Source organism: Caballeronia jiangsuensis (assembly GCF_046030135.1).
Classification (GTDB): Bacteria; Pseudomonadota; Gammaproteobacteria; order Burkholderiales; family Burkholderiaceae; genus Caballeronia; species Caballeronia jiangsuensis.
Genome location: NZ_JAQQDB010000009.1, coordinates 1 through 55,557, shown reverse-complemented (window position 1 = coordinate 55,557; position 55,557 = coordinate 1). Strand labels below are relative to the sequence as shown.

General features: G+C 61.0%; 56 protein-coding genes, 1 tRNA gene and 1 riboswitch (1 of these 58 only partly in view). Of the genes, 27 read left to right on the top strand and 30 right to left on the bottom strand.

Annotation, left to right across the window (positions count from 1 at the left end; genetic code table 11):
• Positions 1-1,166, bottom strand: the 5' portion of a protein-coding gene (gene thiC, locus PQR08_RS11685; protein WP_238210264.1) for a phosphomethylpyrimidine synthase ThiC. 766 nt of this gene lie to the left of the window's left edge; the window shows 1,166 of its 1,932 coding nt (coding positions 1-1,166); its start codon is at positions 1,164-1,166; the stop codon falls past the left edge of the window.
• Positions 1,167-1,312: 146 nt separating this feature from the next.
• Positions 1,313-1,454: riboswitch (TPP riboswitch) on the bottom strand.
• A 244-nt stretch (positions 1,455-1,698) separates the two neighbouring features.
• Between thiC and PQR08_RS11680 the strand changes: the two genes are divergently transcribed.
• From PQR08_RS11680 to PQR08_RS11670, 3 genes are all read left to right on the top strand, one after another.
• Entirely contained in the window at positions 1,699-2,640 is a 942-nt protein-coding gene (locus tag PQR08_RS11680; RefSeq protein WP_238210265.1) for an EamA family transporter, read from the top strand.
• A gap of 73 nt (positions 2,641-2,713) precedes the next feature.
• The gene (locus PQR08_RS11675; RefSeq protein WP_408161307.1) at positions 2,714-2,968 is read left to right on the top strand and encodes a hypothetical protein; all 255 of its coding nucleotides are present in this window, start codon (positions 2,714-2,716) and stop codon (positions 2,966-2,968) included.
• Positions 2,969-3,270: 302 nt separating this feature from the next.
• A complete protein-coding gene (locus tag PQR08_RS11670) occupies positions 3,271-4,698 on the top strand; it encodes a YadA family autotransporter adhesin (RefSeq protein WP_250483378.1) in 1,428 nt (475 codons plus the stop codon).
• A 100-nt stretch (positions 4,699-4,798) separates the two neighbouring features.
• Here the strand turns inward: PQR08_RS11670 and PQR08_RS11665 are convergent, their stop codons facing one another.
• Positions 4,799-6,325, bottom strand: a complete 1,527-nt coding sequence (locus tag PQR08_RS11665; RefSeq protein WP_284508929.1) for a tetratricopeptide repeat protein — start codon at positions 6,323-6,325, stop codon at positions 4,799-4,801.
• Between the two features lie 390 nt (positions 6,326-6,715).
• On the opposite strand from PQR08_RS11665, the gene PQR08_RS11660 reads away from it, so the two are divergent.
• Positions 6,716-7,498 (top strand): DUF4397 domain-containing protein, encoded by a 783-nt coding sequence (locus PQR08_RS11660; RefSeq protein WP_187608979.1) that lies wholly within the window; start codon positions 6,716-6,718, stop codon positions 7,496-7,498.
• Between the two features lie 183 nt (positions 7,499-7,681).
• Here the strand turns inward: PQR08_RS11660 and PQR08_RS11655 are convergent, their stop codons facing one another.
• Both PQR08_RS11655 and PQR08_RS11650 read right to left on the bottom strand, forming a co-directional pair.
• Positions 7,682-7,816: an entericidin A/B family lipoprotein gene (locus tag PQR08_RS11655; protein ID WP_016344885.1), complete on the bottom strand. Its 135-nt coding sequence runs from the start codon at positions 7,814-7,816 to the stop codon at positions 7,682-7,684.
• A 185-nt stretch (positions 7,817-8,001) separates the two neighbouring features.
• The gene (locus PQR08_RS11650; protein WP_408161306.1) at positions 8,002-9,441 is read right to left on the bottom strand and encodes a sensor histidine kinase; all 1,440 of its coding nucleotides are present in this window, start codon (positions 9,439-9,441) and stop codon (positions 8,002-8,004) included.
• Between the two features lie 219 nt (positions 9,442-9,660).
• On the opposite strand from PQR08_RS11650, the gene PQR08_RS11645 reads away from it, so the two are divergent.
• From PQR08_RS11645 to PQR08_RS11625, 5 genes are all read left to right on the top strand, one after another.
• Complete coding sequence (locus PQR08_RS11645) at positions 9,661-9,837, top strand: DUF1328 domain-containing protein (RefSeq protein WP_008350561.1); 177 nt, start codon at positions 9,661-9,663, stop codon at positions 9,835-9,837.
• A gap of 54 nt (positions 9,838-9,891) precedes the next feature.
• Positions 9,892-10,053 (top strand): DUF1328 family protein, encoded by a 162-nt coding sequence (locus PQR08_RS11640; RefSeq protein WP_016344888.1) that lies wholly within the window; start codon positions 9,892-9,894, stop codon positions 10,051-10,053.
• Between the two features lie 195 nt (positions 10,054-10,248).
• Positions 10,249-10,824, top strand: a complete 576-nt coding sequence (locus PQR08_RS11635; RefSeq protein WP_035506403.1) for a ferritin-like domain-containing protein — start codon at positions 10,249-10,251, stop codon at positions 10,822-10,824.
• 97 nt (positions 10,825-10,921) lie between these two features.
• The gene (locus PQR08_RS11630; protein WP_187608981.1) at positions 10,922-11,554 is read left to right on the top strand and encodes a response regulator; all 633 of its coding nucleotides are present in this window, start codon (positions 10,922-10,924) and stop codon (positions 11,552-11,554) included.
• A gap of 44 nt (positions 11,555-11,598) precedes the next feature.
• Positions 11,599-12,039 carry a response regulator gene (locus PQR08_RS11625; RefSeq protein ID WP_238210270.1) on the top strand — a complete coding sequence of 147 codons (441 nt, stop codon included), beginning with the start codon at positions 11,599-11,601 and terminating at the stop codon, positions 12,037-12,039.
• Positions 12,040-12,044: 5 nt separating this feature from the next.
• Here the strand turns inward: PQR08_RS11625 and PQR08_RS11620 are convergent, their stop codons facing one another.
• From PQR08_RS11620 to PQR08_RS11610, 3 genes are all read right to left on the bottom strand, one after another.
• Positions 12,045-13,241: an MFS transporter gene (locus PQR08_RS11620; protein ID WP_250483381.1), complete on the bottom strand. Its 1,197-nt coding sequence runs from the start codon at positions 13,239-13,241 to the stop codon at positions 12,045-12,047.
• 65 nt (positions 13,242-13,306) lie between these two features.
• Positions 13,307-14,107 carry a phosphodiesterase gene (locus PQR08_RS11615; protein ID WP_250483382.1) on the bottom strand — a complete coding sequence of 267 codons (801 nt, stop codon included), beginning with the start codon at positions 14,105-14,107 and terminating at the stop codon, positions 13,307-13,309.
• A 36-nt stretch (positions 14,108-14,143) separates the two neighbouring features.
• Positions 14,144-14,500 (bottom strand): hypothetical protein, encoded by a 357-nt coding sequence (locus PQR08_RS11610; RefSeq protein ID WP_187608985.1) that lies wholly within the window; start codon positions 14,498-14,500, stop codon positions 14,144-14,146.
• Between the two features lie 181 nt (positions 14,501-14,681).
• Between PQR08_RS11610 and PQR08_RS11605 the strand changes: the two genes are divergently transcribed.
• From PQR08_RS11605 to PQR08_RS11595, 3 genes are all read left to right on the top strand, one after another.
• On the top strand, positions 14,682-14,966 hold the full coding sequence (locus tag PQR08_RS11605) for a hypothetical protein (protein WP_035506565.1): 285 nt from the start codon (positions 14,682-14,684) through the stop codon (positions 14,964-14,966).
• A 109-nt stretch (positions 14,967-15,075) separates the two neighbouring features.
• Entirely contained in the window at positions 15,076-15,288 is a 213-nt protein-coding gene (locus PQR08_RS11600; RefSeq protein ID WP_035506415.1) for a hypothetical protein, read from the top strand.
• Positions 15,289-15,363: 75 nt separating this feature from the next.
• Entirely contained in the window at positions 15,364-15,867 is a 504-nt protein-coding gene (locus PQR08_RS11595; RefSeq protein ID WP_035506417.1) for a hypothetical protein, read from the top strand.
• Positions 15,868-15,960: 93 nt separating this feature from the next.
• Here PQR08_RS11595 and PQR08_RS11590 read toward each other — a convergent pair whose 3' ends face one another.
• From PQR08_RS11590 to PQR08_RS11580, 3 genes are all read right to left on the bottom strand, one after another.
• Positions 15,961-16,446, bottom strand: coding sequence for a hypothetical protein (locus tag PQR08_RS11590; RefSeq protein ID WP_250483383.1), 486 nt, complete (start codon positions 16,444-16,446; stop codon positions 15,961-15,963).
• Positions 16,447-16,500: 54 nt separating this feature from the next.
• Positions 16,501-17,121 (bottom strand): hypothetical protein, encoded by a 621-nt coding sequence (locus tag PQR08_RS11585; protein WP_250483384.1) that lies wholly within the window; start codon positions 17,119-17,121, stop codon positions 16,501-16,503.
• Between the two features lie 538 nt (positions 17,122-17,659).
• Positions 17,660-17,881: a DNA-binding protein gene (locus tag PQR08_RS11580; protein ID WP_408161305.1), complete on the bottom strand. Its 222-nt coding sequence runs from the start codon at positions 17,879-17,881 to the stop codon at positions 17,660-17,662.
• Between the two features lie 115 nt (positions 17,882-17,996).
• On the opposite strand from PQR08_RS11580, the gene PQR08_RS11575 reads away from it, so the two are divergent.
• Positions 17,997-18,971 carry a DUF4062 domain-containing protein gene (locus PQR08_RS11575; protein ID WP_408161304.1) on the top strand — a complete coding sequence of 325 codons (975 nt, stop codon included), beginning with the start codon at positions 17,997-17,999 and terminating at the stop codon, positions 18,969-18,971.
• A 66-nt stretch (positions 18,972-19,037) separates the two neighbouring features.
• Here the strand turns inward: PQR08_RS11575 and PQR08_RS11570 are convergent, their stop codons facing one another.
• Entirely contained in the window at positions 19,038-19,784 is a 747-nt protein-coding gene (locus PQR08_RS11570; protein ID WP_408161303.1) for a hypothetical protein, read from the bottom strand.
• A gap of 617 nt (positions 19,785-20,401) precedes the next feature.
• Between PQR08_RS11570 and PQR08_RS11565 the strand changes: the two genes are divergently transcribed.
• Entirely contained in the window at positions 20,402-20,713 is a 312-nt protein-coding gene (locus PQR08_RS11565) for a hypothetical protein (protein WP_408161302.1), read from the top strand.
• Between the two features lie 36 nt (positions 20,714-20,749).
• Here the strand turns inward: PQR08_RS11565 and PQR08_RS11560 are convergent, their stop codons facing one another.
• From PQR08_RS11560 to PQR08_RS11515, 11 genes are all read right to left on the bottom strand, one after another.
• Entirely contained in the window at positions 20,750-21,358 is a 609-nt protein-coding gene (locus PQR08_RS11560; RefSeq protein WP_408161301.1) for a hypothetical protein, read from the bottom strand.
• Positions 21,359-22,151: 793 nt separating this feature from the next.
• Positions 22,152-22,574 carry an HNH endonuclease gene (locus tag PQR08_RS11555; protein ID WP_408161313.1) on the bottom strand — a complete coding sequence of 141 codons (423 nt, stop codon included), beginning with the start codon at positions 22,572-22,574 and terminating at the stop codon, positions 22,152-22,154.
• Positions 22,575-22,946: 372 nt separating this feature from the next.
• Positions 22,947-23,405: a phage terminase small subunit, hendrixvirinae-type gene (locus tag PQR08_RS38865; protein ID WP_494410625.1), complete on the bottom strand. Its 459-nt coding sequence runs from the start codon at positions 23,403-23,405 to the stop codon at positions 22,947-22,949.
• A complete protein-coding gene (locus PQR08_RS11550) occupies positions 23,398-23,550 on the bottom strand; it encodes a hypothetical protein (protein ID WP_408161300.1) in 153 nt (50 codons plus the stop codon). The genes PQR08_RS38865 and PQR08_RS11550 overlap by 8 nt, the downstream gene beginning before the upstream one ends.
• A gap of 952 nt (positions 23,551-24,502) precedes the next feature.
• Positions 24,503-24,676: a hypothetical protein gene (locus PQR08_RS11545; RefSeq protein WP_408161299.1), complete on the bottom strand. Its 174-nt coding sequence runs from the start codon at positions 24,674-24,676 to the stop codon at positions 24,503-24,505.
• A gap of 383 nt (positions 24,677-25,059) precedes the next feature.
• A complete protein-coding gene (locus PQR08_RS11540) occupies positions 25,060-25,272 on the bottom strand; it encodes a hypothetical protein (RefSeq protein WP_408161298.1) in 213 nt (70 codons plus the stop codon).
• 52 nt (positions 25,273-25,324) lie between these two features.
• The gene (locus PQR08_RS11535) at positions 25,325-26,884 is read right to left on the bottom strand and encodes an HK97 family phage prohead protease (RefSeq protein ID WP_408161297.1); all 1,560 of its coding nucleotides are present in this window, start codon (positions 26,882-26,884) and stop codon (positions 25,325-25,327) included.
• Positions 26,885-27,614: 730 nt separating this feature from the next.
• Positions 27,615-30,398 (bottom strand): phage tail length tape measure family protein, encoded by a 2,784-nt coding sequence (locus tag PQR08_RS11530; RefSeq protein WP_408161296.1) that lies wholly within the window; start codon positions 30,396-30,398, stop codon positions 27,615-27,617.
• On the bottom strand, positions 30,385-30,789 hold the full coding sequence (locus tag PQR08_RS11525) for an HK97-gp10 family putative phage morphogenesis protein (RefSeq protein ID WP_408161295.1): 405 nt from the start codon (positions 30,787-30,789) through the stop codon (positions 30,385-30,387). The genes PQR08_RS11530 and PQR08_RS11525 overlap by 14 nt, the downstream gene beginning before the upstream one ends.
• Before the next feature lie 518 nt (positions 30,790-31,307).
• Positions 31,308-31,625 carry a hypothetical protein gene (locus PQR08_RS11520; protein WP_408161294.1) on the bottom strand — a complete coding sequence of 106 codons (318 nt, stop codon included), beginning with the start codon at positions 31,623-31,625 and terminating at the stop codon, positions 31,308-31,310.
• A 105-nt stretch (positions 31,626-31,730) separates the two neighbouring features.
• Positions 31,731-32,054 carry a hypothetical protein gene (locus PQR08_RS11515; protein ID WP_408161293.1) on the bottom strand — a complete coding sequence of 108 codons (324 nt, stop codon included), beginning with the start codon at positions 32,052-32,054 and terminating at the stop codon, positions 31,731-31,733.
• A gap of 427 nt (positions 32,055-32,481) precedes the next feature.
• On the opposite strand from PQR08_RS11515, the gene PQR08_RS11510 reads away from it, so the two are divergent.
• Together PQR08_RS11510 and PQR08_RS11505 are read left to right on the top strand one after the other, a co-directional pair.
• Positions 32,482-32,859: a hypothetical protein gene (locus PQR08_RS11510; protein ID WP_408161292.1), complete on the top strand. Its 378-nt coding sequence runs from the start codon at positions 32,482-32,484 to the stop codon at positions 32,857-32,859.
• 585 nt (positions 32,860-33,444) lie between these two features.
• Positions 33,445-33,651 (top strand): hypothetical protein, encoded by a 207-nt coding sequence (locus PQR08_RS11505; RefSeq protein WP_408161291.1) that lies wholly within the window; start codon positions 33,445-33,447, stop codon positions 33,649-33,651.
• 50 nt (positions 33,652-33,701) lie between these two features.
• Here the strand turns inward: PQR08_RS11505 and PQR08_RS11500 are convergent, their stop codons facing one another.
• The 3 genes from PQR08_RS11500 to PQR08_RS11490 all read right to left on the bottom strand — a co-directional run bounded on the left by PQR08_RS11500 (position 33,702) and on the right by PQR08_RS11490 (position 35,531).
• Complete coding sequence (locus PQR08_RS11500) at positions 33,702-34,154, bottom strand: hypothetical protein (RefSeq protein WP_408161290.1); 453 nt, start codon at positions 34,152-34,154, stop codon at positions 33,702-33,704.
• 82 nt (positions 34,155-34,236) lie between these two features.
• Positions 34,237-35,283 (bottom strand): tyrosine-type recombinase/integrase, encoded by a 1,047-nt coding sequence (locus PQR08_RS11495; RefSeq protein ID WP_408161289.1) that lies wholly within the window; start codon positions 35,281-35,283, stop codon positions 34,237-34,239.
• A gap of 163 nt (positions 35,284-35,446) precedes the next feature.
• Positions 35,447-35,531 (bottom strand) — tRNA-Leu (locus PQR08_RS11490).
• 131 nt (positions 35,532-35,662) lie between these two features.
• Here PQR08_RS11490 and PQR08_RS11485 point away from each other — a divergent pair.
• Together PQR08_RS11485 and PQR08_RS11480 are read left to right on the top strand one after the other, a co-directional pair.
• Positions 35,663-35,824: a hypothetical protein gene (locus PQR08_RS11485; protein ID WP_250483385.1), complete on the top strand. Its 162-nt coding sequence runs from the start codon at positions 35,663-35,665 to the stop codon at positions 35,822-35,824.
• Positions 35,824-36,276 carry a metallophosphoesterase family protein gene (locus PQR08_RS11480; RefSeq protein ID WP_250483408.1) on the top strand — a complete coding sequence of 151 codons (453 nt, stop codon included), beginning with the start codon at positions 35,824-35,826 and terminating at the stop codon, positions 36,274-36,276. The genes PQR08_RS11485 and PQR08_RS11480 overlap by 1 nt, the downstream gene beginning before the upstream one ends.
• A 52-nt stretch (positions 36,277-36,328) precedes the next feature.
• Here the strand turns inward: PQR08_RS11480 and proP are convergent, their stop codons facing one another.
• The 3 genes from proP to argA all read right to left on the bottom strand — a co-directional run bounded on the left by proP (position 36,329) and on the right by argA (position 40,183).
• Positions 36,329-37,804 (bottom strand): glycine betaine/L-proline transporter ProP, encoded by a 1,476-nt coding sequence (gene proP / locus PQR08_RS11475; RefSeq protein WP_187608988.1) that lies wholly within the window; start codon positions 37,802-37,804, stop codon positions 36,329-36,331.
• Positions 37,805-38,482: 678 nt separating this feature from the next.
• Positions 38,483-38,755 carry an oxidative damage protection protein gene (locus tag PQR08_RS11470; protein WP_035506430.1) on the bottom strand — a complete coding sequence of 91 codons (273 nt, stop codon included), beginning with the start codon at positions 38,753-38,755 and terminating at the stop codon, positions 38,483-38,485.
• Between the two features lie 57 nt (positions 38,756-38,812).
• Positions 38,813-40,183 carry an amino-acid N-acetyltransferase gene (gene argA, locus PQR08_RS11465; protein ID WP_238210284.1) on the bottom strand — a complete coding sequence of 457 codons (1,371 nt, stop codon included), beginning with the start codon at positions 40,181-40,183 and terminating at the stop codon, positions 38,813-38,815.
• Between the two features lie 22 nt (positions 40,184-40,205).
• Between argA and hrpA the strand changes: the two genes are divergently transcribed.
• The 6 genes from hrpA (at position 40,206) to PQR08_RS11435 (ending at position 49,451) form a co-directional block, all read left to right on the top strand.
• Positions 40,206-44,735 (top strand): ATP-dependent RNA helicase HrpA, encoded by a 4,530-nt coding sequence (gene hrpA, locus PQR08_RS11460; protein WP_250483386.1) that lies wholly within the window; start codon positions 40,206-40,208, stop codon positions 44,733-44,735.
• Between the two features lie 137 nt (positions 44,736-44,872).
• A complete protein-coding gene (locus PQR08_RS11455) occupies positions 44,873-45,886 on the top strand; it encodes a YVTN family beta-propeller repeat protein (protein WP_238210286.1) in 1,014 nt (337 codons plus the stop codon).
• Positions 45,887-45,974: 88 nt separating this feature from the next.
• Positions 45,975-46,994, top strand: coding sequence for a sterol desaturase family protein (locus PQR08_RS11450; RefSeq protein ID WP_250483387.1), 1,020 nt, complete (start codon positions 45,975-45,977; stop codon positions 46,992-46,994).
• Between the two features lie 75 nt (positions 46,995-47,069).
• The gene (locus tag PQR08_RS11445) at positions 47,070-47,921 is read left to right on the top strand and encodes an EI24 domain-containing protein (RefSeq protein WP_187608993.1); all 852 of its coding nucleotides are present in this window, start codon (positions 47,070-47,072) and stop codon (positions 47,919-47,921) included.
• Positions 47,922-47,937: 16 nt separating this feature from the next.
• Positions 47,938-48,759, top strand: coding sequence for a competence/damage-inducible protein A (locus tag PQR08_RS11440; protein WP_250483388.1), 822 nt, complete (start codon positions 47,938-47,940; stop codon positions 48,757-48,759).
• On the top strand, positions 48,756-49,451 hold the full coding sequence (locus PQR08_RS11435) for a copper homeostasis protein CutC (protein ID WP_250483389.1): 696 nt from the start codon (positions 48,756-48,758) through the stop codon (positions 49,449-49,451). Before PQR08_RS11440 ends, PQR08_RS11435 begins: the two co-directional genes overlap by 4 nt.
• 6 nt (positions 49,452-49,457) lie before the next feature.
• Here the strand turns inward: PQR08_RS11435 and PQR08_RS11430 are convergent, their stop codons facing one another.
• Complete coding sequence (locus PQR08_RS11430) at positions 49,458-49,922, bottom strand: rhodanese-like domain-containing protein (RefSeq protein WP_238210291.1); 465 nt, start codon at positions 49,920-49,922, stop codon at positions 49,458-49,460.
• Positions 49,923-50,250: 328 nt separating this feature from the next.
• On the opposite strand from PQR08_RS11430, the gene glnA reads away from it, so the two are divergent.
• The 3 genes from glnA to ntrC all read left to right on the top strand — a co-directional run bounded on the left by glnA (position 50,251) and on the right by ntrC (position 54,576).
• A complete protein-coding gene (gene glnA / locus PQR08_RS11425) occupies positions 50,251-51,666 on the top strand; it encodes a type I glutamate--ammonia ligase (RefSeq protein WP_061119874.1) in 1,416 nt (471 codons plus the stop codon).
• A gap of 173 nt (positions 51,667-51,839) precedes the next feature.
• Positions 51,840-52,982 carry a nitrogen regulation protein NR(II) gene (gene glnL, locus PQR08_RS11420; protein ID WP_035506455.1) on the top strand — a complete coding sequence of 381 codons (1,143 nt, stop codon included), beginning with the start codon at positions 51,840-51,842 and terminating at the stop codon, positions 52,980-52,982.
• A 109-nt stretch (positions 52,983-53,091) separates the two neighbouring features.
• Positions 53,092-54,576, top strand: a complete 1,485-nt coding sequence (gene ntrC, locus PQR08_RS11415; protein WP_187608997.1) for a nitrogen regulation protein NR(I) — start codon at positions 53,092-53,094, stop codon at positions 54,574-54,576.
• 18 nt (positions 54,577-54,594) lie between these two features.
• Here the strand turns inward: ntrC and xth are convergent, their stop codons facing one another.
• Complete coding sequence (gene xth, locus PQR08_RS11410) at positions 54,595-55,377, bottom strand: exodeoxyribonuclease III (protein ID WP_250483390.1); 783 nt, start codon at positions 55,375-55,377, stop codon at positions 54,595-54,597.
• Between the last annotated feature and the right edge of the window lie 180 nt (positions 55,378-55,557).

The following is a 55,557-nucleotide window of genomic DNA, read 5'->3' as shown; positions in this document are numbered from 1 at the left end:
CAGATGTCTTCGAAGTGCTCGTAGATGAAGCTTTCCTTGTGATGCGCGAGGCACCACTTCGCCATGATCGAGCCGCCGCGCGACACGATGCCGGTCATGCGATTGGCGGTCAGCGGCACGTATTGCAGGCGCACGCCCGCGTGAATCGTGAAGTAATCGACACCCTGTTCCGCCTGCTCGATGAGCGTGTCGCGGAAGATTTCCCACGTCAGGTCCTCGGCCTTGCCGTTGACCTTTTCGAGCGCCTGATAGATCGGCACCGTGCCGATCGGCACCGGCGAATTGCGGATGATCCACTCGCGCGTTTCGTGGATGTGCTTGCCCGTCGAGAGATCCATGACCGTGTCGCCGCCCCAGCGGATCGCCCAGGTCATCTTGTCGACTTCCTCGCCGATGGAGGAGGTCACCGCCGAATTGCCGATGTTCGCGTTGATCTTCACGAGGAAGTTGCGGCCGATGATCATCGGCTCGCTTTCCGGGTGATTGATGTTCGCGGGGATGATCGCGCGGCCGCGCGCCACTTCTTCGCGCACGAACTCGGGCGTGATTTCCTTTGCCGCGTCCTTGCCGAACGCCGCCGCGCCGAAGGCCTGGCCCGGATGCTGGCGACCCATCATCGCGGCGAGCTTTTCGCCATTCGGGCCGCTCTGCTTCAGGCTTTCGAGATATTCGGCGCGCCGCTGGTTTTCGCGGATCGCGATGTACTCCATCTCGGGCGTGATGATGCCTTGCCGCGCGTAGTGCATTTGCGAGACGTTCTTCCCGGCCAGCGCGCGGCGCGGATGACGATGCAGGTCGGGGAAGCGCAGTTCGGCCGTCTTCGGATCGGCGGCACGCTCGCGGCCGAATTCGCTCGACAGTCCGTCGAGCTGTTCGGTGTCGCCTCGTGCTTCAATCCATTGCGCGCGCACGGCGGGCAGACCCGCGCGGATGTCGATGTTCGCGTCGGGATCGGTGTACGGACCGGATGTGTCGTACACGTACACCGGCGGGTTCTTCTCTGCCCCGAAGCCGTCGGGGGTGTCCGATTGGGTGATTTCGCGCATCGGCACGCGGATGTCGGGCGTCGAGCCGGTTACGTAGACCTTGCGCGAGTTCGGCAGCGGCGCGATGGCGGCGGCATCGACGACGGCATTCTCGGACAGGAACTTCGGGTTGGCATTCATGTGCTGTCTCTCCTGTAGGGATGGTTTATTGCCGAAGCACGACGACGCACACACGAACGCAGTCGAGCTCGGCTGATTCAGGAGCTAAACAGGGAGGAACGAGATGGAAAGGTACGGGTCCGGAAGAAGTGGCTGGATGCTGCAAACCATGGAACCCGAACGCTTCCCTGCGCTGGCATTATCCAGATCAGGTTCAAAGGGTATTTCTCACCCACGCCACACGAAGCGATTTCGTCGATAAAACCGATCGAGATCGCGATGTGCAACGCAGGACCCCCGCGTTAGCAGCCGACACGTTACACCGCGGCGTGGCGTCTTGGCAACCATTCGTAAAGTTGTGCAAACGCGTTCCGTGCTTACTGCATAATGTCGGGCTCCGCGGATTATCGGGGTTTTCCCGAGGATCGCGCGGTCTCTCCTCGCGCAATCGCACTTCTTTCGTCCCGTCATGCCGTTCAGTCTGGTAGTCGCCGCAGCGTATTTCCCTGTTCCTTTTGCAGTTATCCGGCGCGCAGCCGTCGCGGAGTAATGCATGTCCGCTTTGCCGCCGCCGCGTCTGCCGTTCAGTTTCCCCGACCGTTTTCCGTTTCGCGCGCCGCGCTCGTTCAAAGGGCAGGTCGCGCTTGCGCTGGCCGTCGTTTATCTCGTGTGGGGCTCGACGTATCTCGGGATTCATTTGTCGCTCGAGTCGTTTCCGCCGCTCATGCTCGGCGGTTTGCGCAACCTGTGCGCTGGTGTCGGGCTCTTCGTGATCGCCGTGCATCGCAAGGCGGTGTGGCCCAGCGCGCGGGAAGTGCGCAATGCGGCGATCGTCGGCACATTGCTGGAGGGTTTGTCGAGCGGGATGATGGCCTACGGCATGCGCACGGTGGGAACCGGCACGGCTGCGGTGATGGTGGCCACCGTGCCGCTCTTCGCGACGATCTTCACCGCGTTGAGCGGGCGCGGGGTCGCCAGGGGTGAATGGTTCGCGGTGGCGCTGGGTCTCATCGGCATCGTGCTGCTGAATCACGGCGATCCTTCTCCTAGTTCGACCGTCGGCACATTGGCGATTCTGTGCGCCGCGATTTTTTGGGCGGGCGGCGCGCATCTGGCGACGCGTCTGCCGCAGCCTTCGGATCTGCTGATGTCGACGGCTTTGCAAATCGGGCTCGGCGGATTGATCGCGACGGGTATCGCGCTGGCGGCGGGCGAGCGGGTGACGCATATGAGCGTCGGCGCGGGATTTTCGTTTATTTATCTCGTGGTGATCGGATCAATGGCGGCGTATGTCGCGTATAACTTTTTGATTCGGAATACGAGCACGATTGTCGCGACGAGTTGTCTTTATGTGAATCCGGTCGTTGCGGTATTGCTGGGGGCGTTGCTGCTCGGGGAAATCATCACGCAATGGACTGTTATCGCGACGGTCGTGATTTTGCTTTCGGTCGGGCTTTCGTTCTGGTTTGATTATCGGCGGCGGGGATTGGCTTAAGCGCTGGTTGTGAATTGACGCGAAACGGCTTTCGCGCCTGAAGCCGGCAGAGTGAAACGACCTGTCTTCGCACTTGCCCTGGCATTTCAATCCGAGTGTCACGGGATTTGGTAACACGCGGGAAAATGCCCGGTTCTTGGAAGAAGTCGCGCAGACGGTCAGCGAGATGTCGGGCAAGTCGACTATTCACGCGAATGGCGGCGAACAGGACATCTTCATCAAGGTCATGGAGCGTCATGGAAGAGCCAGTGACGACGAACTGGTCGACGGCACAACGCTAAACACGCCTTCCGATTTCAGCCCCTTTCTCAGCGACGCAAAGAGTTGACGGCCTAACTCACTGTGATTTGTCAAAAAGCGGTGCAATCAACAGTGCCTTCAATCGTCTGACTATAATGCTGTCCGCAAACAATCATATTACTGATTGTTACGGTGGACGTTCGTCATAAACGACTCTTCGAACGCCTGAAAACATCAAACAAAGCGATTCTGATGTCTCGTTATCCGTGATACGGCGGAATGCCAGTAATTTGCGGGCAGCGAGATAACACGTGTTGCAAGTGATTTTCGCGTGAGCGAAAAAGAAAGCTACGTTCGGGAACCTTGGCCGGAATTCGAACGCAGCGAGGGATGTACATCAAATATTTTGTTATCGGGGAATTATATATGAAGCGTAATCAAATTCGGTTTAAGCCGGTCATGACGGGGGTGTTGATTAGCATGGCCGTTCTGGCGGGTTCCGGTGCTTCGGCCGGGACGATCACAGGCTGGAACAACACGTTGGGCGAGTCTTGGATGGGGCCCGTGCCGCGAGACGGTACGAATATCTATGGCGACGACAACCATACAGATGCACTGGCGACCATGATCGGCGATCACCAAGTTAATGCCGATGGTCCGGGAGCCGTTTTGATCGGAAACTACACGAGGGCGTTTACGTTAGACGGTTGGGACTATGTACCAGGTCCGTCGATAGGTCCCGTTGTCATCGGAGATTTCGCGCAGGCCGGAATGAGCGGCGTCGCCATCGGCGGAAACGCGAGAGCTTCTCAAGGTGCCATCGCCATTGGTGAGCAAACGAAAGCTGGCAAGGGTGCGATTGCCGTGGGCGTGTTGACCTCGTCTGCTGAGCGTGCAACGGCGATGGGTTTTTATTCCACTGCGAGTGGTGAAAGTTCAGTCGCGATCGGCTTCACGGCGGTTGCTTCAGGTACTGACTCTGTCGCGATCGGCAATGGCAGCAGCGATGGCGGACAAGAGAACGTTTTCAGCGTCGGCAGCGAGAGCGACCGGCGTCGGATTATCAACGTCGCCGACGGCATCGACGGCAACGACGCTGTCAACATGAACCAGTTGAACGCAGTAGGCCAACTTGTCGCGCAAAACACCGCCGACATCCTGGCTCTCCAGGGCGGCAACGGGCTTGTCCGGAGCGCGATGCTCCAGTCGACCGTGCGCGCCGCAGCTCCGGTCGTCAGCGCTGCCGTCTCCGACTCGCTCTTCGCAGCGAGTGGCGACGCCGGTGAAACCGCCACGGCATCGGGCACGCACGCCACCGCCATGGGTGCGAACGCGAACGCCAGCGCCGACAATTCGGTCGCCCTCGGTGCGAACTCCGTCGCGGATCGCGCAAATACGGTGTCCGTCGGCGCGGCAGGCAGCGAGCGTCAGATCACGAACGTCGCGGCCGGCACGCAAGGCACGGATGCGGTCAACGTCAATCAGTTGAATGACAAGATCACGCAAGCGAACGCCTACACCGATCAGGCCGTCGCAGGCGAGAAAGCCTATACGGATCAGGCGATCGCCAGCACGCGGCGAGACATGGAACGCTACGCTGATCGTGCAGCGGCGTCGGCCTTGGCCATCCCGAGCATTCCGGTGCTGAACCCGGGCGAGAAGTGGGCCGGCGTGGCGGTCGGCAACTACGGCAGCGCGACCGCAGTCGGCGTCGCCGCGGCCTATCAGGTGACGATGAACCTTAACCTGGGCGTCGGTGTCTCGTCGGCAAATGGTGGTTCGACCGCCCTCAAGGCTCAGGCGGGCTACCGCTGGTAAGCACACGTTCGATAGAACGGGCGGCATTCCGCCAGTTCCATCTGATGACACTCGGACCCGGGCACATCGATAACGATGTGCCCGGGTCCGCCATTTGAGACTACGACCGCCAGGCGTCCCGTTCCAGTTCCGCGAGCACGCGTGCCAGCACTCCTTCCCAGTCGCCACACGTTTTCTGGTTGAAGATTCGCATGCTCGGGTACCACGGCGTATCCTCACGATCGCGCATCCAGCGCCAGCAGCCCTGATGTCGATTGAGCAGCCATACGCGCTTGCCCATTGCGCCGGCGAGATGCGCTATAGATGTGTCCACACAGATCACGAGATCCAGCGATGCGACGAGCGCGGCGGTATCGGCGAAATCGTCGATCTCGTTCATCCAGTCGACGATATGCACGCGCTGCCGCCGTTGCAGTTTCTTCGCGTCGCTCACTGGCTTCTGCAAACTGATCCAGAGCGCATGCGGCCAGGATATGAGCGCGTCGATTTTGTCGACCGGCATGCTTCGTCTCGCATCCACTCCCGGCAGCAGCCCGCCGCCGGCCCACGCAAGACCGATACGCGGCCGTGCCGAGTCTTGCAGGCCGGCGAGCCGTTTCGACCAGCGCTGCGCTGCGCGCGGTTCCGCGTGCAAGTACGGAACCGCGGCCGGGATGGAGTCGGCATCCGTGTCGAACGCCATCGGCAGTGACAGCAGCGGGCTGTACATGTCCCACTGTCGCAAATCGACTCGCGTCGCATCGAGGTACACGAACTTCGATGACGTCGAACCGAAAGCGCGGCTCAACAGGCGCCGAAGAGGTTCGGGGCCGGCAAAGCCGACCTGGGAGAAACGCTCCATCGCCATCGGGATATACCGGCAGAAGTGAAGCGTGTCACCCAGCCCGTGCTCGTGCAGTATCAGCAGACGATCCCGATCTGCTCGCGTGCTTTCGCCTTTCCATTGAGGCATCGGCAGATTCGGAGGATTGATCTTCGAATCGCCGCGCTCATCCAGAAACGTAGCCCATCGATGTTCGAAATGCGGCCACGCGTCCCTGTATCGACCCGACGCGAGCAACGCGTGACCGAGGTTGCCATGAGCTACCGGATTCGCCGGTTGGATCGCCAGGGCATGATGGAGTTGCTCGACGGCCGCGTCGAGCTGGCCAAGCGATCTTAAGGACACACCGAGATTGTTATGCGCCTCGACATGACCGGGGTTGAGATCGATCACATCTCGATATATCGCAGCCGCTTCCGCAAAGCGCAAATCCAATTGCAGCGCGCGACCGAGGTTATAGAGCAGGATGCTCCTATCGATGTCCGGGTGGCCTTGCGTTGCGATTCCGAGTGCGGTTCGTGCGCTTTCTGCGGCGCGGGCGAATGCGCCCAGGTGCGTCTGAATCACGCTGAGCGTATTGAGGAAGACCGGATTCGGCGAACGCTCGATTGCTTTCAGAACCCAGCGTTGCGCGTCTTTTGCATCGTCAAGCGCAAGCGCGGTGATACCACGCAAATGGAGCACATCCGCGTTATCCGATTCGATGCTCAGACATCGTTCACTCCAAAACACAGCGCCTTGCCATTGGCCAGCGTTATAGCATTCGACCGCCTGCTTATATATCGACTGAAAATCATCCTGCATCCCTGAAACGACTCCGAATGTCTTGCGAACCACGTCACCGATTCTATCGATCGGTTTCGATTTGCCACTCGCCAGATTGGAAAATTGAGTGTTTCTATCGTGGGATTTGCAGCCGTGTCGTCGTGCCGAACTCGCCGCTCGTACCTTCCCGAAGCAATCCTCTAACGAAACCAAAACCTTATCCCACAAGGCTTCGCGGCCCAATCACGTGCTCACGCACCGATCAGGGGCACGTCGATTGCTCAATGCGAACGCCCGTTCCGCTGAGTCTTCGAAATCAACTTCGTCGCAAGCGGGCAGGGAAGGTCAACAAGGGAGAGTCTCAGGCCGAGCATCACGCACACGCGCCACGGACTCGAATAGAAAAGAACCAGAGAAAAAGGTGGAACCATGAAGCTCATCCGCACCGCTGCCGCGCTCGCCGCCGTCGCCGCTTTGCTCTCCGCTTGCGGCGGAAGCTCCGACGATGTCGGCAAGGAAATCGGCGTCACGCCGGCGCAGGTCCATTTCATTCACGCGATTCCGAGCGGCCCGAACGTCGACTTCTACGACAACGCCAAGATCCTGCAGCCGAATCTCGCCTACAAGGCGGTGACCAACTTCGCGAACATCGACACGGGCCAGCACAGCTTCTCCTACGCGGCCGTCAACACGACGACGCAACTCGCCACCGACACGAGCATCTCGAACGCCGCGAAAGGGCATGAGTACACGGTGATCGCGCTGCCGGACGCGGGCTTCCTGCCGTCGATCGCGGTGATCGACGATCCGTTCGACAAGGGCCTGCTGTCGAGCAGCGCGCGCGTGCGCGCTTTCAACGCGTCGACGAACGCGCCGAACCTCGATATCTATCTCGTCGCGCCGGGGACGAACATCGCGAGCGTCAGTCCGACGATGGCGGGCGTCGCCTACAAGAACGCCGTGCCTGCGACGACGCAGGATTCCATCTATGTCTCGGGCGGCACGTACCAGTTGATCGCGACGCTGCCGGGCACGAAGACGCCGGTCTACACATCGGCCTCGTTCACACTCGTCAACAACGCGGACTGGCTCGTGACGACGCTGCCTTCGGGCAATGCCGTCTCGCAACTCGTGCCGGAGAAGATCCGTATGCTGGTCGCGCAGGGCGGCAACACGCAGCAACCGGCGCTTGAATTGCCCGACACGCAATAAGGATGAGCGCCTGAAGCAACGAAGCCCGGCCGCGCAGCATCGGCCGGGTTTTTTCACATCTGGCGCGCGCCGCAGCGACGCAAAAAAAATCCCGCCACGCGAACGTGACGGGAAGACAGGGTCCTACATCAACGCTATGGAACGCCTGAGCGCGCGCCGCAACGATGCGGCGCACGTCGCCCGTTACTTGTGCTCCTCGGCGGAATTCGAAATGGCCTGACCGCCCTTCGAAATGTCCTGGCCAGCGCCCGAGACGGTGTTGCAGCCCGCGAGAGCCGCCGTGCCTGCAATCAGCAGTAGAGCGATGAGTCGAGTCATGTTTATTCCCCTTGGAGTTGAAATGCGTGACTGGAATCGGGTTCGCGCATCATTGTCTGGTGACGGACCTCTTCGACGCCCCGCATACCGGTGTGAACAATCATAAAAAAATCGGTCGGTCTCAGGCTGTAGGCACGGCTGCGATTTTGCTGTCGGCGGCGTCTGCATTCGATGTCGGCATCGTCCTACGCGGAAGGCGCGACGATGGGCGCATCGACACTGCGCTCGCGCGGCATCGACACGCTGATCGACGTGCCATGCGGCGACGCGCGCTCGATCTCGAAGCGCCCGCCGCGCGCCGAGACGCGCTGGCGCATGCCGACGAGCCCATGCGTCTGGGTGCGCTTGAGATCCTGCGGCCGGATGCCGATGCCGTCATCGATGATCGAGAGCGACACGTTCTCTTCATCGACGTCGAGCGTCACGCGGATGCGGCTCGCGTGCGCGTACTTCGCCGCGTTGGTCAGCGTCTCCTGCGCGACGCGAAAGAGCGCGATCTCGATCGCCTCGCCGAGCTTCACGTCGTCGCCCGGCAGATCGAACTCGACGCTCCAGCCGTTGCGTTGCGCGGCTTCGTCGGCAAGCGAGCGCAGCGCGGTCACGAGACCGAAACTGGCGAGCACGGTCGGCCGCATGTCCTCGATGATGCGTCGCTTCAGCGCGATGCCCTGATCCAGATTGCCGAGCGCGCGCGCGAGTTTCTCGGCCATCGCGGGTTCCGTGTTCTTGAGCTTGCCGCGCACCCACGCGACATCCATCTTGCTCGCGGTGAGGATCGAGCCGAGCTCGTCGTGCAGTTCGCGCGCAAGCTCCGTCTTCTCGTTTTCGCTGACCGATTGCAAGTGCCAGGCGAGCGCTTCGAGCTGGCGCGTGCGCGCGAACACGAGCTGATCGAGCTCTTCCTGCTGCGTAATGAGCGCCTTCTGCACGCGCGCCTGCTTGTCGAGCTGGATGCCCAGATTGCGAAAGAGCAGGATGAACAACACGATGTTGAGCGCGCACAGTGCGCCGACACAAAGCGTCGAGATGCGCTGATCGGCGCGGCTCGCATCGAGCGCGTGCTGCGCGCGTTGTTCCTCGTTCAGTCGCAGGAGCGATAGCGCCGCGTCGAGCGTCGCGCTCGTGTCGGGCGGCGGCGCCAGCGTGCGATTGCGTGTGGCGGCGTCGGCCGGCCGGTCGGCGAAGCGCACCGTGCCTTGCGCGATTTCATCGTCGGCGGCGGCGCGGATCTGCGCGAAGCTCGCGAGCGCGGTGTCGTCGCCGATGCGTCGGTAGTACGCATCGAGCCACGCTAGCGTGCGCCGCACGCGCGCCGCCGTTTCCCTGAAGTGCGCCGGAAACGCATCGTCCGCCTTCAGCGCGAAGCCGCGCTCGTCGGCGGTGAGCGTGGCGATATCGGCGGCGAGCATCGAAAGCTGCGCGGTCGCGCCCTTCGCTTCGAGCGCGGTTTCATATTCCGACGCGATGCGCATCCGTCCCGATTCCAGAATGATCAAGCCGCCCACGGTGATGACGATCGCGACCGTCATCGCGACCGCCCAGCTGTAGCGGCGCATCCAGTCGTTCAAACGCGCCGCGCGGCGCGCGATGCCGGCCGGCGCGGGCGGCGTGGACGCTTTCGGCATGGCGGGCTCGTCGGCTGCGAAGAGGGGCGGGTCGTCGGGCAGGATCGCGGCTCGCGGTACGTGGCTCATGGTGTCGGTGGTGCGGCGTTTCACTTAAGGCAGCCGATTTGAAAGCGGGTGTCGGTGGATTCCCACAGCAAAAAAGGAGCCTGCCCGAATGCGCCGCGCGGCGGGCATGGCTAGCATGGTTCCGTCATTCATTCTTTACGGGGAACGATCATGCTGAAGTGGGCCTTGTTTTTCGCGATCGTGGCCGTGATCGCCGGGGTGCTGGGCTTTACGGGCGTGGCTGCGGGCGCCGCGGCCATCGCCAAGTTCCTGTTCGTGCTCTTCCTGATCCTGTGCGTCGTGTTCCTGGTGCTGGGCTTCGTCGTCACGAAAAAAGCCATCGATTAGCGGCGCTTGCGTCCGCTCGCCAGACCGTTCTCAACTACTTAGGAAGGAGCTCACATGCTTCACTACGCCGCTGTCTTCTTCGTCATCGCCATCATCGCCGCCGTGTTTGGCTTCACGGGCATCGCGGCCGGCGCGGCGGAAATCGCGAAGATTCTTTTCTTCATTTTTCTCGTCGTGTTCGTGGTCACCTTGCTGCTTGGCGTGTTCCGCACATGACGCCCGCATCAGGGCGAAAGCCATGAGCCATCAAGCCGCGCGCGGGACTTATGACCGTCGCGCGGCTTTTTCGAGGGGCAGGCATGGTGCATGCATCGGAGCCTCTGATTGGATAGCAGGGTTCTATGCACGCGGCATTTGCGAGGGCCTGCTCCAGCGAACAGTCATCTCACCCCGTACAGAGGAGCGAACCAAATGTCCAAATCGTCTGCTGTAAAAGCCGAGTCGAACCAGTCCTCGGGCGCTTTTGTCCTCGATGTCGAGAAAATTCGCGCCGATGCGCGTCAGCACATGGACGAAGGCGCGGTGACGGAGGGTTACGGCGCCGACCGCGAGACGGTCCTGAAGCTGCTCAACGACTCGCTCGCCACCGAAATCGTCTGCACGCTGCGCTACAAGCGTCATTACTTCATGGCGAAGGGCATTCACTCGGAAGCCGTCGCTCAGGAGTTCCTGGAGCACGCGAACGAGGAACAGGAGCACGCCGACACGCTCGCCGAACGCATCGTGCAACTGGGCGGCGCACCGAATTTCGCGCCCGACGGCCTGTCGTCGCGCTCGCATTCCGAGTACAACGAAGGCAAGGATCTGATCGACATGATCCGCGAGAATCTGATCGCCGAGCGCATCGCGATCGATACGTACCGCGAGATCATCCGCTATCTCGGCGACAAGGACGTCACGACGCGCCGCATCTTCGAGGACATTCTGGCCGTCGAGGAAGAACACGCCGACGACATGGCGGATCTGCTGGAAGGCCGTAACGGCTAAGGGCGACGCGGCCGGAGACGCTGCAGGCGTATCCGGCCGTATGCATGAAATGACCGATCAACTACTACAAGAGCGTCCGGCAGCGCGGACGACGCGAATGATTCGAGTCTTGATAGCCGACGACCACGCGATCGTGCGCAGCGGATTCAGGCAGTTCGTCGTGGACGAGCCCGACATGGAAGTCGCGGGCGAAGCCGCAACCGGCGACGAAGCCATCGCGCTCGTGCGCGCACAGGCGTTCGATGTCGTGCTGCTCGACATCGCGATGCCGGACAAGAACGGCGTCGACACCTTGCGCGTGATCAAGCAGATCCGCCCGGAGCAGGGCGTGCTGATGCTCTCGGGTTTTCCGGAGAGCCAGTACGCGATCAACCTGCTGAAGGCGGGCGCGAACGGCTATCTGAACAAGGACGCCGCGCCTGACGAGATCGTGCGCGCGATCCGTACCGTGGCGCGCGGACATCGATATCTGTCCGAGTTCATCGCGGATGCGCTTGCCGACAAGCTCGACAAGCCCGCCGCCGAACGGCCGCACGAACTGCTGTCGGAGCGCGAGTTCCAGATTTTCTGCAAGCTCGCGGGCGGACGGATTCCGACGGAAATCGCGCAGGAACTGCATCTTTCGGTGAAGACGGTGAGCACGTATCGCGCGCGCGTGCTCGAAAAAATGCGGCTTTCCAATAACGCCGATCTCACGTATTACGCGATCAAGAATGGCCTGATCGAATAGCGGCGCATGGTTTGATCCGCGAGCACTGCCGGAGGGCGCCCGACGTGGGCAATCACATCACCACTGACGACCGAAGCGGGCAGCCGGGCGCGCGGCGCACGCCGCTCGCGGTGCTGTTGATCGAGGACTCGCCGCTGATCCGCCGCAGCCTGACCGAGGCGATCGATGCGCTCGGGCCGTGGCGCGTGAGCGCGTTCGCCGATGCGCCGGACGATGCGATCGCGCTGCTGTCGGCGCAGGCGTTCGACGCGGTGATCGTCGACTTGCAACTGAAGCGCGGCTCGGGCATCGACGTGCTCGCGTGGCTCGAGGAATGCGGCGCGGCGCGCTCGCCGGGCGCGTTCGTCGCGGTGCTCACGAATCACGCGCTGCCGACGTATCGCGAGCGTTGCCTGCAATACGGCGTGCGTCACTTCTTCGACAAGTCGCTCGAATTCGATCGCGTGCTCGACGCGTTGTGCGACTACGCACGCGAGCGCACCTGAATCCGCTATCGCTTATCGCGCCCGCGCCAGTGGCTGAAGCCCGCGAGACCCGTCGCCGCGAGACCGGCGAGACAGACGCCCGTCCAGCCCATCGCCTGCCACGCGAGCGACGCGACCGCTGATCCCAGCGCCCCGCCGATGAAGTAAGCGACCATGTAGACCGTGTTCACGCGGCTGCGCGCCTCGGGCTTGAGCGCGTAAATGCGCGACTGGTTCGAAATCTGCGCGGCCTGCACGCCGACATCGAGCACGATCACGCCGACGACGAGCCCCGCGATGCTCTTCGCCGAGAACGCGAACACCACGAACGACAGCGCGACGAGCCCGATGCACAGCGAGATGACGGCGCGCGGGCCGCGCTTGTCGGCGGATTTTCCGGCGAGCGGTGCGGCGAGCGCGCCTGCCGCACCGACGATGCCGAAAAGCCCCGCCGCCTGCGGACCCATATGAAACGGCTCGCCCGCGAGCAGCAGCGTGAGCACCGACCAGAAGATGCTGAACGCGGCGAAGAGCGCGCCGCCGGTGAACGACGCCTCGCGCAGCGCGCGGTTTTCGGCCGCGAGATGCCACATCGAGCCGAGCAGTTTGCCGTAGGTGAGCGTCGAGGTCGGACGGCTCTTCGGCAACCGCGCGATCACGACGACCGCCAGCGCGATCGTCGCGAGCACGGAGGCGCCGAAGACGGCCCGCCAGCCGAAGTACTGCGCGACGAAGCCCGACACCGTGCGCGCGAGCAGGATGCCGAGCAAGAGCCCGCTCATCACCGTGCCGACGGCGTGGCCGCGTTCGGCGGCGGGCGCGAGTTCGGCGGCGAAGGGCACGGCTTGCTGCGCGATCGTCGATACGATGCCGATCGCGAGACTCGCCGCGATCAGAACGGCGAGCGTCGGCGCGCTCGCCGCGGCCACGAGCGATACGCCGAGCGCCGCGAGTTGCAGCAGGATCAAAAGACGCCGGTCGAAGCGGTCGCCGAGCGGCGCGAGCACGAGCATGCCGAGCGCGTAGCCGAGCTGCGTCGAGGCGGGCACCGCGCCGATCAGCCGGGCGTCGCCGGGAAAGCTCGCGCGGAAATCGCCGAGCAGCGGCTGATTGAAATAGATGTTCGCGACCGAGACGCCCGCGATGGTCGCGAGCAGCCACAGCGTGGCGCGCGAATAGTGCGGATGGCGCGCCGGAGGATTCGATTGCGGCGAATTGGGCATGAACCGAAGCCGATGAAGACCAGCCGCTGATCATACTGAAGACGCGCGGGCGCCGCAGGGCGCCGTTAGAAAGGCTGCGGGCCGCCGCCCTGATCGACGCTCATGCAATGCGTGACGAGGCCGAGATCGGCGCGCCACAGATGCAGCCCGAACGCGGGCGGCTCCATGACGAACGCCTCGGGGCCGTCGGGTTTCAGTTGCAGCGCCACCTGATGCGCGGTCGACGGCGCGCACCAGACGAGCGTGCCGCCGAACCGCGCGCCGATGGCCCGATGCACATGACCGCACACGATGCGCTCGACGTTCGAATGGCGGCGCACGAGCGCATCGAGTGCGCGGCTGTCGTCCGGTGCGAGGCGGATTTCGTCCATGAAGCCGATGCCGCACGCGATCGGCGGGTGATGCATGCCGATGACGACGGGCCGGTCGCGGCAGGCGTCGAGCTGCGCTTCGAGCCAGGCGAGGCGCGCGGCGCACAGACGTCCGCCGCCTGAACCGGGATCAAGTGTGTCGAGCGCGAGCACGCGGACATTGCCGACATCGAATGCGTACTGCACGAAGCCGTCGTGGCCCGCGAGTTCGGGGCGATCGCCGAATACCGTGCGCAGGTTCGCGCGGTCGTCGTGATTGCCGACGATCACATGCCACGGCATCGCGAGCGTGTCGAGGAGCGTGCGCAGATGCCGGTATTCGTCGATGCCGCCCGCATCGACGAGATCGCCCGTAACGAGCACGGCGTCGGGGCGGGGATCGAGCGCGTTGAGCAGGCCGATCGCGCGGGCGAGGAAAGCGGCGGTATCGACGCGGCCGTAGGCGAGCGTGCCCCGCGCCGTGATGTGCAGATCGCTGATCTGGGCGAGCAGCATGCGCGTGAATCTCCTCGTCGCGGGCGGTTTAGAGGCTTAATCGTCGGATGCGGCGACGGGCGGCTTCGGCGCGAGCTTCGCGGGAACGAGCCACTGGAAGCCGGTCATCGACGTTTCGCTGAACGTGCATTCGGCAGCCGCGGGCACCTGCGCCGCCTTGGTGGCCGGCGGCTTCGGCGGATTCTGGATCGTGCCGTGCACGACCACCCGCGAGCCATGATAACTCGCGCCGGAGCCGGTGATTTTCAGCGGCGCGCTCGCGGCGTCGGGATAATCCGCGCGTACCTTGTCCTTGCAGGCTTCGACGTTCTTGTAATAGGACGTGCAGCCGGCGAGAAAAGCGAGCGGAATCGTGAGCAAAACGAGCGGCAGATGGCGGGTGCGATGGTTCATCGATGAATTCTGTCGGTGCCCGATGCCGCGAGGGGCTCGGAGCGGAAAGAGGACGGGGCGAAACTTTATATCATGCGCGCCCCGCGAGGGTTTGGCCGGGCGCTTGTTTTCTCGCGCGATGCGGTAGCACAATCGGCTCTGTCATTCGACCGCGCGTTGCGCACCGATGGAGACCACCGCCATGCAGAAGGACATCGAAGTAGGCGATTACCTGCTCGCCATGCAGGCCGTATCCAGGCCGATCGAAGCTGACGGCGACGAGGAGGCGGCTCCGTCCGAGGGTTACGCGATTCGCGTGCGCGTCACGCGGCTCGACCGCAAACCTGTGCACGGATCGACACTCGCCGACGACTCGGGCGAAATGACGGGCGATCACGGTCCTTTCGAGACGGTCGCCGAGGCGATCGCGCATGGTGAGGCGTGGGGACGGCATTACGTCGCGCGTGTGCTGGGGCACGCGGTGTAGCGGCGAGGGCCACGAAGGAAGGGAAGCGTTCCCTGCGTCAGGCGGGTGCAGCGCGACGGCGGGCATCGCTAGACTCTGGTTCATCGACCGGACCATCGCCGAGGTTGCCATGACGCCCGTTGCGCTCTACATTACCCCGAACTACATCGCGTCGGTGCGCGGCGGCAAGACGCGCGACTGCTTCGGCGGAACGGTGCGGTTCATCGGCGTGGATGCGTTGCCGTTCGATATCGAACACGTGTGCCTGCTTGATCGCGATACGGCGATCGAGGCGCTGTTCGATGCGGTGCGGGACGCGGAGCGGTTGTTGAATGCGGTGTGAGGGTGTCGTTCAAGATTTCGGAAGGCGGGTCGTTATTACGGTGACCCAATCCTTTACCGAAAACCTGATCCACGAATGGCACTGAAATCCCTTGCAAGCGCAGTCGCGTTGTCCTTGTTTCTCTCCGGATGCCTGACGACAGTACCGGATATTCCATCTTCCAGCGCGGGCAGCGTCCAGACGAGGCAGCGAATCGTCGATGGCATCCAGTCCCCGACGATCGACAGTAACGGTGTTCTTCTCACGCCGTGGGTTCGCAGCGCGATGATGTCCGCATTCGCGATGCGCGCCGCTCATCTCGGACTTCGAATCGATCCGAACGGAGTGCCGGTCAGGATCCGCATCACCAGCGTTCGATCGAAGTCCGACGCGGCGCGTATCGCCTTCAATTTCCTCGATGGTGCGGAGTGGGTGTCGGGAACGGTGACCGTGGGTGACGCCAGCTTCGACGTTCAGGAGGACACGTGGCTGCACTGGATGCCGACGGGCTATCGCAGCATCCAGGAAGTCGCGGATGCGGTCGGGAGGCAGGTGGCCAACGGCGTGGCGCTGGTTGGCGGGATGCCGCTGAACGATTGAGGGGGAAATTAGGGCGCAGCCTGAAAAAACGTGGAAGAAACGCCGATGGCAGAGATCGGCTTCTTCGGCCTAAATTTGTCTCTCGATGCGTTGTCACGACAGCGACCAAGGATCAACTTTCCCGCCTTGGATGACGAAGTGCTTCGCATCGGAACCCGGCTCGAAAAAGCGCCAGTCTTCCTCGTCTGATGCGCCGTCCGTCACGACACCCAGCTCAAGCTGCCGCGACATTGCTATGGAGACGTTGCCGTTCTCGCCGACCGCAACGCGCTCGACAACGAATGGACCGTCGTTGGCAATGAGGTCTCGTATCTGCTCGAGCGTTGCGCGCGTGCGATCGTCGGAAACCGCGAAATCCGGGGAGTTGGCGAAGACCTCGCCCGCCCGCTCGATGGTCCAGGCACATTGGATGTGCAGGGCCCAAGTGCCCACGCGCTTGACGGTCCCGCGCGCTGTCGTCATTTCCCGAAGGGGGCCGAAGTGCAGCGTCAACATATCCGCTGCACGTCCTGCGCCGCTGAGTTCCAACCCGTTTAAGGCTGAAAGGCGCTGCATGATTTGTTCACGGGTAGTAGCCATCTCAGACGCTCCCGCCAAACAGATCCTGGGCGCGTTCCATAAGTCCGTGGTAATTCATTTCGTCATCGTCTGTATGTCATCATGGAGTTGTCTTGCCTGCTCCTGATTCAATCCAAGGGCCTTGACCACCGCCCTGAACTGCTTGTTTTGTGCCTGATTATTGCCTGGTCGACCATCGCCGGCCGCAAATTCCTCTTTGTCAACGACCGGTGCGATTTCGCTGTATTCGAACGGCTGAGCGTCATCAGTCAATGAACCGCTCCCGTCCGAGTCGCCTAAGCTCTTCAGCATTGAGTCGTCGCCGCTGTCACCACTAATGCGGATGACGGCGGTGGCAAACTCGCCATTGGGTAGCAAATCTCCCGGCTTGGCACGCCAGGCGGCCATGCAGTCGTCAGCGAAGAGTCTTGGTTGCGCCGGGCGCTCATGGTAAGAACCTGCGCTTGCTATGCGCGGCGCGGCCTTGAATAGCTGTGATGGCGTGAAAGTCACCGACCGCGGCCGGGGCGTCCCGCCGCCGCGACTGCCTTGCAAGCCGCTGCTCGGTGGATCCGGTATTGTTACGAGGTCGCCCCGCTCGATAGCCCGCTTCACCTTCCAACGCGCAATCGACGGGTCGATCTCGTCAATGCTCAATAGCTCTCGAAGCTTCGCCATAAAAGCCTGATCGCGCATCCAATCCGAAGAGGCGGCTAGAAGCTCGCGTCCGCTCGCGGCGGCACGGTCCTCCGCAGCTCTGCTTGTGAAATGAACGTCGCGTCGCCGACGCAGCGTCAGCTTCCAACTCGCCAGCCGAATCTCTTGGGGCAATTTCCGTCTCTCTCAGTTTCCGAGGGCGATATCCGTAGCATGTCTAACTAGTTTAGCGATTGCACGGTCCGGCGGGCAAACGGGCCGCAATGTTTATTGATCAGGCGCAGACGTGTGAAGCGGACGAATGTTCGGCCTTTCCGAGTTCGAAGCGCGACTCAGCCTGAAATAACCTGCGCCCCTGCATGCGCTCCGTGAGAAACTCTGCCCAGTCGTACCGGAACCGATATTTCCTCGGGCCTTGGCAACGCGTTCCGCAAACAAAAAACCCCAAGAGCCTTACGCTGTCGGGGTTGTTGTCGAATCTCGAGTCGAACGCAAACTACTTGGTGCCGGGGACCGGAAACGCGAGGCCTTATCTGACAAGGATTTCGCGGGCTGTGTGCAGAATTTGTGCGGCCTCTCATGTGCAAGAGACCAAAAGCTTGTCTATGGACTCGATGGGAATCGAACCAAGGGCATTAAGACGGATGCCGTGCTGTACGAGATAGCTACGGACCGTCTGCCTACTGCGCCCAAGCATTTCCGCCGCTTGGGTAATGGTGACATGCGCCGGTCTCGGGTGGCGGGCCGCATAGAGGGCAACCGCCTTAACCGCGATGTCGAGTGCTTCGTGTTCTGTCATGTTCTCCTGTTGCCGGGGTAGATTGGGTCAGCAAGGACGAGTTACACCTAGAGCTTTTCGAGTACCATACTCCGGTAACTCATAAGCAACCGCTGAAAGTAAGGCTACAAGCACAATGGCCAAACCGCGCGTTTTTCTCAGTTCTACCTATTACGACCTCTACCAATCCCGGGAAGATATCGAAAGATTCGTTCGGTCTCTCGGATACGACTGCATCCGACACGAGACCGGAGCCATTCCGTACGCGCGCGACGCTCGGCTAGAGGCGTCTGCGTATCGAGAGATCGAACTATGCGACATGCTTGTGACTATCATCGGCGGCAAGTTTGGTACAGAGTCCAAAGACGCGGCAGGAGCCTCGATAACGCAGAATGAAATAATGCGCGCCCTTGAGAAAGGGATCCAGGTTTATATCTTTGTCGAGCAGAACACCCTCACTGAATATAATATTTGGAAAATAAATAAAGACAATGCGTCAATGAGGTACCGATACGCGGACGACCCCCGTATTTATGTATTCTTGGACCACCTACACAGTCTCCCGCAAAATAATCCGATTACCGGCTTTAAAACGGTTGCGGACGTTACATCGTTTTTGCAAGACCAGTGGGCGGGACTGTTTCAGCGCTACCTTAGCCAGCAGCAACGCACGACAGAGCTTTCCATTATTCAAGATATGAAAGGCGTCGCGGCAACATTGAGAGAAATGGTGGACTATCTTTCTACCTCGCATCAAGATAAAGACGAAGCGCTCAAGTCGATTATTTCATTTAATAATCCCGTTTTTAACCGGCTGGCTCAGATCACCAAAACGCCGTACAGAGTTTTCTTTACCAACCACGACGAAATGGCCGCTTGGCTCGAAGTGCGCGGGTATACTGCTCATGATTCCACTTTTTACTCAGAAAACAGCGTCGAAGAGTGGTTTAGAGATAAATCAGGATGGATTGAGTTTAAAAGGGCAATCTTCGATGATCGCGGCGATTTGCTGCGCTTTTCTCCCTCGGTCTGGAATGACGATTGGATTCAGTTCAGGCCTGCGGAGTCTCAGAAGGCCGCGTTTGCTGATGACGACGATATACCATTTTAGCTGATACGGTTTAACAGCTAGCTAGAACAAGTGCCGTGGACCGAACGCGGCCTTAAATGTGCGTATTTAAGATTTAACCTCGTTTTCAATCTCCGCAAAGTTCTTGGCGCGCATAATGCGCTCTTGCAAAACGTTACGGCTACGCTTGGGGCTAATCACCTCGCCCTTTTCGTTCTTGCGCTCCTCAAACTCGCCTGCAATGTGGATGCTGTCCCACATGGCCTTATTCGCGAGGCCCCACACGAACGCCTTAAGCTCCGTGATAGCCGGGGCAACGTCCAGCGTTACCGCCTCGCCCGTAATCGGGTTCTGCACCGTGGTTCCCTTGACGTTGTAGCCGTTCGGTCCCTTGAGGTTTGCGTACACCTTTTTACCGTCTTTGCTCTTACGGTGGAACACCTCAACCGTAAAGGGCTTGCCGAGTAGTTGGACCATGTGCGTAGCGGTACCGCCGTGGGCCGCATTCATGGCCGCAAAGAGCTTTCTAAACAGCGAATCCGGAGCATGCGATAGCGTCTCTTGCACGGTGGTACGGTGCGGTACCAGTAAGTCGGCGTCCACTAACTTACGCGGCTCGTAGTTCGGGCCGGACAACTCAAAAATAAGGTCTACCTTCTCGCGGTCGCGCTTACGGCCCTCAAACTCCTCCTCATGCTTGCCGAGTTCAAAGTAGCCAACGAGGCGCGCACGGGCGGTACCTCGGGGCGGGGGAACGTAGTCGTTTGAGACGACGGGAAAACGCATATCTGGGCCGGTCATGGCGGCTTGCTTGATGACGGCGGAGAGGTCGAAAGGGCGGAGAGGGTCGGACATGGCGTGCTCCAGGTGTTTGGGGCCGATACGCTACACCCGAGCGGCAATGAACTCTACTTTTATTTTGGGGTGCTAAAAGGTTGTCAGTAGTTGGGTGTATGGATTGACAGCAAATGTGCACCATATCTGGACTACAAGGTGACGATTAGTCCACGGGCAACGAGCAAGGCTCCGCCCACAAACGCTAATGCTTGGAGCCAAGGAACCCAAGCGGGTTGGTTTGCTAGCCGTTCGGTCTCGTCCATGAGTCGCCGGGTTTGCGCCCGGAGGCGTGCTGTTAGCTCTAGGCTGTCGTCTGCGTGTTCTTTCACCGTTTGATTGTTCATGTTTGCCCCGGTCCCCGAAGTAGCTTCCGCACGCCGAGTATATCCCTGCCTGGCGTGACTCAGGAGGCAGTCATGGGCCGCGCTCCACGCCAGCGGGCCCGTTCCGGGTGGACAGTTAGCGGCGGTCCTCGGCTCGGGCAAAGTAGTTACTTCCGGCACCTCTCTTAGGCACTCAACGCGGCGATTCCCGGCCAAGAGTCCGCGCCCGACCGTCCTACAAATTTTCTTGCTCTACGGCCTCGCGAGCTTCGCAAATGTCCTAGACTCAAAAGCTAATCGCGGAGGTTCTCCATGTACTCGCCCCACAAACGCGGTAGCCTTGACGATATCAATTATCGAGCCGCTATTGATTCGATCGGTAGCGCGAAACCGCCTCGATACCGCGGAATTGGCGGCGGTTCTGCTTCTGGTAGCGTGGCGTTACTGGTCGGAATGCTGACCACCGTTTACGTGGGTCTGATGTACAGCATTCCGGGCGGACTTGCGTGCGGCTTGCTCGCAGGACTGGCGGCTTGGGGCATGTTTAGTTTTGTTGGGCGCTTTCCCCGGTTCTGCGGGCTCCTCGTTGTGGCTGTTATCGGCTACTTTGTTCTGCGACGCTGACGGGTGGCCCCGGAAGGGCGGGATTACCGACTCTCCCTAATCCACCCGCCCCGAACCGTCAGCGCCACTCTCCAGGGCCTCTCCAGCGTGCGCTGGTTGCTCTGCATCGAACAAATCCATAGCGTCTAGCTGCGCTTCCTTCGCTGCTTCCTGTGCTTGCTGGAACGTCGCTGCGGCCTCCCGGCCTGCCTCGTCCCACGCGGCCCTACGCGCTATCTCTACGACCTTGGGCCAATCGTCTGTGGAGACGGATTCGGATAGCCACGAGCGCAGGGCAACCCGCTTGCCGTCCACTTTGACGCGCATACGTCCGTCGCTCTCGTTAATGATCGTGCGACACGTGCCACGGTAATGCACTGTACGGGCCGGACCAAAGGTAACTTTGTGAATGCCTGCCCCAAAAGAGTACCCGGTAGCGTCCTCGGCGTCGGGCTTGCCCGCCATGATTAGCTTGCGCATTTTGGTAAGCGTGTTATCCGTGTTGCTAGGAAAGTACCCGGCCTGACTGAGGGTCTCGTGCATCGGCTCGATTTGGTAATCCGCCAGCGGCGCATACCACACGTGCTTATCGACGGTCTCACCCTGCACGCCGATGGCGGCCAACGCGAAGGGCAACAGGTACGCATGCCGAGCCCCCACTTTCATTCCGTCCACGGTCTCCCTGTGGGCGAGGTAGGCCCGGAGTAGCTCGACGGGCACGCGGTACGAACCTTTGAACGCGGCCACGCGGTACACGCCCCGAGGCAACGCCAAAGCGACCCTGGCCCCGATCTCTAATTCAAGTTGCCGACCACGCGATTTAATGAACCTTCGTACGTCATCCTCGGCAGCACGGATGCGCGTTTTCTGAGCTTCCCGGACTTTTGCTCTATCCACCGTAGCAACCCCCTACGGCCCGATACCCACTACCTTTATTCTTTCTATAAAAGAATAGTAGGAAAGTTCCCGGTCCACTCTCCAATAAATCGCTAAAAGCCTTATGCAGCAAGGGATTCCCTGAATTCAGGCCGCTCCGGGTACCGGGTACCGCTCAATTTCTCGCCGAACGTGTAAACGGCCTCCTGATTGATACCCTCGTATTGCAACGTGAGCTTAATCGTGCGTTTCCGGGTTAATACCTCCATCTTAGCAATATAGCAGCCACGGCCCGTAATGTCCTTGATTATGCTCTCCACTATATTAGGGAGTTTATCATTCCATTCTCTAACAGTTAGAGTCATGTATTGGTCTCGTTGGTTGTAGATGCGTAGGCCGAGCTAAGATAAGCTTAGCTCGTTTCGGTTTTCCATAGATATCGAGGTAGTCCAGCGAGATTTGCCCGCGTTTTACCCTGATCGTGAGGCTAATTATCTCCGAGGCGTCGGCCTTAACCTGTTCATACCAATACCAGAAATTATCGGGTAAAGCTTCGTACCATACTGGCTCTAGCATCTAGGTCCTAGTTATTCCAATGGTGGTCAATATCAACAGGGATACCGTCAAGGTTACTACCTGCTCGGTACACGTGACCTTTATCCGTTGCGGTTTTCTTCCTGTCGCAAGCAGGACATAACCACTGGAGGTTATCCAATGTATCCGGGCCGTCTTTGTGTAACGGGATAACGTGGTCCACCGTGCCTGTAGCCGTAGCTCTACCACAGTGAGCACAGCAATACTTAGCACGTTGCTTAACCTCGTCTCGTCGCTTCTGGTCTGCACCGCCGGACCAATCGGCTAACCTTGCGGTCTTACCCTTGGCTTTAACTCTGTTCAGGGTGTTGGTAGATACGGGCTTACCGTGGCGATTAACCACAGTGCCGTTACTGTGTCGATAATAGCCGCTAGGCAAGTCGCTTACACAGAACGGGCATTTTAGTTCCATGCCCGCAGGTTGCCATTGTGGATGCTTAGAGCAGTCACTCATTACTTGATCCTTGGAAAGTTATACCTTGGCCGTAACTTTATAAAAACACTCGGTCAAAGCATGAAAAGGGTTTTGGATTGCCTAATATATGTGCACGCACTAGAATGGTGCTAAATACCTCTGATATATCTCGAATTTCCTGAGATTATCTATTGACATTCAGAAAAAGATGCAGATAAGCGGGGGGTAGGTCGAAAAACGCGGGGTTTTAGTGCCAGCGCCGACCGGTCAGAGTTCTTATAACAAAAGCCCAGAAAATTGCGTTAGGGATCCTATTTTCTTTGATTAAACGATAGTTGATCCCTAACGGCGGTTATCTGGTACGGAACGTTAATTGATTCGTCTCGTAGTCCCTGGACCGTGCGGTATCAAGTCGTCAAACTCTGGACGGCCAAATAACTCGTCATCGTCGTTACCGTAGGCGCTTTGTGTCCGCTCGGAGGCACGCCCGCGCAGAACTCTTGCCTCGGCGGGGGTCTTTAGCCGCAAGGCCGTAGTGAGCCGCAGGACGACCCCGCTGCACCTCGCAGCTTCGGCAATCAAAGGATGCGGCTTACCGTCCAACATAAGCGCGCCTTGGCCGAGTTCATCACGTACCCGCTTCTCCAGCGCCCGCGCTCTGCAAAGGTCGGCCACTAGGTCTAGGTCTGAATGTGTCCAGTCGTCCGGGTGTCGTGCCTCAACGATGCGGGGCCAGTGCTTTTCCTCGTCCTGCGTTAGCTCGATGTAGTCGGGGATCGGCACGGATAGGTTGGCGCGCCGTACCGTCTCGATATCGCGCTTACGCACCACCGAGGGTCTCCTTGTCGATCAGGTCTTGGAGTTCGTCAATCTCGTCCTCCAGGTCGGCTTTCTCCGCCGCGTGGCGGGCCACCATTGCCGACAGGTCGGCCTCTAACTGTTCAAGGCGTTCTTCCATTTCTTCCTTAGTCATCGTTTCCTCGTTGGTTGGTCATCAAATGCTCGTCCGGTTGGTCTCATACCCGGCCCATAGCCATAGCATAAAACGCTGTTGCGGCATGCAGCGAACGCCCGGGAGGGGGTGGAAACGCCCCCGCAGGACAGGCATTGGTTATTGTCGTTGCTCTGGCGCACCTCAGGCAATCGTCCAAGGCGTGTTTGGGTGCGACGCTGTTGCTCGTTGGTGCTTTTCCTGATACTCCCGAGCCATGGCGTAGAAATCGCTGGCCGCCTTGAAGCGGGCCATACGGTGCGGGTGCGTCATAGGTCGTACATAGGGCCGCCCCTTGCTGTCTCGGAGGACCGCCATATCACTACGCCCGAGCTTGGCTTGTTGCTTACCGGCCCGGATACATGCCTGAGCTACGGCCAACTCGTAACCGTTCCGCATATGCGCCGTGTCAACCATGCGGCCTAGTCTGAGGTCCATTTGTGCAGCATTCTGGCCGTCCGTTACGTCGTTCCAATCCGGCCCGAGACAGGCATCGTGGATGGATACGCGTAGCTCGTCGTTACCGAGCGGTACCCGTCGCTTTCCGTTGTGGCGGGATAGCGGGAGGTCAACCGCACGCGCCAAGCGGCTAAGGTGTCGCCGCTGTGCGTTGTAGTCCGTCAGGTAACTCATGCGGACAGCTTCGGCTCAAACGTAGCGCATGCCACAAGCTCGCCCGCCGCCGCCTCGGGTACGCCCAAGTCCCTGCATAGCTGGTGGAGGCCGTTGAGGACCTTGTAATGCAATCCAACGTCCACGCGGTAACAAAGCTCGCCACCGGAGAGGTCGAAGGTAGGACTAGCAATGCGCGTGAGTTGGCTTGCGATGATACGAAAGTAACGCGGAACCGGAATACCGGCCCGCTTTGCGTTATCTCGGAGTCGTGCGACAGCGGGGGCGCTCAAACGGAATGCCGTGTCCTGATACATCGCGCTCACTCTACTTCTGCCTCTGCGATTTGGCGGCCCAAGAGCTTGAGCTTTGCCATGTCGCGGATTTGTTCCAATTGCGCCACCGCCTTACGATAGTCGATGATTTGCGCCTCGGCGGCGGCGACCATCGCGTTAAGGTTCTCGTTGGAGGCGTTCGGGTCGATAATGAATTCCATTTTAAGGGTTCCTTATTAGTTAAGGGCGGCCTGCGCCGCCCGTGTCAGGGTCTGTGGCTTATTCCGCGCTAGCGACAGACCACGCCGCACCCGGGTGCGGCGCACAGCTAAAGCCGGGAGTAACGCTGACAATCGCTACAACGGTGTCACTATCCACGGCGGAGGTCGGAGCCGACGCAATGCGGACAGTTTCGGTACTACCGCTCGGAAGTGTGACCGTGAAGTCCACGCCGTCTACAAACTGCTCGCGCGTGATTGCGAGGGTCTTGTCCAAAACAACGGCGTTAGGGCCGTACGCCTCGCGGAGGACGCCGGATTGTGCTGCGATAGGGGCTGCGAGTTTGGTCATGTCGATTCCTTTGTTTCGTTAGGTGAGTGGCCGCTTACTGCTTAACCCAGGCGGACGAGGCGGTCATATTGCCGTTCGTGTAGGTATAGGTCTGTTTAAACGCGTTGCCCGTTGCGGTGTCCGTGGCCGTATCTGTGTCGATATTGCCGCTGGCGGCGTACGTGTAGACGTGGGCGCAGGAATTGGGAGAAAACACGTATTGGCCGGTGGAGTCGGTCACGAGGTCGGAGGGCAAAATCCTGGTCATAAGATCCTTGTTTGGTAGAAGTTAGGCGGGCGACATGCCCGCCGTCATTGAGTTACGCCGAGACCGTAGCAGTCGTCTCGAACGCTGCGCCGTCCACGAACGCCCAATCTGCGTACTGGATGCCTCGGATAGCCTGCTGGTTTGTCTGGAACATGCCCGTTTGAACTGCCGTAACCGTGCCCGTGCCGTCATCGACCGGGAACATACCAGCGGTTGCTGCGTCGAGTTCTGCGGTACCGAGGAACGCCACAACACGCGCGGCGTCCACGACGAACAACTTGCCAACCGGGACGCTATACGAACAAATCGCGGGCATGCCACCATAGAAACCGCCCTTGGCCGTGATTTGCGTTTCGCTTGCGCTACGGAGGCGCACCGCCGTAAGCGGGTTGACGAGGACGGTAGCCGTGGTCAGGTCACCCGTGAAAGCCTCCAAGCCTTCGCCGAACGAGTTTGCCTGCGATGCCACAGCGCCGAGGCCGGTAGGGGTAACCTCGTCGCGTGCTTGGCTACCGAGGAACGCGTTATCAAGACCACGACTCAAAGCGCGTTGAATCTGCGACTCAATGAGCGCCTCCGCCGCGTCGCCGGTCATACGAATGAGTTCTGCGGAAAGGACCGTGGTGATTCCGAGCTTACGCTTGTCGGTCAGCGTGACGCCGAACGCGCCTTGATACGCCCTCGTCGGCAGGTGTTCGCCCACAAAGCTAGCGGCAATCGGTACGGTCTCGACGTTCACACGGGCCAAAGCGGGGACGCGTGTAAGGCCCTGCAACTGACCGAGAATAGAATTGCTAAACACTGCCTGGACGAACCGGCCACGGTCCAACGTCTCGGAGGCGAGCGCGGCAGCCGCGTTATCCGTTCCCAATGGGTTCATTACCGCCTTCAGGACCTTGTTGATTCCGGACGCCGCGCCCCAGCGGTTTTCAGCGTACTGCGCTGCTTGCGCTTCGTTGCCATCGGTCATTGCACGGAGAATCAGACGGCGGATGAAAATGTTGTGGTTCGTGTTTTGCATTTCGGTTACTTCCTTATTGGTGTGGTTGATTTGAACTGCTACGCGGGCCGGTTGATGGACAACGGCCTTGGTCGCGACGGGTGCCGGGACGGGTTTGGGTGGTGCGGCCTCGACGGCTCGCGGTTTAATGCCGAGGCTCTTGAATGCGCTAATGAACGCCTCGGGATTCGCCGGGATCGCTACGAGGGAAAGCTCGTGTACCTCTGCGGATTTGAAGTTAAGACCACCGTCCGCGTTTGGTTCCGACTTGATAGGCCGAAATCCAAGACTCACGCCCTTGATAAGGCCGGACTTAACGCTGTGCCAAGCCTCGTTGGTCCTCGTCTGCACCGTTCCCGGTTCGTCTACCTTGGCGATGGTCGCCTTGAACGGGAGGCCCCGCGCCGTGGGCGTACCGAACTGGACGGTCCCCACAGGGCTTGCATGATCGTGATTCAGAAGGAGCGGAACGTCCGTTGCGAACCGGAGGCCCATAGGGTCCACCCGGTCCTTAACCCGGTCTAAAGCCGGGGTGCTCGCCATGCCCTCAATCTCGCGCCGTTCCTCGCGGACGGTCTTGATTGTGATGGCGGAAAATGCTTTGTTTTGCATGTACTCCTAACTAGAGTGTAGATAAAGATCCGGGATTTCATCGACTAGCCCATTGGATCAGTCGGCGGGCCGCTTACAGGTAAGGCCGTTAGGCCGTGGTTTCTGCGTCTACGAGTGCGCCATTGGCGAACACCCGCCGATTGGCGTAGGGCGTTACCTCGCCGTCCGGGGCAGGCTCAACGAGGCGCGCATACGCGTAAGCCTGCGGGTGCTCGCCGTCAGGTGGTAAGCCCTCAATCGGGACCTGCTGTGTGAACATCGGGAATTTGTTAGACGCGTACGCTGCTTCGTCCGCAAACGAACAGACGCTAGCCGTAAGCGTGTCGCTACCCGAGTAATCAAGCTGCACCTGTGAAACTACGTGGACCGTAGACGTAGCCCCCGTCGCGGGGACCACGTAATCCAGTTTGATCATTCAATATGCTCCATAAAAGAGGTACCCATTAACGTATGTATCGTAGGTGGCGTTATTCTTGGCCGCGTAGGTCCAAGAGATAGTCCCGGTAGACAGGTCGAATGAAAACTGCGGATGAATCAGGCCCCCCACTGAGCCAACCTATGTACGAGTCCGGTTGGAACGATACGAATGCCCCCTGTGTGAGACCTGCATCGGTTACGCTGCCGTTCTGCCCGTTGGCAAGCAAGCGGAGGTCAAAAACCCGCGCGCATCGGTGCGAAGCATCGAGCACGAGATTGCCGCTCGCATCCCAAATCTGAAGCCCGCTGCTCATCAGATTTGTCCATTACGGGACATGTACAAAAGTCCACCTTGGCCCATGAACCGTTGGGTAATCCGTTTATCAACGTAGTTTTGCACCATCGTTTGAATTACCTTGCCGTCCTGCTCGTCCAATCCATTACCTCCGTTGATATTGACATTAACTGTTCCGCCGCCGCCAGAACTAGCCGCAGGAGCGGAACCCACCGCACCGCCAGTAGCAAAGTGTTGCGCTTGGCCTGCATTGATGCTTTCCAACAGGGAGCGGTATTTCTTCGTGCTCGCGGCATTAACTACAAACTCGCCATTCGACAACATAGCCGGGATTGAATCACTCGTACCCGAGCCTGCGCCGGTAATGTGGCCGCCGTCCGCAAAGTGGCTCACCGCACCGCCCGAGCTAAAGAACGGACTATCCAGCACCGAGCTAAACAAACGCGACTCCGCCGCCTTGAGCGCAATCTTGGCGAGGTCCGCCATGACCGACGAGGCAAACGAGCTAAACGAGAATTTGCCCGTAGTCACGAACTCCTCAAGGGCGGTGTTCATATCTCCGAACGCCGTAGAGAACGCGCTAGCCGCTACCTCTGCATTGGTCTGCGTTACACCCGCGAGACCAACCATAGACAGGCGGATTTGATCGGCGTAGTTCTGGCGGACGGCCATTTGCTTGGCTTGGTCTGCCTGGAGTTGGGCCCGGGACGCGTCGTAGTACGTCTGTGCGATAGCGAGCTTGGCTTGGTACTCCGTTTGGTCTGCGGTCGGAGAATCGTATTGCTTACGCAGGGCGTCCTTTTCCGCCTCGAAATTGGCCAGAAGTTGATATGCCGCGTCCGCTTGCGCCTTAGCATCAGGAGCCAAGAACATGGTCGCGTACGTCTGCTGTTGCGCGGCCTGCGTTCTCCTCAGAGCGGCGGATTGCTGCTCGGCAAACTTCGCAATGTCGCTACTGCGCTGCGACGCGAGACCCCGGAGACTATCGGTAAGCGTGGCGTCAATCTGCTTCCGCTGTGCCGTGAGGTCCGTTAGCTGCTTGAGGGCCTCTTGGTACGCCGATGACTCCGGTTTAGCTTTAGCAATATCAAGCCGCTTTTGCGCGTTCGCAATCTCCGCGTCCACGGCCTTAGCCTCAATGTCGTGCAAACGCTGGAAATAGCTCTCCGAGTCAATAAGGCCCGCCGAGCGCTGCGCTTTGAGGCTAGCTTGCGCCCGTTTCTCCTCGGCCTCAATAAGCTGATTAGCCGCAATCATTGCCGTTAGCGCACCGTGGAACGCCTCCGAATTACCGTGCGTTTTGGTTTTCTTGCTGTACTGGTCGTTAATCTCTTGGATATTCGACATGTGCCGCTTAAGGGCCGCCTCGTAATCCGCTGAGTTCTTTTCCAGTCCCGCCGTGGCCTTAGCAAACGCCTTGTTCTCCTCGTCAAGCTCAAGGCTATGTTTCTGACCCGGAGAGGCGTATTTATCGGAACGGAGATAACTATCTACAGCAACCTTAACATCTCCGCTTTTAGCCGCTGCCTCGCGTGCCCGCTGCTGGGTATTGATAACGCCTTGCTGCGCTCGCAATACGTCTAGGCGGGCCTTTTCCTTATCAAGCAATTCCTGAGCGGAGTCGAGATTACCCATTGCGCCCATTGATTTAGCTTGAGCAAGATTACGCTCTGCGGCCTCAACCTTGGCGTATTGGTCTCCAACCTGCTTATCGATGCTATCGGGAACGCCAATTCCCATAATTGCATTTTTAGCGCGAGTAACCGAGTACTCAAGTTGGTTCCACCAATCAACCACCACGCCCATATGCTTATTAGCATCGGCCTCTACCGCAGCGTGCGATTTAGCCAAGTCCGACATAATGGCCTTAACTGCACTGGCGGTATCCCCGAGCTTAACAAACCCGTCGATTTCTTCTATCTGTGCAGCGTTAAACGTATGGTGCGCCTTTTGATACTCGGCAACCCACTTAAGCACGTCGTCTTGAATCTTAGACAAGCTCTCGGCGGCCTTATCCGTACCAATGCCAATATCCGAGGACATAGCAATAGCGGCCTGCGTCGCTAGTTGGATAGAGTCGGCGGTAAATGCACCCGTGGCCGCAACTTGCGCCATTGCCTCACGCACCGCTTTAAGGTTAGTAGAACCCGTTTGCAGGCCGTTAGACATTTCCGCCATTTGCGCGGCGGATAATCCTACATACCCACTCGTTGCGTTAATGGCTTTATTGAATGCCTCTACCTGTGCGTAACCGTCATGCACCGTCTTGAGAAACTCATAAGCCGCACCACCCGCCGCTAGAAACGCTACGCCCAACGGGGACATAATCAGGCGGGTAAGGTCCATCGTTTCAGCAAGGACCATCATAGACCCGCCGAACTTCGTCCAACTCCCTTGCGATGCCTCGTGCGCTAAGACCATGAGTTCTCGGCGTGAGGCAGTAGTATTAAGGTTGAATTCATGGGTTTTCTCGCTCGCTTGCTGGATAGCGGAGATATAGCCCGAGACGGAATCCGAGATACCAAGTTGCGCAGCCTTGAGCGCCAACATATCCGCTTGCGTCTTGCCTGCGGCCTGCGAGTAGCGCGCTAGTTGGCTTACCACGGAATTAATGGCCCGCGCTGACGCGTTAGAACCGTTAGCCGCTGCCTCCGCGACTGCCTCTTGGGCCACCTTAATACGCTGTGCGGCTTGCTCTTGCGTTTGTTGAAATGCCCGCGCCGATTTGGCCGCACGTTCTATCTCGGCGGTGTATCCACTCGCGTCTGCGGTTACCTTAACTGTTGTTTTATTGTCCGCCATTCTTAACGGCCTCCTGTATCGAGTTAATTACCACCTGTCCCGCCTCCTGCCGCTTAGCTTCGTAGCTAGGGCGGATAAACGGTTTGGCCGCCATTTTGGAGGTACCGAACTCCAACAGACGGGCATACCACGCGTTCTGATTAATAGTTACTGCATACGTGGCAATCTCGCCCGTAACTGAATCCTCGGGGACGAACACGGTTTTAATACTGTCTTCAAGAACGCCCGTCCGGTAATGCGGCATGGCCCGGACTTTAATCTCTCGGTAGAAAACCCGCGCACCTGCGATAGCTGCTTGACGTAAAGCAGACTCCGAGGCCGCCACGCTCGCGTTACGGAGCACGTCCGTAAGAGCATCGGGGTTATCTATGGTGATGGCGTTCCTAGCCACTGACGCGAACACCCGTCATGTAATTAGATACGGCGGTCTTGACGATCACGGACACGCTCGTGTCTAAGTCCAGCGCAAGCTGTTTAACGTCCTTCAGAAAATCGGGCGTGACTTTGGCGGAGATAGTGCGATCCTCCGCATATGGCTTTGTGGGAATTACGCCTTTAGGCATGTAGAACCTCGTAAAAGAGAAGGTAGACCAAACTACAAAAGAAAACCCGCCTAGAGGTATCCCCGGAGGGACACGCCGTAGCGGGCAGGGTACCGAGCTTGCGCTCGGATTCGGGCAGAGGCCAGCTAGCTGCGCTGTCTAACCTCTCTGCGAATTTGGATTATCAACCGATGTAATTCGACAAGTTCGGCGGGCGTATCTGCGGAGAGGTCCGCCACGCGCCGCACGTAGGCGTCCGGGAGGTCAAGCGCGTATTGTTTGTTATAGCAACGCTTGCATAGCCCTTTTGCGTGCGGCCTTTCGGTACACATCGGCGTGTTACACGAATTCATACTGCTCTCCTGGTTTAGTGCAGTGTCGCGCCGCTCGGTGCAGGAACGATGCTAATACCGTCCGCTGCCGCTGCCTCCGCGAGCTTGAGACGGGCCGCTGCCAGGATGCGCAGAATGTCCGTCTGAGTCGCCAAGCCGTCCAACAATTCCGCCGCCTCATAGGGGCAGTGGCCGACCCGTTCCAATTTCTCCAGGCCGCGCGCTATGTCGGCTGCGATGTACGCCATATCCTCGGCAATGTTCGCGGGCGTAATCTCTTGGTCGTCCATCAGGCAATCTTTGAAACATTCGCTAGCTGTAACCTCTTGCAATGCTGCTTGATACTTGCTCATTCTGTGGTCGTCCTCGTAGAGACTGTGATTATGTCCGCACCGCGCCGCCCTTAATTAAGCGATCACTGCGGGCTTTTGGCCGTTATTCGGTTCTGCGGGTGGTGCTCAAAAGCGGGTGTCGGGCAATACGCGGCGGATAACGAAGTCCGCGCCGTGCTGCTCGCGGTATTCCACGCTGCTCGTGTTGGCGGTCCGAACCTGGGCCGGGGTACGGGCGATTAGCGGTTTGTTACTGACGACCCCACGGCGCGAGGCGTCGCGGGAAATGTCGCGTACTGCGTTGCCGTAAGAGTGGTGGCGTTCGGCGGCTTGTGATTGGGCGACACGATTCACCGCGCGCTCTGCTGCCACGCGCGAGGACTGAACCATCTTTGCTTTGTAGGCGGCCCGCTTTGCTGCGCGCTGCTCTGCTTTCGTCTGTTCCATCATCGAATCTCCGTTCAGTTAAGTAAGGGGACTCGCGGGAATCTCCTTGCGTAACCGGAGCTACGGCCCCTTGCGGGGCGGTTAGGGTTCGGTTGTTTCACTTGGCGTGTTCGGGGAGACCTCCGTCCCGCTTGCGATACTCGCCAAGGCTTGGTCCTTTCCGGGTGAGGCGTCCGTACTCGTCCTTGCTGCTACCTTGCTTCCCTCAGGCTCACCTTCCCTTTGGGTGTCTCGGTAGCGGTTTGTGCTGCAACCTTAGTTTTGCGCCTATGGCTGTCGGCGTTCGCATCATGAAGTGAATAGTACTCGGTACCTTCACTACAGCATATTGGAAACTATTTATCGACTTAGCATATTCGATAGCTATCATATCCGGTTGCTTCAGTTCAACCATGCTAGGATGCATGTATTGGACACTACAGGATAGGCCATGGCTACGAAATGGACCGAAATACGCAAGGCAGAGGACATCCCGGAACCAACTGAGGAGGAGTGGCAGGCGCAGAAGCTTAGCGGCGAGCTTTTGACCGCGCGCGCCCGTCACATGATCGAAGCCCTACGCATGCTTGAGCGAACGACTCAAGACGACATTCGCAACGGCGTAAAGACGGGCGTGGCTACGGTGCCGATGCAAATACGCCTAACGAAAGATCAGGTGGCGCAATTGCGTGCAGCGGCCTTTGTAGAGGGCAGGCCCGCGACGGCGATAGTCCGAGATCTGTTGGATATGTATTTCGACGCAAAGGCCCTCGATCCCGAAACAGGGAAACAGTTCCGCGACGCTGTAAAGCTGCACGGGAGCGCGTGACGCCCCCGGAGCGCAAGGCGTCAATATCTGGTGCTAGCATCGGCTCTCCACAATGGAGACCACAATGCATAAATCCCTCTCGGCCTGCGTTCTCGCGGGCCTTTCTCTTTCTTGCTCCGCGCAGAGCACCCTACCGCCCGAGGCGGAGGCAAACCTACAGCAACGCGCGGACGCCTATTATCAGACCTCTGTACGCCTTTGCGGGCCGCTACAAAACTCGGTCTTATTACAACCGTGTATTAACGACGCAGCACAAAGCAGAGAGCGGTACGTATCCAAAGGGCGCGGGGCATATTACGCCGTGCAGAAACGGCAGGAGTCCAAGGCGCAACTCAACGACACGGCGGAGCGCTGCAAAACGGATTACTCCCGGGCGTGCTCGGAGGCCATGCAGCAAGACGCGGAGCAATACTACGAGGACGCTGTAGACGCCCACGTAGCAACCTCACGCCGGTAGCCCGTTCAGACCGTGGCTATTTTTGCTTCTACCGGGAAAGTCTACCGGTGGTCTCGTGGGCCTCTTTTTTGCGCTGCGAAATGTACGTCGGTGCGCAAGCCTTACGAGGCGAGAAAGCGGAGGCCCAAATGGAACAGGACGAGGACAAACCCATTACGCTGCGTATATACCGTCTCCCGGGCGGGCGGTGGGGAGGGCGGCTTTTTACCGGAGAGGATGATATAGGCGAACTCGGGGCCTTTCAGTCCACGCAAGAGGTGGAGAAGGCCGCCGCAGAAACGGGCCTCTACCCGGAGCTTATCGAGTTTGACGACCCGGAAGGGCGCGGAGCATAAACTACAATCGCACGAACAACGCAGCATCGGCCCGCAAAGCCAATCGATCGCTACTTGGCAGCGGTCAATTTCTCCGCTAGCGAAACAAGCATGGCATGAGTTTTGGCCGCGTCTACCTCTCGGCAAGACTCGAATAAGTGCCGCAGGAGCGCCGCGCGCGTCCCGGTTGCGTCCACCGTCCTGCACGCCTCGAACAGTTGTTGCAAGCTGTCCTCCGGCTCTTTGACGCGCTCTTGATTCGCCGGGGCGGGAGAATCGTGCTGCCGGTCCAACCAGCCGTGCGACAGCTTGAACGCCTGCTCGATCTTGCGAGCGCTCCCGGGGCCGATCCCTTTATACCTTGTATTGATGTGCGACATGTAGGCCTCGCGCACTCCCACACGCTCACCAAACAACTTGAGCATTCCCTTTTCGGGTGCGTCCGGGTCCTGCCGCCGCGTCTCGTCTTTCACTTGCTCGAACAGACGAAGGAAGTTTTGATACCGAATCTCTGTAACGTCCATACATTCCCCGCTGGGTAGGTCGTCTGTTGTTAACGGCGTTGCCGGATACGTCTTGAATTGGGCTGGCGGGAGGTAACAGGACTCAAAGGCGCGCCGCTATGTCCTCGGCTGTCTCTCGGTAGTACGTGTTCTGGAGGATAGAGAGGTCCTTGTGGCCGCTGATTTTGGCGAGCGTCATAACGTCCACCTTTCGGGACAGGCGCGTGAGGGCCTCGGCGCGAGTGTCGTGAAAGTGAATCTCCCGGAGGGCGGGGCGGCCAACGGCCAATTGGTCTCGAGCTTTTCGAAAGAGGGTGTCCAACGAGGCCGAGGAAACGGTAAAGCACTTTTCCCGGCCCGCAATAGGACGCAGCAACCGCGCAGCGTGACGCGTGAGCGGGATAGAGCGCATCCGGCCCGTTAGGTACTGCATCTTGTGTTCGACAGTAACCACGCGCTTTGCCATGTTGATATTGGCCGCGCCTAGACTGAGTATCTCCCCGGCCCGCATTGCCGAGCGCAATGCGATAAGGAACGCGAGGGCTACCTCTTGGCTCTTGGTCTCCGGAGCTACACCCGTGCGGTACCCGAGGTGGCGAACGAGCGGCCTAACCTCTGCGTACGGGGAAATACGGCGGTCTCGTGGCGGCGGTTCCTGCGGCATACGCAGGCCCATGAACGGGTTGCCCTCCGTCCAGTGCCACTCCTCGCGGGCAATCTTGAACGCATTGCGCAACCAATTTATATCTCGCAGGACCGAGGCCGAGGACACCGCGTCTACCTTGGTCCCGTCATCCATCGTGAAGCCCGCCAACCGAGCGTCCCGCCATGCTGCTAGATCAGGAGTGCGTACGGCCTCCAGCGTCTTACTAGCAAGGGCGGGGAAGTTGCGGAGGAACGCCTTGATACGCATCATTTCGGGCCGCGCACCCTCTTTCTTGACGGTAACCTCTGCGGTGTACCGCTGGAGCATTTCCAGGACCGTGTGCCGGGACCCCTCGGGCTTGTCTGCCTCCCTGCGCATACCGACTTCAGTATGGGCTACCCATTCCTGAGCCTCGCGCCTCTTATCAAAGGTCTTGGTCTTTCGCTTGCCGTTGACGGTGACAAAGGCCCGGTAGCCGCCCTTGTACTCTGTGATGGATGCCATGTGCAGACCCGTGTGCAGTTCGTGTGCACCAGAGTCTACCAGTACTACACATTGGGCGGTCAGTATTGGAATGTGAGCTTGCTACCAAACAGACGCAAGCCAATGATTCTTATCGATATTTACCGCCCACCGAACAACTTTGGAAAGTCTTGTTGTCAATCTATGGTGCCGGGGACCGGACTCGAACCGGCAAGCCGTTAGGCGGCGGATTTTAAGTCCGCTATGTTTACCAATTTCATCACCCCGGCAGGGCGGACGCGATTCTACCATTGCCCGACACCGCGCCAAAGCCGCGCCGGCCGCCACCATGCACGCCGTTCGACAAGTTTTCGACCCTCCCGCATAATCGGCGGCACCGATTTCGGCGCGAGGACACCAGATGGGCAAGACCCGGCTCGAAGCATTCAGCGATGGCGTGATCGGCATCGCCGTGTCGTTCTGGCAGCCGTGGATCGCCGCGACGATCTACGCGCTCGTCGCGGCCGTATGGCTCGTGCCCGATCGACGCATCGAGCGCATCCTCGCGAACGAGGAAACGTGATGCGCATCGGGCTCATCTCCGATACCCACAACCTCGTGCGCCCCGAGGCGCTCGACGCATTGCGCGGCTGCGCGCACATCGTTCATGCAGGCGATATCTGCAAGCGCGACGTGCTCGATGCGCTCGCGTCCCTTGCGCCGCTCACCGTCGTACGCGGCAATAACGATGTCGGCGATGACGTCGCGCGATTGCCCGAGCACGCGCGCATCGAGCTTGGCGGCGCGACGATCCACGTCGTCCACGATATCGCCGATGTCCCGAAGCAACTCGACGGCATCGATGTCGTCGTGACCGGTCATTCGCACAAGCCGTTCATCGAGCATCGCAACGGCGTGCTCTTCGTGAATCCCGGCAGCGCGGGGCCGCGTCGTTTCAAACTGCCGATCACGCTCGCGTTGCTCGATATCGACGATGGAAAACTGGAAGCGCATATCGTCGCGCTCGTGACATAAAAAAAGGCCGGCGCTCACGCACCGGCCTTGCGCCTTCAAAAAGCCCGACGCTTTACGCGCGCACCGTGCCTTCCGGGAACGTATCGTCCATTTCGGCGGCTTCGCGATGGCCACGCAGGATCGCGTGCGCTTCCGACTTCGACGCCACGGCAGGCGGCGAACCCTTCAGCGGCTTCTTCGCCGTTTCATGCAGCGCAAGCACCGACACGATACCGATCAGCGACGCGCCCATCAGATAGTACGCGGGCATCATCAGGTTGCCGGTCTTGTCGACGAGCCATGCCGTGACGAGCGGCGTCGTGCCGCCGAACAGCGACACCGACACGTTGAAGCCGATCGCGAGCGCGCCGTAGCGGATCTTCGTCGGGAAGAGGGCCGGCAGCGACGACGGCATCACGCCCGTGAACGTCGACAGCAGCGCGCCGAGAATCATCATGCCCGCGAAGATCGACGGAACCGTGCCCATGCGAATCAGCGAAAGCGCCGGAATCGACAGCACCAGGAGGCCGATACAACCCGCGAGCATCACGGGCTTGCGGCCGATCGTGTCCGACAGGCGGCCAGCGAAGAGCGTCAGCGGCATCATCAGCACCATCACGACGAGCACGATGAAGAGGCCGTGCGTCTCGTTGAACTTGAGCGTCGCCGACAGATAGCTCGGCAGATACGAAAGCGCCATGTAGTCGGTCACGTTGAAGATCAGCACGAGGCCCACGCATTGCAAAAGCGGCTTCCATTGCTGGATCAGCGTCTCGCGGAACTGCTCCTTGGTCGTTTCGTGCGACACCGCTTCCGCCTTCTCGGCTTCGCGCTGGAACGCCGGCGTTTCCTCGAGCTTCATCCGGATATACAGACCGATCAGGCCGAGCGGACCCGCGATCATGAACGGAATGCGCCAGCCCCACGAGAGCAGTTCGCGCTCCGACATCACAGCGGTCAGCACCGCGACGACGCCCGCGCCGAGCACATAGCCGACGAGCGTGCCGAACTCCAGAAAGCTCGACATGAAGCCGCGCTTCTTGTCCGGCGAGAATTCGGCGATGAAGGTCGCCGCGCCGCCGTATTCGCCGCCCGTCGAGAAGCCCTGCACGAGACGCGCGACGAGCAGCAGCACCGGCGCCATCACGCCGATCGACTCGTAGCTCGGAATGATGCCGATACAGAACGTGCCGACGGCCATCATGATCATCGTCATCGCGAGTACGCGCTTGCGGCCGATGCGGTCGCCGAGCGGGCCGAACACCATGCCGCCGATCGGGCGCACGAGGAACGCGGCCGCGAACGTGCCGAAGGTCGCGAGCAACTGCGCCGCCGGGCTGCTCGACGGGAAGAACACCTTGCCGAGCGTCACGGCGATGTAGCTGTACACGCCGAAGTCGAACCACTCCATCGCGTTACCGATGGCCATCGCGCCGACCGCGCGCTTGAGCAGGGATTGATCCACGATGGTGATGTCGTCGAGGGTGAGATCGGACTTCCGACTCGATGAATCGTGTTTGCGCCAAAGGCCCTCTTGAAGAGAAGACATAGTTCGAAAAACTCCGTATTCGATCCCGAGAACTCGCGCGGAGCTTCGGGCGCGCCGTCGAAAGGACAGCGCGTATTGCCGGGACAGTGCAGTTTCGCGACGGCGCCGCTTTGCATCGCGGGAAACGGACGCCAATGGCTCCGCGCAGCATCGTGTTCGAAGCAGATGCTGAAGAATCGAGTAGCAAGCGCGGTGCCGGTGCTTCGCGGTGGGTCGCGAAATTGCACTCGGATGAAACAAACGAATTTGACGTGCGGACGGCGAACCCGGCGTTGAACCTGAGTTGCCGCGGGTGGAGCCGCGACGTCGGCGAAAAAACAACCTGAGACGAAAAAGGCCGGCGTGAGTCTGGCAGGACCAGCTAAAAAACCGACGCGCCTCTTTGTATAAAAACTGTCACTACCGCGATATGTCCGAAAAGCGATGCGCCGGACTCATGCGCGTGAATGATGGTGAATTACTGTTGATAACGAACAGATGATAACACGATGACAGACGATGTGCAAACCGGGCTATCGGCGCACGCATCGGAGGCTGGCTCAATCCCTTGCCTGGTCTAGGATTGCGCCGAATCCCATGCGATTCGTCTGATGGTCCATTCGGAACATTTTGCACACTCGCGGGCAACAAAAAACCGGCCGCATGGGCCGGTTCTTGCAGTGCCTTCGAGCCGCGATTTCAGCTTTGCGGCGGGACGTAGCCCGTGGCCGTATCGGCGCCTTCGCCGAAGAAATATTTCTCGGTCTGCTTGATGAGGTACTGGCGCGCGCGCGGATCGGCCATGTTCAGGCGATTCTCGTTGATAAGCATCGTCTGCTGCTTGAGCCAGCCTTGCCAGGCTTCCTTGGAGATCGTTTCGTAGATGCGCTTGCCGAGCTCGCCCGGCAGCGGCGGAAAGTCCAGTCCTTCGGCTTCCTTGCCGAGCTTCGCGCATTGAACCATTCGAGCCATTGTGAGTTTCTCCTCTGTATCGGGGGAGAAGCGCGGTTCGCGCTTCTCAAATCGTGTTCAAAGCTGTTTCATCAGGACGAGCGACTTGCGCTGCCAGTTGTAAAGGCGCCGGCGGTCTTCGGGAAGATCGTCCACGGTCACCTTCACGAAGCCGCGCTTCAGGAACCAGTGCTCGGTGCGCGTCGTCAGCACGAAGATACGCGTGAGGCCGCGCGCCCGCGCCCGCTGCTCGATGCGCTTGAGCAGGCGTTCGCCGTCGCCCGAACCTTGCGCTTCCGGCGCGACGGTCAGGCACGCCATCTCGCCGATGCGTTCCTGCGTGTACGGATAAAGCGCCGCGCAGCCGAACAGCACGCCATCGTGCTCGATGACGGAGAAGTGGTCGATATCGCGTTCGATCTGGTGACGTCCGCGCCGCACGAGCGTGCCGTCGCTTTCCAGTGGCTCGATCAGCGTGAGAATGCCGCCGACGTCATCCGGCGTCGCTTCGCGCAGGCTTTCGAGGTTCTCGTACGAGATCATCGTGCCGACGCCATCGTGCAGGAACAGTTCGAGCAGCACGCTGCCGTCGAGCGAATACGGAATGATGTGGCCGCGCGCGACGCCGCCGCGGCACGCGCGCACCGTATGCTTCAGATAAAACGCGGTGTCGCCTTGCAGCTCGCCGCTTTCCTGCAGGCGATAGGCGTCGTCGAGCGACAGTTCGCGGATGAGTTCGTTTTCCGAATCGACGAGGCCCGGAATTTCGGTCACGAAGATGATCTTGTCGGCGCGCAGCGCGATGGCGGCGGCGGACGCGACATCTTCCATCGACAGATTGAACGCTTCGCCGGTCGGCGAGAAGCCGAGCGACGACAGCAGCACCAGCTTGTTCGATGCGAGCGACTGGCGGATGGAATCGCCGTCGATCTTGCGCACGACGCCCGTATGCTGGAAATCGACGCCATCCAGGATGCCGACCGGCCGCGCCGTCACGAAGTTGCCCGACACGACGCTGATGTGCGCGTGCGCCATCGGCGTGTTCGGCAAGCCCTGGCTGATCGCGGCCTCGATGTCGAGACGCACTTCGCCGGCGGCTTCCTTCGCGGATTCGAGCGCGCGGGCGTCGGTGATGCGCAGGCCGTGCGAAAACGACGATTCCACCCCGTGAAGGCTCAATTGCTCGTCGAGCTGCGGGCGCGAGCCGTGCACCAGCACGACGTGGATGCCCATTGCGTGCAGCAGGCCGACGTCCTGCACGAGCGCGTTCAGGCGTCCTTCCTGCACCAGCTCGCCGCCGAACGCCACGACGAAGGTCTTGTTCCGGAACGCGTGAATATACGGCGCGACGGAGCGCATCCAGTCGACGAACTGGGCGTGGAGATCGGGCGCTTCGGGCTCGGCTGCCGGCTGCGACGCGGTCATCGTGAGGTCGGTTTGGGAATTCATCCCGGGATTATAATGCGACGCTATGCCGAATGTTTCTCGTCCATCACGTCCCGATCAGGCGGGCAAGTCTCAGTCCGCCGATAAATCCCTCGATCCTCAGGAGCAGTTGCGACAACTGCGTGAAAATCTGCTGCGCGAAGCGCGGGAGGGCGGGGGCGCGTCCGGCGATTCCGGTGAAGCGGGCTTGAGCAAGAAGGAACTCGCCGCGCGGCGGTTCGCGGCGGGCGCGCCTGCTGCGTCGGCGTCGCCGCAGCAGAAAAGCGTCGCGCACGGCAAGGCCGTGGAAGTGACGCGCGGGCAGAGTGGCACTTCGGCTGCGAAACGTCCGCCGCCGCCTCGACAGCCGCAGCCCGCGGAGCCGATCCGCGATCGGGCGAAGCAGAAGCCTGCGCTTGCCGCGAAAACGGATCGCGCTCCGGCGCGCGAGCCGCTCGCCGCATCCGATAAGGCCGCGCCCGCGAAGCGCGATGACACTCGCCACGCGCAAGACGCGCGTCCGCCGCGCGAGAGGCATCGAGCCGAGCGACCGGACGGCGGCGCGCCGACCAAGCCAGCCGACACGCGCAAGCACGACGCCCAACGCGCCCAGCATCGAAACGAACGGCCCGCGCCCGTCGCGCGCCGCGAGCCTGTCGCCCCCGGACGAGCCGCCGAACGCCCGCCCGCACCGCGCGAGCCTCGCGAACCGCGTCCACCACGCGCACCGCGCGTCGTCACACCGAACCCGATTCCGCCGATCGTCTTCCCCGAAGCGCTGCCAGTCTCCGGCCGACGCGAGGAAATCGCACGCGCGATCGCGGCGAATCAGGTCGTCATCGTCAGCGGCGAAACCGGCTCGGGCAAGACCACGCAGCTTCCGAAAATCTGCCTCGCGCTCGGGCGCGGCCTCGGCGCGGGCGGCAGCGGTCTCATCGGTCACACGCAGCCACGGCGGATCGCCGCTTCGGCCACGGGACGGCGCATCGCGGAAGAACTCGGGACGCCGTTCGGCGAAGTCGTCGGCTACAAGGTGCGCTTCACGGACAATCTCGCGCCGGGCGCGTCCGTCAAGCTGATGACCGACGGCATCCTGCTCGCCGAAACGCAGACCGATCCGCTGCTCAACGCGTATGACACGATCATCATCGACGAGGCGCACGAACGCAGCCTCAACATCGACTTTCTGCTCGGCTATCTGAAGGAAATCCTGCCGAAGCGTCCCGATCTGAAGCTGATCGTCACGTCGGCGACCATCGACGCTGAGCGTTTCGCGCGCCATTTCGGCAGCGACGAAAAGCCCGCTCCGGTGATCGAGGTGAGCGGGCGGCTGTATCCGGTGGAAGTGCGCTATCGGCCGATCGAAGAGGAAAGCGAGGCGATCAAGAACGCGCAAGGCACGTTGCCCCGGCGCAACGACCGCAAGACCGACCGCGATCTGATGGAAGCCATCGTCGATGCCGTCGACGAACTGTGCCGCGTCGGCCCCGGCGACGTGCTCGTGTTCCTGCCCGGCGAGCGCGAAATCCGCGACGCCGCCGAGGCGCTTCGCAAACATCATCCGCCGCATACGGAAATCCTGCCCCTCTTCGCGCGCCTTTCCGCGCAGGAGCAGGAGCGCGTGTTCCGGCCGTCGAATGCGCGGCGCATCGTGCTCGCGACCAACGTCGCGGAAACGTCGCTGACGGTGCCGGGCATTCGCTACGTCGTCGATACCGGCATGGCGCGCGTGAAGCGCTATTCGTATCGCAACAAGGTCGAGCAGTTGCAGATCGAGCCGGTGTCGCAGGCGGCGGCGAATCAGCGCGCGGGGCGCTGCGGGCGCGTCGCGGACGGCGTGTGCGTGCGGCTCTACGACGAAGCGGATTTTCAGGCGCGGCCGCGCTTCACCGATCCGGAAATCCTGCGCTCGTCGCTGGCTGCCGTGATTCTGCGCATGAAGTCGCTGCATCTGACGGCGATCGAAACTTTTCCGTTCATCGAGCCGCCGCCGGGCCGCGCGATTGCGGACGGCTATCAGTTGCTGAACGAACTCGGCGCCGTCGATGACGACAACGCGCTCACGCCGCTCGGCCGCGAGCTCGCGCGCCTGCCGCTCGATCCGCGCGTCGGCCGCATGATCCTCGCCGCGCGCGATCATCATGCGCTCGCGGAAGTGCTGATCATCGCGTCGGCATTGTCGGTTCAGGATCCGCGCGACCGGCCGATCGAGGCGCAGGAGCAGGCGGACCAGGCGCACCGGCAGTTCGTCGACGAGCGCTCCGAATTCCTGCAATGGACGCGCATCTGGAAGTGGTTCGAGGAAGCCGTCGCGCACAAGAAGTCGAACAAGCAGCTCGCCGATGCGTGCCGCGCGAATTTTCTGTCGCACCTGCGGTTGCGCGAATGGCGCGACGTGCATTCGCAATTGCTGACGGTCGTGCGCGAGCACGGCTGGCGTCTGAACGAATCGGAAGCGACGTTCGAACAGGTGCATCTGTCGCTCCTGACCGGTCTTCTCGGCAACGTCGGACTGAAAGCCGACGACGAACCGCATTATCTCGGCGCGCGCGGCATCAAGTTCCATCTGTGGCCGGGCTCGGCGCTCCTGAAGAAAGCGGGGCGCTGGGTGATGGCGGGCGAGCTCATCGAAACGAGCCGGCTGTACGCGCGCACGATCGCGAAGATCGAGCCGGAATGGCTGGAAACCGTCGGCGCGCATCTGCTGAAGACGTCGCTTTCCGATGCGCATTGGGAAAAGAAGGCCGCGCAGGTCGTCGCCTACGAGCGCGCGACGCTTTACGGGCTGACCGTCTACGCGCGCCGCCGCGTGAGTTTCGGCAAGCAGGAGCCGAAGTACGCGCGTGAGCTGTTCATCCGCGGCGCGCTCGTCGAAGGCGAATTCGATACGCGCCTGCCGTTCTTCGCGCACAACCGCAAGCTGGTCGCGGACATCGAGCAACTGGAGCACAAGTCGCGTCGCCAGGACGTGCTCGTCGACAATGAACTCATCTACGGCTTCTACGATTCGCTGATTCCCGAAGGCATGTGGACGGGCGCGGCGTTCGAGCGCTGGTATCGCGACGAGCAGAAGAAAGAGGGCAACGAAAAGCTCCTTTTCCTCTCGCGCGACGACCTGATGCGCCACGAAGCCGCCGGCGTCACGACCGACCTGTTCCCGAAGCGCATGACGATGTCGGGCATCGAGATGTCACTTACGTATCACTTCGAGCCGGGCTCGCCGCGCGACGGCGTCACGCTCGCGGTGCCGCTGTACGGGCTGAATCAGGTCGATGCGCGCCGCGTCGAATGGCTCGTTCCCGGCATGGTCAAGGAAAAGGCGCAACTGCTGCTGAAGTCGCTGCCGCAGAAATTGCGCCGTCACGTCGTGCCGTTGCCGGAGTACGCGGCGGGCTTCGCCGGGCGTCATGCGGGGCCGAAATTCGGCGCGGGCGCGCTCGTCGATTCGCTCATCGCCGATATTCGCGAGCAAACGCAATTCGCCGTGAAGAGCGCGGATTTCAAGCTCGAAACGCTGCCCGCGCATTTGTTCATGAACTTCAAGGTGATCGACGAGCACGGCCGCCAACTCGCGATGGGCCGCAATCTCGCGCAGTTGCGCACGGAGCTCGGCGCACAGGCCCAGCAGGTGTTCCAGAAGCTGACGTCGGCGGCGGCTTTCGACGCGCTCTCGGGCGAGTCGGAATCGGCGCCGCAAACGCAACCGGCCGGCGTCGGCACCGCGCTTTACGAGAATCTGACCACCTGGAATTTCGGCAAGCTGCCCGAATTGCTGGAAATCCGCCGTCGCGGGCAGACGCTCTTCGGTTATCCGGCGCTCGTCGATCGCGGCACGCATTGCGACGTCGAAGTGTTCGATTCGCCCGAGGAAGCGGCGCGCATCCATCGCGCGGGATTGCGGCGGCTCTTCGCGCTGCAACTGCGCGAGCCGATTCGCTATCTGGAGAAAAACCTGCCGGGCCTGCGCGAAATGTCGATGCAGTACATGGCGCTCGGCACGTCGGATGAATTGCGCGACCAGATCGTCGAGACGGCGCTCGATCGCGCGTGCCTGCAAGACCCGCTGCCCGACGACGACGCCAGTTTCCACGCTCGCCGCGACGCCGCGAAAGGCCGTCTGACGCTGCTCGCGCAGGAAATCGCGCGGCTCGTCGGCGCGATTCTGGCCGAATATGCGGCGCTCGCGAAAAAGCTGGCGCAGGCAAAGACGTTCACATCGGCGTATGCGGACATGCTGGCGCAACTGGGCGCGCTCATCGGCAAGCGCTTCGTCATCGATACGCCGTATGCGCAGCTCGCGCACTTTCCCCGCTATCTGAAGGGGATCGGCATGCGCATCGACAAGCTCAAGGCCGATCCGGCGCGCGACGCGCGTCTTTTCGCCGATCTGCAGCCGCTCGCGCAGCATTATCAGCGAGCGATTTCGCAGCGCGGCGGCGTCGCGGACGCGCGGCTTTCGGAGTACCGCTGGCTGCTGGAAGAACTGCGCGTTTCGCTGTTCGCGCAGGAATTACGCACGCCGATGCCTGTTTCGGTGAAACGCCTCCACAAGGTCTGGGAATCGATGCAGCGCTAGACCGTGACGGAAAACCTTGCCGGAACGCGCCGTTTCTTGCGCAGGTGCAGCGTACTGCGCAAAAAGCCGCAGCCGGTCAACGCGCCGCGCGAGGCAAACGTTCTACAATGACGCCTGCCTTCCGAAGCCTATTTTCCATGCGCAATATTTTCTGTTCCGGCCGTCTCCGTGCGGCTGCCGCACGCGCGGCGCTTGCTACCGGCGCCGCTTTCCTCGCCACAGCAGCGTTCGCCAACAATGTCATCGTGCTCAACTCGGCGGAAGCCACGCTGAGCCTGATCGACGAAAACACGCATCAGGTCGTCGGCACCGTGCCCACCGGCAAGGAACCGCACCATCTGATGCCGACGCCCGACAGTTCGTCGCTGATCGTCGCGAATTCGGTGTCGAACAATCTGATGTTCGTCGATCCGAAAACCGGCGCGTTCCAGCGCTGGGTGCAGGACATCGAGGACCCGTATCAGCTCGGTTTTTCGCCGGACCGGAAATGGTTCGTGTCCACGGGCTTGCGTCTCGACCGCCTCGACATCTACCATTTCGACGGCAAGAACCTGAGCATCGCGAAGCGCCTGCCGCTCGCGACGATGCCGAGCCACATCGCGTTCACGAACGACAGTTCGACCGCGTTCATCTCGCTGCAGGTGTCCGGTGAAATCGCCGCGATCGACCTGGCGACGCAGACCGTGAAATGGAAGATGAAGGTCGGCAAGGTGCCCGCCGGCGTCTGGCTCACGCCGCAAGACAAGTATCTGCTCGTCGGCATGACGGGTGCGGATTACGTGGCCGTGGTCGACTGGCGCAACCAGAAGATCGTCAAGACCATCACGACGGGCAAGGGCGCGCACAACTTCCGTTCGATGGTCGACGGCAAGCACGTGCTGGTGTCGAATCGCGTGGCGAACACGATCAGCATCATCGACGAGGACACGCTCACCAATGTCGGCGATATCACCGGTCTGCTGCCTGGCCCGGACGATATGGAACTTTCCGCCGACAAGAAGTATCTGTGGGTTACGTTCCGCTTCGCGAAGCACGTCGGCGTGATCGACCTCGCGAATCGTAAGCTGATCGAAACCATCAAGGTCGGCCGCTCGCCGCACGGCATTTATTTCTTCAACCGCGCACCGGTGACGGCGCCCAACGGGGCGTAAGCGGAGCAGCAGAGGGCGCCTGGCGCGCCCTATACTAGGATTGAGGAAAGGCCGGCGCACCGGACGGCCGCAAGCACCACGGAGCACCATGTTTCATTCCATTCTTTCGTCGCTGGACGGTCTCGTTTCCTGGCTGCAGACGCTTCTCTATGTCGATGTCGTGCAGCCGGCGCTGTTCAAGATCGGCCTGATGGACTACGACGAGGACACGTACGACGCGCTCTACTGGGTGATCGTCGGCGTGCTGGAAGTGCTCGCGATGTACGCGATCCTGCGCCCGCTCGAAGCCTTCCGCCCCGCGGAGGAATGGAAGGACCGCAAGGGTGTGCGCGTGGACGTGCTCTACACGTGGATCGTCAAGCTCGGCATCCTCAACCTGTTTTTCTTCTTCACGTTCCAGCCGCTCTTCGATTCGATGCAGAGCTGGCTGCGCATCCATAACGTGCCGAATCTCGAAATCGACAATCTGTGGCCGGGCGTCACGACGCAGCCGCTCGTCACGTTCGTCATTTATCTGCTGATCCTCGATTTCGCGGGCTACTGGTATCACCGTCTGGAGCATCGCTTCGGCATCTGGTGGGAACTGCACGCGGTGCATCACAGCCAGCAGAAAATGTCGCTCTGGACGGACGATCGCAACCATCTGCTCGACGACATTCTGCAGGCCAGCTTTTTCGCCTGTGTCGCGCTCGTGATCGGCGTGGAGCCGTCGCAGTTCGTCGTGCTCGTCGCCATCACGAATTTCATGCAGAGCGTGCAGCACGCAAACATCCGGCTGCACTTCGGCTGGCTCTTCGACCGCATCGTCGTGAGTCCGGCGTTTCATCGGCGTCATCACGCGATCGGCTTCGGTCACGAAGGCACGACCTACGGCTGCAACTTCGGCGTGCTGTTCTCGTTCTGGGACGTCCTGTTCCGCTCGGCATCGTTCGACCGCACCGTCGAGCCGACCGGCATCCGCGACCAGCTCGGCGCGCCGGGCGTGAAGCCGGTTCATTACGGCGACGGTTTCATCGAGCAGCACTGGCTCGCGTTCAGGCGCATCGCCGCGCGCGTTTCCGCGCGTCGCGCGGGCGCGTCCGCTTCGGACAACTCGGCGGCCGTCTGAACGTTCCGCCACGACCAGCGGCCGCTCGCGGCGCTGGTTTATCCTGTCGGTTCCTCTTTCTTCTTCGAATCACGCATGAGTGACCTGCTGCGTTCGTTCGTGCGCGCGCTCGCGAACGTCTTTCATCCGCGCATGCTCTGGCTGACGCTGATGCCTTTCGGCGTCGCCACGGTGCTATGGGGCGCGCTCCTCTGGTTCTTCTGGCAGACGCTGACGGGCGCCGCGAACAGCTGGCTCGACGGCTGGGCGCTTACGTCCGCGATGTACCGCCTCTTCGATACGGTCGGCTTCTCGTCGCTGCACGCGGTGATCGCGCCGTTCCTCGTCGTCATCATGACGGTGCCGCTGATCGTCGTCACGGTGCTGCTGCTGATCGCGACGCTGTCGATGCCAGGCGTCGTCACGCTGCTCACGCGCAAACCGAGAGGGCATTATTCGTCGCTCGAAGAACGGCGCGGCGGCTCGTGGTACGGCAGTCTCGGGCACTCGGTCGTGACTACGCTCGTGTGTCTCGTGTTGCTGGTCGTCACGCTGCCCTTTTGGCTGATCCCGCCGTTCTTCGCGCTGATTCCGCCGCTGCTGTGGGGCTGGCTGACGTATCGCGTGATGACTTACGACGCGCTCGCGCTGCATGCCAGCGCGGAGGAGCGCCGCGTGATCGTGCGCGATGCGCGGTGGCCTTTGCTTGCGATCGGCATCGTGAGCGGCCTTCTGAGTTCCGTGCCGACGATGCTCTGGGCGTGGTCCGTATGGCTCTTGCCGCTTTTCCCGGTCGTCGCGGCCGTGACGATCTGGGCGTATGCGTTCATCCTCGTGTTTTCCGCGCTGTGGTTCGCGCATTACTGTCTGCACGCGCTCGAGCGCCTGCGCGCGAACGAACCGCATTATCCGGCGATCACGGTCGAATCCCGCGACGTTTCACTGTAAGAATAAAGGGGCACTCATGGGCATTGGCGTCATCATCATCGGCGACGAGATCCTGTCCGGCCGACGCACCGACAAGCATCTGCCGAAAATCATCGAACTGCTCAGTGCGCGCGGCCTGTCGCTCGACTGGGCCGAATACGTCGGCGACGATCCCGCGCGCATCACCGCGACGCTCGCGCGAACTTTCGCGTCCGGCGATATCGTTTTCTCGACGGGCGGCATCGGCGCGACGCCGGACGATCACACGCGTCAGTGCGCCGCGCAGGCGCTCGGCGTGCCGCTGGCTTTGCATCCGGAAGCGGCGGAGCTGATCCGCGCGCGCATCCGCGACACGGCGGCGCAGGCGGGCGACAAGCCGGTCGATCTGCAGTCGCCGGAGAATCTGCATCGCCTGAACATGGGCACGTTTCCGCAGGGCGCGGAGATCATTCCGAACAGCTATAACAAGATTCCCGGCTTCACGGTCGGCGATCATCACTTCGTGCCGGGCTTTCCGGTGATGGCGTGGCCGATGATCGAGTGGGTGCTCGACACGAAGTACGCGCATCTTCATCATGCGACGCCGCATGTGGAGCGCTCGCTGCTCGTGTTCGGCCTGCCGGAGTCGCGCATCACGCCGCTGATGGTCACGATCGAGCGCGATTTCGACGGCGTGCGAGCGTTCAGCCTGCCGAGCGTCGGCGACGCGGCGCGTGGGGCGCTTTATGCGCGCTCGCACATCGATCTGGGCGTCAAGGGCGATCCGGAGCAGGCGAGTGCGGCATTCGACGTGCTGCGGAAAGGCGTGATCGCGCTGGGCGGCGAGGTTGTGGAAGTGCCGCCGGAGGAAACGAAGTGACGCTGCTGGAAGTTATCGCGACCACGGTTGCCGATGCGCGCGCGGCGGAACGCGGCGGCGCGAACCGGCTGGAGCTCATCACGGCGATGGGCGAGGGCGGACTGACGCCGAGCATCGGGCTGATCGAAGCGGTGGTCGACGCGGTCGGCATTCCGGTGAACGTGATCGTGCGGCCGCACAGCCGCTCGTTCATCTACGATGCCGACGATTACGCGGTCATCCTCCGCGACGTGCGCGCAGTGGCGAAGACGCGGGCGAATGCGATCGTCGTGGGCATGCTGAACGCGAATGGCGATGTCGACACCGACGGCCTCGCGCGCGTGATCGAAGCGGCGGACGGCTTGCAGCTCACGTTTCATCGCGCGTTCGACGAAGCACGCGATATTTTCGCCGCGTTCGATACGCTGCTGACCTTCGATGCCGTGACTAATGTGTTGACGTCGGGCGGCAAGCCATCGGTGCTGGAAGCGCGGACGACGATTACGAAGCTCGTCGAAAGGGCGACGGGAACGCGCTGCACGGTGCTCGCGGGCGCCGGACTGACCGTCGATGCCGTGCAGCCCTTCGTTGCATCGACGGGTGCGCGCGCGGTGCACTTCGGTTCGGGTGTGCGCGTCGACGGGAAGGGGCTCGCGCCTGTCGATGAAGCGAGAGTCAGGCGCGTGCGGACGTTGCTCGACGCGCCGGACTAAACAACATCAAGCCCCGATCCACGGCAGCTTCCGGAAACACCATCCCGACACCGTTTTCCGATGCCCCTGCCCATCCTTATCGCCTTCGAAGCCTTCCAGCAGGTCATACGCCTGCGCATAGCCCTCCTTCTGCGCCGCGACTGCCGCGAGCTTCGAACGCGCAGCGCTGCGGCACAAAAACACGACAGGCGTATCCGGGGTGGCGACCTGTCGCAATTGTTCGATAAACTCGGCATTCGGCACGGAGCCGGGGTAGCGGATCCACTCGATATGCGCGTACTGCGCGCCATCGATGGCCGGGCGGCCGACCCAGTCCAGCTCGGCGCGCGTGCGAACATCGACGAGGCGCACGCGCGGATCGAGTTGCAGGAGTTCGAACGCCTCGGCGGGCGAGAATGCGCCCGCGTACGTGAGGCTGTTCTCGGCGGCGCGTTTGCCGGCCTGGCTATAGAGTTGTTCGAGCGTGCTCATGGCGTATCGGTCTCCGTTAAGCGCAAAGAATCATTCTAGCGCGCGGCATATGCCGGACAGACCGATGCGCGAAACTGGTGCAAGCCCGATGTGATGCACCGAAAATGTGCTTTGATATTACTGGACAACCGAGTGCGCACCGAACAGGTGCGTATCCGATTTGCAGCGCAACAAGGATCGCTTCAAAACGCGCGCTGCTTCAAGCGCTTAGCGCAAAGATGGTGCGCTTGGCACGGAAGCTGCTTTTCCATCCTCGATTGAATCGATATACAGGATTGGTCGGGGCGGCGAAGCGATTCGCCGACTTTTGTTAATCAGGAGATAGGTAATGAGTAAATCCGTGGCCGACGTCATGCAACTCGTCAAGGACGAGGACGTCAAGTTCGTCGACTTCCGTTTCACCGACACGCGCGGCAAAGAACAACACGTATCCGTGCCGGTCTCGGCATTCGACGAAGACAAATTTGAAAGCGGCCACGCTTTCGACGGTTCGTCCATCGCAGGCTGGAAGGGCATCGAAGCGTCGGACATGCTGCTCGTGCCGGATGCGGATACCGCGTTCATCGACCCGTTCTATGAAGAGTCGACGCTCGTTCTGACCTGCGACGTGGTCGAGCCCGCCGACGGCAAGGGCTACGAGCGCGACCCGCGTTCGCTCGCGCGACGCGCGGAAGCCTATCTCAAGAGCTCGGGCCTGGGCGACACCGCGTTCTTCGGTCCGGAACCGGAATTCTTCATTTTCGACTCGGTGCAGTGGAATACGGACCAGTCGGGCACGTTCGTGAAGATCGGCTCGGAAGAAGCGCCGTGGTCGTCGGCGAAGGAATTCGAAGGCGGCAACACCGGTCACCGTCCGGGCACGAAGGGCGGCTATTTCCCGGTCGCGCCGGTCGATACGTTCCAGGACATCCGCTCGGAAATGTGTCTGCTGCTCGAGCAGATCGGCATTCCGGTCGAAGTGCATCACCACGAAGTGGCGGGCCAGGGCCAGAACGAAATCGGCACCAAGTTCTCGACGCTGGTTCAGCGCGCGGACTGGCTGCAGCAGATGAAGTACATCATCCATAACGTGGCGCACACGTATGGCAAGACGGCGACGTTCATGCCGAAGCCGATCGTCGGCGACAACGGTTCGGGCATGCACGTCCACCAGTCGATCTGGAAAGACGGCCAGAACCTGTTCGCGGGCAACGGCTACGCAGGTCTGTCGGAATTCGCGCTGTTCTACATCGGCGGGATCATCAAGCACGCGCGCGCGCTGAACGCGATCACGAACCCGGGTACGAACTCGTACAAGCGTCTTGTGCCGCACTTCGAAGCGCCCGTGAAGCTGGCTTACTCGGCTCGCAACCGTTCGGCATCGATCCGAATTCCGCACGTGTCCAACCCGAAGGGCCGCCGTATCGAAACGCGCTTCCCGGATCCGCTGGCGAACCCGTACCTGTGCTTCTCCGCGCTGATGATGGCGGGTCTCGACGGCGTGCAGAACAAGATTCATCCGGGCGAAGCCGCGGACAAGAATCTGTACGACCTGCCGCCGGAAGAAGACAAGAAGATCCCGACCGTGTGCGCCGGCCTCGACCAGGCACTCGACGCGCTCGACGCGGATCGCGAGTTCCTGACGCGCGGCGGCGTGTTCACGGATTCGATGCTCGACGCATACATCGAACTGAAGACGAACGAGCTGCAGCGTTATCGTCAGGCGGTGCATCCGATCGAGTTCGAGATGTACTACTCGCTGTAAAGCGACGCACGCCCGCATGATCGAAACGCGTTTCGTGGTGAGCAGTCAGGCGAAGCGCGCGACGCATGCGATGCAGTGAAGAAAAGGGACGGCGCGCCGTCCCTTTTTTAATCGCCGCAATGTCATAGAACGAGAAGAAGATCGGTGTCACGAACGACCTCAACCATTGCACGATGGTGCTAAAGAACCTCATCAAGGCGCGCAAGGGTCACGCCGATGCGCTGACAGACGACTCGCGACTCGCGGGAAGCGGGCTTCTCCCGGGATTCGAAGCGCTGCCCACGAACGTGCTCGTTCTGGACATACGCAATCTCAGGATCGCGTACGCGAACCCTTCGGCCGAAGCGATGCTGGAGATGTCGCGCAAGCAGCTGACGCAGATGAACTGGCCCGAGCTCTTCGCGAACTCGGACGAGCTGGCGACCACGATCGCGTCGATCGCGGAGAACCGCTTCAACGCGACGCGGCTCGATGCGGTGCTCGAACGTCAGAGCCGCGAGCCGGTACATGTGCATGCCATCGTCGGCTATCTCGAAGCGGCGCCCGAATACGTGCTGCTCGAACTCTTCGAGAACGAGCGCCATCTGCGCACCGATCGCGAGGAGCGCATCCACGATCTCACTGCCGTCAACAAGCAACTGATCCGCAATCTCGCGCACGAGATCAAGAATCCGCTCGGCGGAATTCGCGGCGCGGCACAGTTGCTCGAATTCGAGCTCGGCGCGCGCGAACGCGACGAACTGCGCGAGTACACGCAGGTCATCATCAAGGAATCGGATCGGCTGCAGACACTCGTCGATCGCTTGCTTGAGCCGCACCGGCATCCGCATATCGTGGGCGACGTGAACATCCACGAAGTATGCGAGCGCGTGCGGGCCGTGATTCTCGCGGAGTTTCCGCGCGGCCTCACGATCGAGCGCGACTACGACGTGAGCGTGCCCGACTTGCGCGGCGACAAGGAGCAACTGATTCAGGCGCTGCTCAACGTCGTGCGCAACGCGGCCGAAGCGCTGAAGGAGCGCATTTCACAAGGCGATGCGAGGATCGAACTGCGCACGCGCATCGCGCGCAAAGTGACGATCGGCAAGAAGCTGCACAAACTGGCATTGGACTTGCATATCACTGACAACGGTCCCGGCATCCCCAGCGAAATCCGCGACCGGATCTTCTTCCCGCTCGTATCGGGCAGGGAAGACGGCAGCGGTCTTGGTCTCACGCTCGCGCAATCGTTCGTCCATCAGCACGATGGCCTGATCGAAGTCGAGAGCCGGCCGGGCTGCACCGAATTCGCCATCCTGTTGCCGTTTGAGAATTGATCACGATCGACCAGCGACGTCACGCGAAGCACGTGACCCATCAGGCATCGAAGCCTGACCGTTTCGACGGGCTCACACCGAACCATACGAAGACTTCTCGCCGAACGATATGAAGCCGATCTGGATAGTAGACGACGACCAATCCATCCGCTGGGTGCTGGAAAAGGCGCTCGCACGAGAAAACTTCACGACGCGCAGCTTCTCCGGCGTGCGCGATGCGCTCGCCGCGCTCGAAGGAGAAAGCCCGCAAGTGCTCGTCTCCGACATCCGCATGCCGGGCGGCTCGGGGCTTGAGCTGCTGCAGACCGTGCGCGACCGCTTGCCGGGGCTGCCCGTCATCATCATGACGGCGTTCTCGGACCTGGACAGCGCCGTGGCGGCGTTCCAGGGCGGCGCGTTCGAATACCTCGCCAAGCCATTCGATGTCGACAAGGCCGTCGAGCTGATCCGCCGCGCCGTCGACGAAAGCATGCGCGGCGAAGCGGCCGTCGACGAGCGTGTGACGGAGACGCCCGAGATGCTCGGCCAGGCGCCGGCGATGCAGGATATGTTCCGCGCGATCGGCCGTCTGTCGCATTCGGCGGCGACCGTGCTCATCACGGGCGAATCAGGCACCGGAAAGGAGCTTGTCGCGCGCGCTTTGCACCGACATAGCCCACGCGCGAACGGACCGTTCATCGCGCTGAACACGGCGGCGATTCCGAAGGATCTGCTGGAGTCCGAACTGTTCGGCCACGAGCGCGGCGCGTTCACGGGCGCGCAGGCGATGCGCCAGGGGCGCTTCGAGCAGGCCGAGAACGGCACGCTCTTTCTCGATGAAATCGGCGACATGCCGTTCGACCTTCAGACGCGTCTGTTGCGCGTGCTGTCGGATGGGCAGTTCTATCGCGTAGGCGGGCACAATCCGCTGAAGGCGAACGTGCGGGTGATCGCGGCGACGCATCAGAATCTCGATGCGCGCGTGCGGCAGGGCTTGTTCCGCGAGGACTTGTATCACCGCCTGAACGTGATTCGCCTGCGTCTGCCGGCGTTGCGCGAGCGCAGCGAGGATATTCCGCTGCTCGCGCGCCATTTCCTGCAGAAGAGCGCGCGCGATCTGGGCGTCGAGCCCAAGCGCGTGTCGGACGCGGCGCTTGCGTATCTCGCGTCGCTGCCGTTTCCCGGCAACGTGCGTCAACTGGAGAACCTGTGCAACTGGCTCACGGTGATGGCGCCCGCGCAGGTGATTGAGCAGAAGGATCTGCCGCCCGATCTCACGCCGCGCCAGGACTATGCGGCGGAGGCCATCGCCGTTTCGTCCGATGGCGCGGTGGCGCCGGCTCCCGCGGCACAGAACGGCGCGGTGGCATCGGCGCCTTCGGTGGCGGGCGTTGCGGCCAGCGTATGGGAGAACGGCTTGCGGACCGAAGTCGCGCGCCTTTTGCGCGAAAACTCCGCCGACGTGATGGACGAACTCGCGCGCCGTTTCGAAGCCGCGGTGATCCGCGAGGCGCTCGATTTCACGCGCGGGCGCAAGGTCGAGGCGGCGGAGCGGCTGGGCATCGGCCGCAATACGATCACGCGCAAGATTCAGGAACTGCATCTCGACGCGTGAGCGTTGGTTGGGCAGGGATCAGTCGATGGTCGCGATCACGGGCGCGTGGTCCGACGGCTGATCCCACTTGCGCGGCACCTTGTCCACTTCGCACGACGTGCAACGCGCCGCGAGCTGCTCCGACAGCAAAATGTGATCGATGCGCAGCCCCGCGTTGCGGCGGAACGCCATCATCCGGTAATCCCACCACGTGAAGAGCTTCTCGGGCTGCTCGAACTTGCGAAAGGCATCGGTGAGTCCCAGTTCGACGAGCTGCGCGAAGTGTGCGCGCTCCTCTGGCGAGACGAGGTTCTGTCCTTGCCAGGCTTTCGGATCGTGCACGTCGCGGTCTTCCGGTGCGATGTTGTAATCGCCCAGTAGCGCAAGCTGCGGGTGACGCGCCATGTCCTCGCGCAGCCATTCGCGCAGCGCATCGAGCCAGCGCATCTTATAGGCGAATTTCTCGGAGCCGGGCGCCTGGCCGTTCGGGAAGTAGGCGGAGATGATGCGCACGCCGTCGATCGTCGCGGCGATCACGCGCTGCTGCAAGTCTTCGAAACCGGGGATGTTGCGCACGACGCTGATTTCATCCACTTCGAAGCCCGCGTCGGACCTGACCAGAATGCCGACGCCGTTGTAGGTCTTCTGTCCCGCGAACCAGCTTTTGAAGCCGGCGGCTTCGAGCTCGGCACGGGGGAATTTCTCGTCGGGGAGCTTCAGTTCCTGAAGACACAGCACGTCGACTTGTGAAGCGGCGAGCCAGTCGATGACGTGTTGCTGGCGGACCTTGAGGGAGTTGACGTTCCAGGTGGCGATTTTCATGAATGTCGGTGTTATTCGGAGAGCGCGGCCGTGCGCTGAAGTTAGGATTCTAGCGGAGCGTAAGGGGGTGGTTTCGCTGCGCGGGTAGCGTTGGGGAATGGGTTGGATTTCGGGGCTGCTTTCGCCGGATCCCGATATCACGTCGGTCTATTAGCACTGCCCCTCCCCGGGGCGGGGGTC

Coding starts and splice junctions, on each gene's coding strand:
- PQR08_RS11680 (WP_238210265.1), top strand. CDS start 1,699: ATGTCCGCTTTGCCGCCGCCGCGTCTGCCGTTCAGTTTCCCCGACCGT.
- PQR08_RS11670 (WP_250483378.1), top strand. CDS start 3,271: ATGTACATCAAATATTTTGTTATCGGGGAATTATATATGAAGCGTAAT.
- PQR08_RS11665 (WP_284508929.1), bottom strand. CDS start 6,325: ATGCAGGATGATTTTCAGTCGATATATAAGCAGGCGGTCGAATGCTAT.
- PQR08_RS11660 (WP_187608979.1), top strand. CDS start 6,716: ATGAAGCTCATCCGCACCGCTGCCGCGCTCGCCGCCGTCGCCGCTTTG.
- PQR08_RS11655 (WP_016344885.1), bottom strand. CDS start 7,816: ATGACTCGACTCATCGCTCTACTGCTGATTGCAGGCACGGCGGCTCTC.
- PQR08_RS11650 (WP_408161306.1), bottom strand. CDS start 9,441: ATGCCGAAAGCGTCCACGCCGCCCGCGCCGGCCGGCATCGCGCGCCGC.
- PQR08_RS11645 (WP_008350561.1), top strand. CDS start 9,661: ATGCTGAAGTGGGCCTTGTTTTTCGCGATCGTGGCCGTGATCGCCGGG.
- PQR08_RS11640 (WP_016344888.1), top strand. CDS start 9,892: ATGCTTCACTACGCCGCTGTCTTCTTCGTCATCGCCATCATCGCCGCC.
- PQR08_RS11635 (WP_035506403.1), top strand. CDS start 10,249: ATGTCCAAATCGTCTGCTGTAAAAGCCGAGTCGAACCAGTCCTCGGGC.
- PQR08_RS11630 (WP_187608981.1), top strand. CDS start 10,922: ATGATTCGAGTCTTGATAGCCGACGACCACGCGATCGTGCGCAGCGGA.
- PQR08_RS11620 (WP_250483381.1), bottom strand. CDS start 13,241: ATGCCCAATTCGCCGCAATCGAATCCTCCGGCGCGCCATCCGCACTAT.
- PQR08_RS11615 (WP_250483382.1), bottom strand. CDS start 14,107: ATGCTGCTCGCCCAGATCAGCGATCTGCACATCACGGCGCGGGGCACG.
- PQR08_RS11610 (WP_187608985.1), bottom strand. CDS start 14,500: ATGAACCATCGCACCCGCCATCTGCCGCTCGTTTTGCTCACGATTCCG.
- PQR08_RS11605 (WP_035506565.1), top strand. CDS start 14,682: ATGCAGAAGGACATCGAAGTAGGCGATTACCTGCTCGCCATGCAGGCC.
- PQR08_RS11600 (WP_035506415.1), top strand. CDS start 15,076: ATGACGCCCGTTGCGCTCTACATTACCCCGAACTACATCGCGTCGGTG.
- PQR08_RS11595 (WP_035506417.1), top strand. CDS start 15,364: ATGGCACTGAAATCCCTTGCAAGCGCAGTCGCGTTGTCCTTGTTTCTC.
- PQR08_RS11590 (WP_250483383.1), bottom strand. CDS start 16,446: ATGGCTACTACCCGTGAACAAATCATGCAGCGCCTTTCAGCCTTAAAC.
- PQR08_RS11585 (WP_250483384.1), bottom strand. CDS start 17,121: ATGCGCGATCAGGCTTTTATGGCGAAGCTTCGAGAGCTATTGAGCATT.
- PQR08_RS11580 (WP_408161305.1), bottom strand. CDS start 17,881: ATGACAGAACACGAAGCACTCGACATCGCGGTTAAGGCGGTTGCCCTC.
- PQR08_RS11575 (WP_408161304.1), top strand. CDS start 17,997: ATGGCCAAACCGCGCGTTTTTCTCAGTTCTACCTATTACGACCTCTAC.
- PQR08_RS11570 (WP_408161303.1), bottom strand. CDS start 19,784: ATGTCCGACCCTCTCCGCCCTTTCGACCTCTCCGCCGTCATCAAGCAA.
- PQR08_RS11565 (WP_408161302.1), top strand. CDS start 20,402: ATGTACTCGCCCCACAAACGCGGTAGCCTTGACGATATCAATTATCGA.
- PQR08_RS11560 (WP_408161301.1), bottom strand. CDS start 21,358: ATGAAAGTGGGGGCTCGGCATGCGTACCTGTTGCCCTTCGCGTTGGCC.
- PQR08_RS11555 (WP_408161313.1), bottom strand. CDS start 22,574: ATGGAACTAAAATGCCCGTTCTGTGTAAGCGACTTGCCTAGCGGCTAT.
- PQR08_RS11550 (WP_408161300.1), bottom strand. CDS start 23,550: ATGACTAAGGAAGAAATGGAAGAACGCCTTGAACAGTTAGAGGCCGAC.
- PQR08_RS11545 (WP_408161299.1), bottom strand. CDS start 24,676: ATGGAATTCATTATCGACCCGAACGCCTCCAACGAGAACCTTAACGCG.
- PQR08_RS11540 (WP_408161298.1), bottom strand. CDS start 25,272: ATGACCAGGATTTTGCCCTCCGACCTCGTGACCGACTCCACCGGCCAA.
- PQR08_RS11535 (WP_408161297.1), bottom strand. CDS start 26,884: ATGCAAAACAAAGCATTTTCCGCCATCACAATCAAGACCGTCCGCGAG.
- PQR08_RS11530 (WP_408161296.1), bottom strand. CDS start 30,398: ATGGCGGACAATAAAACAACAGTTAAGGTAACCGCAGACGCGAGTGGA.
- PQR08_RS11520 (WP_408161294.1), bottom strand. CDS start 31,625: ATGAGCAAGTATCAAGCAGCATTGCAAGAGGTTACAGCTAGCGAATGT.
- PQR08_RS11515 (WP_408161293.1), bottom strand. CDS start 32,054: ATGATGGAACAGACGAAAGCAGAGCAGCGCGCAGCAAAGCGGGCCGCC.
- PQR08_RS11510 (WP_408161292.1), top strand. CDS start 32,482: ATGGCTACGAAATGGACCGAAATACGCAAGGCAGAGGACATCCCGGAA.
- PQR08_RS11505 (WP_408161291.1), top strand. CDS start 33,445: ATGGAACAGGACGAGGACAAACCCATTACGCTGCGTATATACCGTCTC.
- PQR08_RS11500 (WP_408161290.1), bottom strand. CDS start 34,154: ATGGACGTTACAGAGATTCGGTATCAAAACTTCCTTCGTCTGTTCGAG.
- PQR08_RS11495 (WP_408161289.1), bottom strand. CDS start 35,283: ATGGCATCCATCACAGAGTACAAGGGCGGCTACCGGGCCTTTGTCACC.
- PQR08_RS11485 (WP_250483385.1), top strand. CDS start 35,663: ATGGGCAAGACCCGGCTCGAAGCATTCAGCGATGGCGTGATCGGCATC.
- PQR08_RS11480 (WP_250483408.1), top strand. CDS start 35,824: ATGCGCATCGGGCTCATCTCCGATACCCACAACCTCGTGCGCCCCGAG.
- proP (WP_187608988.1), bottom strand. CDS start 37,804: ATGTCTTCTCTTCAAGAGGGCCTTTGGCGCAAACACGATTCATCGAGT.
- PQR08_RS11470 (WP_035506430.1), bottom strand. CDS start 38,755: ATGGCTCGAATGGTTCAATGCGCGAAGCTCGGCAAGGAAGCCGAAGGA.
- argA (WP_238210284.1), bottom strand. CDS start 40,183: ATGAATTCCCAAACCGACCTCACGATGACCGCGTCGCAGCCGGCAGCC.
- hrpA (WP_250483386.1), top strand. CDS start 40,206: ATGCCGAATGTTTCTCGTCCATCACGTCCCGATCAGGCGGGCAAGTCT.
- PQR08_RS11455 (WP_238210286.1), top strand. CDS start 44,873: ATGCGCAATATTTTCTGTTCCGGCCGTCTCCGTGCGGCTGCCGCACGC.
- PQR08_RS11450 (WP_250483387.1), top strand. CDS start 45,975: ATGTTTCATTCCATTCTTTCGTCGCTGGACGGTCTCGTTTCCTGGCTG.
- PQR08_RS11445 (WP_187608993.1), top strand. CDS start 47,070: ATGAGTGACCTGCTGCGTTCGTTCGTGCGCGCGCTCGCGAACGTCTTT.
- PQR08_RS11440 (WP_250483388.1), top strand. CDS start 47,938: ATGGGCATTGGCGTCATCATCATCGGCGACGAGATCCTGTCCGGCCGA.
- PQR08_RS11430 (WP_238210291.1), bottom strand. CDS start 49,922: ATGAGCACGCTCGAACAACTCTATAGCCAGGCCGGCAAACGCGCCGCC.
- glnA (WP_061119874.1), top strand. CDS start 50,251: ATGAGTAAATCCGTGGCCGACGTCATGCAACTCGTCAAGGACGAGGAC.
- glnL (WP_035506455.1), top strand. CDS start 51,840: ATGGTGCTAAAGAACCTCATCAAGGCGCGCAAGGGTCACGCCGATGCG.
- ntrC (WP_187608997.1), top strand. CDS start 53,092: ATGAAGCCGATCTGGATAGTAGACGACGACCAATCCATCCGCTGGGTG.
- xth (WP_250483390.1), bottom strand. CDS start 55,377: ATGAAAATCGCCACCTGGAACGTCAACTCCCTCAAGGTCCGCCAGCAA.